The sequence below is a fragment of the Streptomyces tendae genome (genome assembly GCF_014650435.1).
Classification (GTDB): Bacteria; Actinomycetota; Actinomycetes; order Streptomycetales; family Streptomycetaceae; genus Streptomyces; species Streptomyces tendae.
Genome location: NZ_BMUY01000004.1, coordinates 340,607 through 398,277 on the forward strand (window position 1 = coordinate 340,607; position 57,671 = coordinate 398,277).

General features: G+C 72.7%; 47 protein-coding genes and 1 pseudogene (2 of these 48 running past the window's edge). 35 read left to right on the forward strand and 13 right to left on the reverse strand.

Going from position 1 to position 57,671, the window contains the following annotated elements:
* From IE258_RS13560 to glpK, 3 genes are all read left to right on the forward strand, one after another.
* Positions 1–773 carry the final stretch of a 3-keto-alpha-glucoside-1,2-lyase-like domain-containing protein gene (locus tag IE258_RS13560; protein WP_189743166.1) on the forward strand. The gene continues 2,236 nt to the left of window position 1, outside the view, so only the last 773 of its 3,009 coding nucleotides appear in the window; its start codon lies beyond the left edge, outside the window; its stop codon occupies positions 771–773.
* Positions 774–910: 137 nt separating this feature from the next.
* Positions 911–1,741, forward strand: coding sequence for an NAD(+) synthase (gene nadE, locus IE258_RS13565; RefSeq protein WP_308434173.1), 831 nt, complete (start codon positions 911–913; stop codon positions 1,739–1,741).
* A 270-nt stretch (positions 1,742–2,011) separates the two neighbouring features.
* On the forward strand, positions 2,012–3,535 hold the full coding sequence (gene glpK, locus IE258_RS13570; RefSeq protein ID WP_159323697.1) for a glycerol kinase GlpK: 1,524 nt from the start codon (positions 2,012–2,014) through the stop codon (positions 3,533–3,535).
* A gap of 12 nt (positions 3,536–3,547) precedes the next feature.
* Here glpK and IE258_RS13575 read toward each other — a convergent pair whose 3' ends face one another.
* A complete protein-coding gene (locus tag IE258_RS13575; RefSeq protein WP_189743169.1) occupies positions 3,548–3,697 on the reverse strand; it encodes a hypothetical protein in 150 nt (49 codons plus the stop codon).
* Between IE258_RS13575 and IE258_RS13580 the strand changes: the two genes are divergently transcribed.
* From IE258_RS13580 to IE258_RS13600, 5 genes are all read left to right on the forward strand, one after another.
* Complete coding sequence (locus IE258_RS13580; protein ID WP_159323701.1) at positions 3,696–4,799, forward strand: AI-2E family transporter; 1,104 nt, start codon at positions 3,696–3,698, stop codon at positions 4,797–4,799. The genes IE258_RS13575 and IE258_RS13580 overlap by 2 nt on opposite strands.
* A gap of 102 nt (positions 4,800–4,901) precedes the next feature.
* Positions 4,902–5,555: a maleylpyruvate isomerase N-terminal domain-containing protein gene (locus IE258_RS13585; protein ID WP_189743171.1), complete on the forward strand. Its 654-nt coding sequence runs from the start codon at positions 4,902–4,904 to the stop codon at positions 5,553–5,555.
* Positions 5,556–5,735: 180 nt separating this feature from the next.
* On the forward strand, positions 5,736–6,386 hold the full coding sequence (locus tag IE258_RS13590) for an ankyrin repeat domain-containing protein (RefSeq protein WP_189743173.1): 651 nt from the start codon (positions 5,736–5,738) through the stop codon (positions 6,384–6,386).
* Positions 6,383–7,561 carry a YncE family protein gene (locus tag IE258_RS13595; protein ID WP_189743175.1) on the forward strand — a complete coding sequence of 393 codons (1,179 nt, stop codon included), beginning with the start codon at positions 6,383–6,385 and terminating at the stop codon, positions 7,559–7,561. Before IE258_RS13590 ends, IE258_RS13595 begins: the two co-directional genes overlap by 4 nt.
* Before the next feature lie 230 nt (positions 7,562–7,791).
* Complete coding sequence (locus IE258_RS13600) at positions 7,792–8,250, forward strand: cyclic nucleotide-binding domain-containing protein (RefSeq protein WP_189743177.1); 459 nt, start codon at positions 7,792–7,794, stop codon at positions 8,248–8,250.
* 18 nt (positions 8,251–8,268) lie between these two features.
* On the opposite strand, the gene IE258_RS13605 is transcribed toward IE258_RS13600, so the two are convergent.
* Positions 8,269–9,996 carry a GAF domain-containing sensor histidine kinase gene (locus IE258_RS13605; protein ID WP_189743186.1) on the reverse strand — a complete coding sequence of 576 codons (1,728 nt, stop codon included), beginning with the start codon at positions 9,994–9,996 and terminating at the stop codon, positions 8,269–8,271.
* Positions 9,997–10,090: 94 nt separating this feature from the next.
* The gene (locus IE258_RS13610; RefSeq protein ID WP_189743188.1) at positions 10,091–10,783 is read right to left on the reverse strand and encodes a response regulator; all 693 of its coding nucleotides are present in this window, start codon (positions 10,781–10,783) and stop codon (positions 10,091–10,093) included.
* A 239-nt stretch (positions 10,784–11,022) separates the two neighbouring features.
* Between IE258_RS13610 and IE258_RS13615 the strand changes: the two genes are divergently transcribed.
* Positions 11,023–11,487: a pyridoxamine 5'-phosphate oxidase family protein gene (locus tag IE258_RS13615; RefSeq protein WP_189743190.1), complete on the forward strand. Its 465-nt coding sequence runs from the start codon at positions 11,023–11,025 to the stop codon at positions 11,485–11,487.
* A 234-nt stretch (positions 11,488–11,721) separates the two neighbouring features.
* Positions 11,722–12,951 carry a globin domain-containing protein gene (locus tag IE258_RS13620; protein ID WP_189743192.1) on the forward strand — a complete coding sequence of 410 codons (1,230 nt, stop codon included), beginning with the start codon at positions 11,722–11,724 and terminating at the stop codon, positions 12,949–12,951.
* A gap of 134 nt (positions 12,952–13,085) precedes the next feature.
* On the opposite strand, the gene IE258_RS13625 is transcribed toward IE258_RS13620, so the two are convergent.
* Entirely contained in the window at positions 13,086–14,240 is a 1,155-nt protein-coding gene (locus IE258_RS13625; protein WP_189743605.1) for an MFS transporter, read from the reverse strand.
* 133 nt (positions 14,241–14,373) lie between these two features.
* Positions 14,374–15,438 carry an Acg family FMN-binding oxidoreductase gene (locus IE258_RS13630; RefSeq protein ID WP_189743194.1) on the reverse strand — a complete coding sequence of 355 codons (1,065 nt, stop codon included), beginning with the start codon at positions 15,436–15,438 and terminating at the stop codon, positions 14,374–14,376.
* A gap of 481 nt (positions 15,439–15,919) precedes the next feature.
* Between IE258_RS13630 and IE258_RS13635 the strand changes: the two are divergent.
* From IE258_RS13635 to narI, 4 genes and pseudogenes are all read left to right on the forward strand, one after another.
* Positions 15,920–19,620, forward strand: a pseudogene (locus IE258_RS13635) (nitrate reductase subunit alpha).
* 1 nt (position 19,621) lies between these two features.
* On the forward strand, positions 19,622–21,169 hold the full coding sequence (narH, locus tag IE258_RS13640) for a nitrate reductase subunit beta (protein ID WP_189743196.1): 1,548 nt from the start codon (positions 19,622–19,624) through the stop codon (positions 21,167–21,169).
* Positions 21,166–22,002 (forward strand): nitrate reductase molybdenum cofactor assembly chaperone, encoded by an 837-nt coding sequence (narJ, locus tag IE258_RS13645; RefSeq protein ID WP_189743198.1) that lies wholly within the window; start codon positions 21,166–21,168, stop codon positions 22,000–22,002. Before narH ends, narJ begins: the two co-directional genes overlap by 4 nt.
* The gene (gene narI, locus IE258_RS13650; RefSeq protein ID WP_189743200.1) at positions 21,999–22,769 is read left to right on the forward strand and encodes a respiratory nitrate reductase subunit gamma; all 771 of its coding nucleotides are present in this window, start codon (positions 21,999–22,001) and stop codon (positions 22,767–22,769) included. The genes narJ and narI overlap by 4 nt, the downstream gene beginning before the upstream one ends.
* A gap of 18 nt (positions 22,770–22,787) precedes the next feature.
* Here the strand turns inward: narI and IE258_RS13655 are convergent, their stop codons facing one another.
* Complete coding sequence (locus tag IE258_RS13655; protein ID WP_109030939.1) at positions 22,788–23,525, reverse strand: SDR family oxidoreductase; 738 nt, start codon at positions 23,523–23,525, stop codon at positions 22,788–22,790.
* Positions 23,526–23,661: 136 nt separating this feature from the next.
* Here IE258_RS13655 and IE258_RS13660 point away from each other — a divergent pair, with 136 nt between their 5' ends.
* The 3 genes from IE258_RS13660 to IE258_RS13670 all read left to right on the forward strand — a co-directional run bounded on the left by IE258_RS13660 (position 23,662) and on the right by IE258_RS13670 (position 25,840).
* Positions 23,662–24,246 carry a TetR/AcrR family transcriptional regulator gene (locus tag IE258_RS13660; RefSeq protein WP_189743202.1) on the forward strand — a complete coding sequence of 195 codons (585 nt, stop codon included), beginning with the start codon at positions 23,662–23,664 and terminating at the stop codon, positions 24,244–24,246.
* A 30-nt stretch (positions 24,247–24,276) separates the two neighbouring features.
* Positions 24,277–24,858 (forward strand): TetR/AcrR family transcriptional regulator, encoded by a 582-nt coding sequence (locus tag IE258_RS13665; RefSeq protein WP_189743204.1) that lies wholly within the window; start codon positions 24,277–24,279, stop codon positions 24,856–24,858.
* Positions 24,859–25,105: 247 nt separating this feature from the next.
* A complete protein-coding gene (locus tag IE258_RS13670) occupies positions 25,106–25,840 on the forward strand; it encodes an SDR family oxidoreductase (protein WP_189743206.1) in 735 nt (244 codons plus the stop codon).
* A 27-nt stretch (positions 25,841–25,867) separates the two neighbouring features.
* On the opposite strand, the gene IE258_RS13675 is transcribed toward IE258_RS13670, so the two are convergent.
* A complete protein-coding gene (locus IE258_RS13675; RefSeq protein WP_121717088.1) occupies positions 25,868–26,305 on the reverse strand; it encodes an Lrp/AsnC family transcriptional regulator in 438 nt (145 codons plus the stop codon).
* 84 nt (positions 26,306–26,389) lie between these two features.
* On the opposite strand from IE258_RS13675, the gene IE258_RS13680 reads away from it, so the two are divergent.
* From IE258_RS13680 to IE258_RS13690, 3 genes are all read left to right on the forward strand, one after another.
* Complete coding sequence (locus tag IE258_RS13680) at positions 26,390–27,298, forward strand: SMP-30/gluconolactonase/LRE family protein (RefSeq protein ID WP_189743208.1); 909 nt, start codon at positions 26,390–26,392, stop codon at positions 27,296–27,298.
* Between the two features lie 129 nt (positions 27,299–27,427).
* A complete protein-coding gene (locus tag IE258_RS13685) occupies positions 27,428–28,243 on the forward strand; it encodes an SAM-dependent methyltransferase (protein ID WP_189743210.1) in 816 nt (271 codons plus the stop codon).
* A gap of 37 nt (positions 28,244–28,280) precedes the next feature.
* Positions 28,281–29,114, forward strand: a complete 834-nt coding sequence (locus IE258_RS13690) for an alpha/beta fold hydrolase (protein ID WP_189743212.1) — start codon at positions 28,281–28,283, stop codon at positions 29,112–29,114.
* Between the two features lie 96 nt (positions 29,115–29,210).
* Here the strand turns inward: IE258_RS13690 and IE258_RS13695 are convergent, their stop codons facing one another.
* Positions 29,211–29,414 carry a cold-shock protein gene (locus IE258_RS13695; RefSeq protein WP_003978336.1) on the reverse strand — a complete coding sequence of 68 codons (204 nt, stop codon included), beginning with the start codon at positions 29,412–29,414 and terminating at the stop codon, positions 29,211–29,213.
* Between the two features lie 330 nt (positions 29,415–29,744).
* Between IE258_RS13695 and IE258_RS13700 the strand changes: the two genes are divergently transcribed.
* On the forward strand, positions 29,745–30,500 hold the full coding sequence (locus IE258_RS13700) for a hypothetical protein (protein WP_189743214.1): 756 nt from the start codon (positions 29,745–29,747) through the stop codon (positions 30,498–30,500).
* A 46-nt stretch (positions 30,501–30,546) separates the two neighbouring features.
* On the opposite strand, the gene IE258_RS13705 is transcribed toward IE258_RS13700, so the two are convergent.
* The gene (locus IE258_RS13705; RefSeq protein WP_189743216.1) at positions 30,547–31,971 is read right to left on the reverse strand and encodes a Gfo/Idh/MocA family protein; all 1,425 of its coding nucleotides are present in this window, start codon (positions 31,969–31,971) and stop codon (positions 30,547–30,549) included.
* A gap of 168 nt (positions 31,972–32,139) precedes the next feature.
* Positions 32,140–32,985 (reverse strand): GntR family transcriptional regulator, encoded by an 846-nt coding sequence (locus IE258_RS13710; RefSeq protein ID WP_189743219.1) that lies wholly within the window; start codon positions 32,983–32,985, stop codon positions 32,140–32,142.
* Between the two features lie 230 nt (positions 32,986–33,215).
* Between IE258_RS13710 and IE258_RS13715 the strand changes: the two genes are divergently transcribed.
* The 5 genes from IE258_RS13715 to IE258_RS13735 all read left to right on the forward strand — a co-directional run bounded on the left by IE258_RS13715 (position 33,216) and on the right by IE258_RS13735 (position 39,543).
* On the forward strand, positions 33,216–34,484 hold the full coding sequence (locus IE258_RS13715) for an extracellular solute-binding protein (RefSeq protein ID WP_189743220.1): 1,269 nt from the start codon (positions 33,216–33,218) through the stop codon (positions 34,482–34,484).
* A 55-nt stretch (positions 34,485–34,539) separates the two neighbouring features.
* Entirely contained in the window at positions 34,540–35,514 is a 975-nt protein-coding gene (locus tag IE258_RS13720) for a carbohydrate ABC transporter permease (protein ID WP_189743222.1), read from the forward strand.
* On the forward strand, positions 35,511–36,368 hold the full coding sequence (locus IE258_RS13725) for a carbohydrate ABC transporter permease (protein WP_159323716.1): 858 nt from the start codon (positions 35,511–35,513) through the stop codon (positions 36,366–36,368). Before IE258_RS13720 ends, IE258_RS13725 begins: the two co-directional genes overlap by 4 nt.
* A 128-nt stretch (positions 36,369–36,496) precedes the next feature.
* Positions 36,497–38,116 carry a beta-N-acetylhexosaminidase gene (locus tag IE258_RS13730; RefSeq protein ID WP_189743224.1) on the forward strand — a complete coding sequence of 540 codons (1,620 nt, stop codon included), beginning with the start codon at positions 36,497–36,499 and terminating at the stop codon, positions 38,114–38,116.
* Positions 38,113–39,543, forward strand: coding sequence for a cellulose binding domain-containing protein (locus tag IE258_RS13735; protein ID WP_189743226.1), 1,431 nt, complete (start codon positions 38,113–38,115; stop codon positions 39,541–39,543). The genes IE258_RS13730 and IE258_RS13735 overlap by 4 nt, the downstream gene beginning before the upstream one ends.
* A 16-nt stretch (positions 39,544–39,559) precedes the next feature.
* Here the strand turns inward: IE258_RS13735 and IE258_RS13740 are convergent, their stop codons facing one another.
* A complete protein-coding gene (locus IE258_RS13740; protein ID WP_127892607.1) occupies positions 39,560–39,781 on the reverse strand; it encodes a hypothetical protein in 222 nt (73 codons plus the stop codon).
* Positions 39,782–40,152: 371 nt separating this feature from the next.
* Here IE258_RS13740 and IE258_RS13745 point away from each other — a divergent pair, with 371 nt between their 5' ends.
* From IE258_RS13745 to IE258_RS13785, 9 genes are all read left to right on the forward strand, one after another.
* Positions 40,153–40,980, forward strand: a complete 828-nt coding sequence (locus IE258_RS13745; protein ID WP_189743228.1) for an endo alpha-1,4 polygalactosaminidase — start codon at positions 40,153–40,155, stop codon at positions 40,978–40,980.
* Between the two features lie 37 nt (positions 40,981–41,017).
* Positions 41,018–42,346 (forward strand): ABC transporter substrate-binding protein, encoded by a 1,329-nt coding sequence (locus IE258_RS13750; protein WP_189743230.1) that lies wholly within the window; start codon positions 41,018–41,020, stop codon positions 42,344–42,346.
* A gap of 14 nt (positions 42,347–42,360) precedes the next feature.
* A complete protein-coding gene (locus tag IE258_RS13755; RefSeq protein WP_159323721.1) occupies positions 42,361–43,311 on the forward strand; it encodes a carbohydrate ABC transporter permease in 951 nt (316 codons plus the stop codon).
* A complete protein-coding gene (locus IE258_RS13760; protein WP_189743232.1) occupies positions 43,308–44,207 on the forward strand; it encodes a carbohydrate ABC transporter permease in 900 nt (299 codons plus the stop codon). Before IE258_RS13755 ends, IE258_RS13760 begins: the two co-directional genes overlap by 4 nt.
* Before the next feature lie 46 nt (positions 44,208–44,253).
* Positions 44,254–45,582, forward strand: a complete 1,329-nt coding sequence (locus tag IE258_RS13765) for an alpha-glucosidase/alpha-galactosidase (protein ID WP_189743234.1) — start codon at positions 44,254–44,256, stop codon at positions 45,580–45,582.
* Positions 45,583–45,855: 273 nt separating this feature from the next.
* On the forward strand, positions 45,856–48,519 hold the full coding sequence (locus IE258_RS13770; protein WP_189743236.1) for a SpoIIE family protein phosphatase: 2,664 nt from the start codon (positions 45,856–45,858) through the stop codon (positions 48,517–48,519).
* 127 nt (positions 48,520–48,646) lie between these two features.
* The gene (locus IE258_RS13775; RefSeq protein WP_189743238.1) at positions 48,647–49,771 is read left to right on the forward strand and encodes a M23 family metallopeptidase; all 1,125 of its coding nucleotides are present in this window, start codon (positions 48,647–48,649) and stop codon (positions 49,769–49,771) included.
* Positions 49,772–49,807: 36 nt separating this feature from the next.
* A complete protein-coding gene (locus IE258_RS13780) occupies positions 49,808–51,340 on the forward strand; it encodes a CYTH and CHAD domain-containing protein (protein ID WP_189743240.1) in 1,533 nt (510 codons plus the stop codon).
* Between the two features lie 151 nt (positions 51,341–51,491).
* On the forward strand, positions 51,492–54,038 hold the full coding sequence (locus tag IE258_RS13785) for a discoidin domain-containing protein (protein WP_189743242.1): 2,547 nt from the start codon (positions 51,492–51,494) through the stop codon (positions 54,036–54,038).
* 67 nt (positions 54,039–54,105) lie between these two features.
* Here the strand turns inward: IE258_RS13785 and IE258_RS13790 are convergent, their stop codons facing one another.
* Both IE258_RS13790 and IE258_RS13795 read right to left on the reverse strand, forming a co-directional pair.
* Positions 54,106–57,480, reverse strand: coding sequence for a pyruvate carboxylase (locus IE258_RS13790; RefSeq protein WP_189743607.1), 3,375 nt, complete (start codon positions 57,478–57,480; stop codon positions 54,106–54,108).
* A 146-nt stretch (positions 57,481–57,626) separates the two neighbouring features.
* Positions 57,627–57,671, reverse strand: partial view of an ACP S-malonyltransferase gene (locus tag IE258_RS13795; RefSeq protein ID WP_189743244.1) — the final stretch only. The gene runs 957 nt beyond the window's last position; only the last 45 of its 1,002 coding nucleotides appear in the window; its start codon lies off the right edge, out of view — the gene reads right to left on this strand; it ends in the stop codon at positions 57,627–57,629.

Consider the following 57,671-nt stretch of genomic DNA (forward strand, 5'->3'; position numbering starts at 1 on the left):
CCCTGTACGCGGGCGGGAAGAAGGTGCGCCAGACACAGCTCCCGTCCACCGGGGACTGGGACACCTGGTCCACCCGCACCGAGAGCGTGCGGCTGCGGGCCGGCCACAACACGGTCTCCTACCGCTACGACCCCGGCGACACCGGCCACGTCAACCTCGACCTGATCACCGTGCGCCCGCACGGCGCGCGGGTCGCCCTGTTCGACGGCACCGCCGCCTCGCAGGAGCAGTGGCAGCACACGGACGGACGGAAGGTGGCCTGGCCGCTGGCCGAGGAGCGGTCGATGGAGGTGTGCTGCGGCGACATCCGCACCAAGGACGCCTACCAGGACTTCAAGCTGCACGTGGAGTTCCGGGTGCCGCTGCTGCCGGACGACGTGACCGGCCAGGACCGCGGCAACAGCGGCATCTACCTCCAGGACCGCTACGAGCTGCAGATCCTCGACTCCTACGGCGACACCACCCTGGACACCAACGAGGCCGGGGCGATCTATCTGAAGAAGGCACCCGACACCAACGCGGCGACGGCCCCGGAGACCTGGCAGACGTACGACATCGTCTTCCGAGCCGCCCGCTTCGACGAGAACGGCGCCAAGACCGCCGACGCGCGGGTGACGGTGGTGTGGAACGGCCAGACGGTCCACGACGACGTCGCGCTCGACGGACCCACCGCGGCGGGCCGGGCCGAGACTGAGGCCGCCGGGGCGATCCGGCTGCAGGACCACGGGAACAAGGTCCGCTTCCGCAACATCCGGGTCGAACCGCTGGACTGACCCCCAGGCGTGCGGGGCGGTCCCTGACGGCCGCCCCGCACCTCCCGCTCCACGGATCCGGTGGGCGGACCGGTGCTCCGGCCGCCTCTGGGTAGGGTGAATCGAGGAACACCCTGCCCGTCGAACAAGGAGCGGAATTGAGCGAGCCGGCGTCCATCGCCCTGCAGAAGGAGATCGCCCGGGAACTGGAGGTCGCGGAGACCTTCGACGCCGAGCGGGAGATCGAGCGCCGGGTGGCCTTCCTCGCCGAGCGGCTGACCTCCACCGGTCTGCGCGCCCTCGTGCTCGGGATCAGCGGCGGCGTCGACTCGACCACCGCGGGCAGGCTGTGCCAGCTCGCCGTGGAGCGGGCCCGCGCCGCGGGGCACGAGGCCCGTTTCTACGCCATGCGGCTGCCGCACGGCGTCCAGGCCGACGAGCACGACGCCCAGCTCGCCCTCTCCTTCATCCGGGCCGACCACGTACTGACCGTGGACATCAAGCCCGCGAGCGACGCGGCGCTCGACGCCCTGCTCGCCGCCGACGTGGCCTTCCGGGACCCCCACCACCAGGACTTCGTGCACGGCAACATCAAGGCACGGCAGCGCATGATCGCGCAGTACGCGGTGGCCGGGGCGCACGGCGGCCTGGTCGTCGGCACCGACCACGCGGCCGAGGCGGTCTCCGGCTTCTTCACCAAGTTCGGCGACGGCGCCGCCGACGTCGTACCGCTGACGGGCCTCACCAAGCGCCGGGTGCGCGCCGTCGCGGACGCCCTGGGCGCGCCCGCCGAGCTGGTCCGCAAGGTCCCGACGGCCGACCTGGAGACCCTCGACCCCGGCAAGGCCGACGAGGACGCCCTCGGGGTCACCTACGAGGAGATCGACGACTTCCTGGAGGGGAAGCCGGTGAAGGAGCATGCCTTCGAGACGATCGTCACCCGCTACCGGCAGACCGACCACAAGCGCCGGCTGCCGATCGCGCCCTGACCTGCTCCGTCGCTCGGTCTCGGTCGGTCGCCGGACGGCGAGCGCCCCCTCGCGACCCGCACGGATCACTCCGACAGAGCACTGCGGGTGGTCCAGCTGATTCCGCGCACTCCCGCCCTGCGCGCGCTTCCTGGAGCGGCAAGGACGGTGGCGGGAGCGCGGCAGAGCCGGACGTCCTTTATGTGCGGTTGGCCGGGAGTGACCTTAATCTGTCCGAGGGGGGTGCTCGAACAGTCGACGGCCGGTCACGCCGGCGGAATGTGAGCTTCCATGGCGGACTTCATCGGCGCGGTGGACCAGGGAACCACCAGCACCCGGTTCATGATCTTCGACCACGGTGGCAACGAGGTCGCGAAGCACCAGCTGGAGCACGAGCAGATCCTCCCGCGCTCCGGGTGGGTCGAGCACGACCCGGTGGAGATCTGGGAGCGCACCAACTCGGTGATGCAGAACGCGCTGCGCAACGGCGGTCTGTCGGGGACGGACCTGGCGGCCATCGGCATCACCAACCAGCGGGAGACCACGGTGGTCTGGGACCCGCGCACCGGCCGTCCCTACTACAACGCCATCGTGTGGCAGGACACCCGCACCGACGCCATCGCGGCGAACCTGGAGCGGTCGGGCCGGGGCGACGTCATCCGCCGCAAGGCCGGGCTGCCGCCCGCGACGTACTTCTCCGGCGGGAAGATCCAGTGGATCCTGGAGAACGTCGACGGCGTCCGCGAGGCCGCGGAGCAGGGACACGCGGTGTTCGGCAACACCGACGCCTGGGTCCTGTGGAACCTGACCGGCGGCCCCGACGGCGGCATCCACGCCACCGACGTAACCAACGCGAGCCGCACCATGCTGATGAACCTGGAGACGCTCGACTGGGACGACGAGCTGCTGGGCTTCTTCGGCATCCCCCGCGGCATGCTGCCCACGATCAACCCCTCCTCGCACCCCGAGGCGTTCGGCACGACCCGGACCTCCCGGCCGCTGCGCGCCGCCGTGCCCATCACGGGGGTGCTGGGCGACCAGCACGCGGCGACCGTCGGGCAGGTCTGCTTCTCGCCCGGCGAGGCCAAGAACACCTACGGCACCGGCAACTTCCTGGTCCTCAACACCGGCACGGAACTGGTCCGCTCCCAGCACGGCCTCCTGACCACCGTGGCCTACCAGTTCGGCGACAACCCGCCGGTCTACGCGCTGGAGGGATCCATCGCGGTGACCGGGTCCGCGGTGCAGTGGCTGCGCGACCAGATGAAGATCATCAAGACCGCGGCGGAGAGCGAGGAACTCGCCCGCACCGTCGAGGACAACGGCGGGATGTACTTCGTCCCCGCCTTCTCCGGCCTGTTCGCCCCGTACTGGCGCTCCGACGCGCGGGGCGCCATCGTCGGCCTCGCCCGGTACAACGACAACGCGCACCTGGCCCGGGCGACGCTGGAGGCGATCTGCTACCAGAGCCGCGACGTCGTCGTGGCCATGGAGCAGGACTCCTCGGTCCACCTGGACGTGCTCAGGGTCGACGGCGGGGTGACCGCCAACGACCTGTGCATGCAGATCCAGGCGGACGTCCTCGGCGTCCCCGTCAGCCGTCCCGTCGTCGCGGAGACCACCGCCCTCGGCGCGGCGTACGCGGCGGGGCTGGCCACGGGATTCTGGCGGGACACCGACGAACTGCGCACCCACTGGAGCGAGTCCAGGCGCTGGGAGCCCCAGTGGTCCGAGGAGCGGCGCGCGCAGGGGTACGCGGGCTGGAAGATGGCGGTGGAGCGCACCCTCGACTGGGTCAAGGTCCCGGAGAGCTGACACCGGGGCGGATCATCGGCCGACGGTCCCGGCGGCGTACGCAGGGCGGTCGATCCGGAGCTGGTCCTCCAGCACCTGGTCCGCCTCGAACCGGGCCACTGCGACGGGCAGTTCACCCTCGCCCGCGGGGAAGATGCGGGCGCACCTTAGGGTGATCCCCATGTCTGCCGGATTGAGCGCCGCGAGGACCCGGGCCGCGCTGCGCACCAGCGCGCGCGTCTCGGGCGAGCTGCTGCTGATACTTGTCATGCTCGCAGTGACCCTGTGGGTCCTCGGCCGTATGTGGTCGGTGGTGTGGCCGCTGCTCGTCGGCCTGCTGCTGACCACGTTGACGTGGCCCCCGGCCCGCTTCCTGCGGCGGCACGGGTGGCGTCCGGCGCTGGCCGCCGCGGTGGTGACGGTGGCCTTCCTGCTGGTCGTCCTGGGCATCGTGGCACTGATCGCCGTGCCGATGTCCTCCCAGACCGACGAGTTGACCGACGGCGTGGTCGAGGGCATCCAGCGGCTGCGCGAGTGGGCCGCAGGGCCGCCGCTGAACATCGGTGACGACGAGATCACCGGTGCGATGGATTCGGCGGTGGCACGCATCCAGGACAGCGTCGGCAGCATCACCACCGCGGTGGCGACGGGGGTGGGCGCGGTGGTCAACGGCCTGATCACCGCGGTCCTGGGCGTGTTCCTGATGTTCTTCTTCCTCAAGGACGGCCCCCGGTTCCTGCCCTGGCTGGCCCGCCAGTTGCCCGGCCGGCTGGCCACCGACGTCCCGGTCGTCGCCCTGCGGGGCTGGGAGACCCTGGGCTCCTTCGTCCGGTCGCAGGCCCTGGTGGGGCTGCTCGACGCCGTGTTCATCGGCCTCGGCCTGTGGATCCTGGACGTACCGCTGGTGCTGCCGCTGGCGGTCCTGACCTTCGTGTCCGCGTTCGTACCCATCGTGGGCGCGCTGTTCGCGGGCTTCGTGGCCGTATTGATCGCCCTGGTGTCGAACGGCCTGACGGACGCGCTCATCGTGCTCGCGATCATCGTGGTGGTGCAGCAGTTGGAGGGCAACGTCTTCCAGCCCATCCTCCAGAGCCGGGGCCTCGGTCTGCACGCGGCGGTGATCCTCCTGGCGGTGACGCTGGGCGGCAGCCTGTCCGGGATCGTGGGCAGCCTGCTCGCCGTACCCCTCGCCGCGCTGATCGCGGTGGTGTGGAACTACGTGCGCGAGCAGTTGACCGACCAGTTGACCGACCCGCCCGAGGCGGCCGCGACCGCCGACGGCTGAGCCCGACCGACGGGCCCCCTCGTGTCGCCCCCTCGTGTCAATGACGGGCTCCTCGCGCGAATTGGGTCGCGACCGGGCGGGCGGTGGTGTTGGCTGACGGGCGTGGATCTCTTCTCCCGCTCCTGGTCGGCCCTGCTCGCCGCGGTCGCCGACCTCTCCGACGAGGACTTCGCCCGGCCGTCCGGGTGCACCGGCTGGCTCGTCCGGGACCTGGTGTGCCACCTGGTCGTCGACGCCCAGGACGTCCTGATCACCCTGGCCACCCCGACCGCCGAGGAGCCGACCCGGGACGCGGTGACCTACTGGCAGGTCGTCGAGCCCCCGACCGGGGACGACCCGCTCGACGCGCTGATCGTCCGCCTGGCCGCCGCCTACGAGCAGCCGGGGCTGCTCAAGTTCCACCTGGACGACGTCGGTTCCGCCGCCGGGCGTGCCGCAGTACTCGCGGACCCCGCGGGCCGGGTCGGCACACAGGGCCAGGTGCTCACGGCGGGCGACTACCTCTCCGCGTACGTACTGGAGTGGTCCCTGCACCACCTCGACCTGATCGCACACCTCCCGGAGGCGGCGCCACCGCCCGCGGCGGGGCTCAGGCGCTCGCGGGAGCTGCTGGAAGGGGTCGTCGGTACGGCGTTCCCCACCGCGTTCACCGACCGGGACGCGCTGCTGATCGGCACCGGACGACGGACGCCGACCGCGGCGGAGACGGCCGCGCTGGGCGAGTTGGCGGCGCGGCTCCCCTTTCCGGTCGGCTGACCCGCATGTCCGGGCCCCAGCCGCCGAAGGGGCCCGGGAGCAGTCCGGCGGGTCGTCCGATCGGACGACGAGGTCGTCGTCCGTCCGGCGGGCAGGGACGAGCCGGTGCGTGGACGCCTGCCGACGCCCCGCGGGTCCAGGCTGGAGGAACACGTCCCCGACACCGTGGAGCGTCCCACCATGACCGCCAAGCCGCCCACCCCCGCCGACCTCGCCCTGTCGGACGCCGTTCGCCGCGGCGACGCCGATGCCGCCCGGGCCGCGCTGCGGGCGGGCGCCGACCTGGAACCGCGCGACGAACAGGGCCGCACGCCGCTGCTCCTGGCGGCCCTGGCCGACCGGGTCGCGGTGGCCGAGGTCCTGGTCGCGGCCGGCGCGGACGTCAACGCGCAGGACGCGCGGGACGACAGCGCGTGGCTGGTCACCGGGGTCACGGGCAGCGTCGCGATGATGCGGGCGCTGCTGCCCGGCGGCCCGGACGTCACGCTGACCAACCGCTTCGGCGGCGTCTCGGTCATCCCGGCGAGCGAACGCGGGCACGTGGCCTACGTACGCGCCGTGCTCGCCGAGACGGACATCGACGTCGACCACGTCAACCGGCTCGGCTGGACGGCGCTCCTCGAAGCGGTCGTCCTCGGCGACGGCGACCGCGCTCACCAGGACGTCGTGGCGGCCCTGCTCGCCGCGGGCGCCGACCCCTCGCTGCCGGACGGCGACGGTGTCACGGCCCGTGCCCACGCCGAACGCAGGGGCTTCGAGGCCATCGCGGACCTGCTGCGGCGGGCCGAGTCGCAGGGCGACGGCCCTCGCACGGAGGGTGGCGGGCGGTGAACCGGCGTTCCCTCGCGGGCCGCCTCGCCGCACTGGCCGCCGTCACGGCGACGCTCGGCGGATGCGCGTCGGGCGGCGACGACGGGGCCGCGTCCCCGGTGTCCGCCCCGCCCGGCACCACGGCCCAGCGCACACCCGACTCCGGCGGCACCTCGGCACGCACACCCCGAGACACGCTGCTGGTCACGGACTTCGGCTCCGACACCGTCACCTTCGTCGACCCCGCCGGGCGGGGCGCGGCGGCCGACCTGGGCTCGGTACGGGTCGGGACGGCGCCGTACGGGATCGCGCTGGGCGAGGACGGCACGGCGTGGGTGGCGACCGCCGAGGGCGTGGCCGCCGTGGACACCCGTACGCGCGAGCGCACCGCCCTCATCCGCTACCGGACGGACACGGGCCCGGTGACGACCGGCGAGTACCGGGGCGGCGGCATGGGCATCGCCCTGTCCCCCGACGGCAGCCGTGCCTACGTCGGGGTCAACGTCCCCGGCGGCAAGGGCACCCTGGAGGTCGTCGACACCGTACGGCGGGAGGTGACCCGGGTGATCCCGGTCGGTCGCCGTCCCTTCGACGTCGACGTCTCGCGCGACGGCCGGCAGGTCTACGCGACCAACCACGACTCGTTCGACGTGAGCGTCGTCGACACCCGCGACTGGACGGCGCGCCGCATCGAGGTCGCCCCGTACGGCACCAAGGGCGGCCTCGGGTCCTGGCTCAAGCCGCACCACACCGCCGTACGCCCCTCAGACGGGGCCCTGCTGCTGCCCTTCGAGGGCGAGCGCCTGGCGGTGGTCGACCCCGGCACCGGGCGGGTCCGGATCGAGGACATGACCGCCAACACCCACCAGCACGGCGTCACGGCGGGCGCCGACGGCACGCTCTACGTGGTGGGCACCGGCCCGATCGACCCGTCCGAGGACGACGGTCCGTCCCTGACCGTGCGCTCGCCCGACGGCGACGAACGGGTCGTCCCGCTGGACGGCCCGCACGAGACCGTGGCCCTCTCGGCGGACGGCCGCACGGCCTACGTCTCGGGCGGCTTCACCCGCGACGGCTACTGGAACGGCCTGAGCGTCGTCGACGTCGCGACCGGCCGGGTGAGCCGGCTCCCGGTGGGCGAGCGGCCCCTGGCCGTCGCGGTCCTCGACGGCGAGCGGGGGACCGGCGCGGGCTGAGTGCCCGCGCGGGGCAACCAGGGCCGAACGGCCCATGCCGGGGCCGAGCGGCCCCTGGTGTTCCGGGCCGGCCGGAGGGACGCTCGGATCGACAGCCCCCGGCGTGCACCCGAAGGGAACGGCGAGAGGCGGCCGGACGAGAGGCGGTCCCGGACCGTCGGGCCGACCCGTCCCGCCGAGCGGCTCCCCCGCCGTCCGTCCGCGGTGACCGCACGAAAGGAGCCGGAGCGATGACCTCTGCGACCACCCTGTCCGCGGCCCTCCACGGCGACCACCGCGAGCGCCTCATGCGTGTCGCGCGGGAGGTCTCCGTCACGGAGGGCACCCGCCTCTTCGAGGAAGGCCGGCGTGCCGACCGGTTCTGGATCGTCCGGACCGGGACGGTCAGCCTCGACCTGCGTGTCCCCGGCCGCCGCTCCCCGGTCATCGAGACGCTGGGGCACGGGGAACTCGTCGGCTGGTCCTGGCACTTCCCGCCGCACCTGTGGCAACTGGGCGGCGAGGCCACGACTCCGGTGCGCGCCTGGGAGTTCGACGCGGACGTCGTGCGGGAGTTGTGCGCCCGCGATCCCGAGTTCGGCCGTACGGTCGCCGTCTGGGTCGGCAAAGTGGTCGCCCACCGGCTGCACGCCGCCCGGATCCGGCTGCTCGACCTGTACGCGCCGTACGGCAGCGGCGGGCTGCTCTGACCCGGCGGGCCCCGGCGTTCAGCCCTGCTCCGGCACCGGTGCCCGCCACTCCAGCACGGTGCCGCCGTCGGCGGGTTCGGTGAGCCGCAGCTCGCCGCCCAGCTGAGCGGCGCGTTCGGCCAGGTTGCGCAGCCCGCTGCGGCGCCCGCCGGACGGGATGCCCACGCCGTTGTCCGTGACGCTCAGCCGCACCTCGCGGCCGTCGGTCTCCAGGGCGACGGCGACCCGGTCGGCCCGCGCGTGCCGGGCCACGTTGGTCAGGGCCTCGGACAGCACCGCGACCACGTGCTCGGCGATCCGGCCGGGCACCTCCGTGTCCAGCAGGCCCTCCATCCGGAGGCTGGGGGCGAAGCCCAGGACCGGGGCCGCCTCGCCGACGACCCGCACCGTACGGCCCCGCAGCCCGGCACCGGCGGCGGTGCCGCGCGACCGGAGGCCGAAGATCGTCGACCTGATGATCTTGATGGTCTCGTCCAGGTCGTCCACCGCCCGCAGCACCCGCTCCGAGGCGGAGCCGTTGTCGATCAGGCGGCCGGCGCTCTGGAGCGTCATCCCGGTGGCGAACAACCGCTGGATCGCCAGGTCGTGCAGGTCCCGGGCGATCCGGTCCCGGTCCTGGAGCACGGCGATCTGCTCGGCGTCCCGGCGCCGCTCCGCCAGCTCCATCGCGAGCGCGGCCTGCGCGGCGAACCCCTGCAGCGGCTCGGTCTCCTTCGCGGAGAACACCGCCTTGCCCGCCTGCCGCACCAGCAGCACCACGCCCCGCACGCCCTCGTCCGCGGCGCCGAAGGGAACGGCCACCGCTGGTCCGAGGCCGGTGAACCGGGGGGCCGCGGCGGACACCCGTGCGTCCCGGGTGATGTCAGGGCTGCGAACGGGCTCGGCGGTGGCGAAGGCCAGGCCGGTGAGGCTGTCGTCGATGGGCAGCACCAGACCGCGGTGGTCCTCGGCGCCCTGTCCGGTGGCCAGCTCCACCACCAGGGAGTCCGTGTCCGGCATGGGCATGGTGAGCACGGCGAGGGCCGCGCCGGTGATCTCCCTGGCCCGCTCCGCGATCAGGCCGAGTGCCGCGCCGCGCTCGCTGCCGGACATCAGGCTGTGGGTGATCTCCGCGTTCGCCTGCAGCCAGCGCTCCCGCAGCCGCGACTGCTCGTACAGGCGCGCGTTGTCGATGGCGACGCCCGCGGCCACGGCCAGCGTCGACAGGACCGACTCGTCCTCCTCGTCGAACTGCGCCCCGCCCCGCTTCTCGGTCAGGTACAGGTTGCCGAAGACCTGGTCGCGGACCCGGATGGGGACACCGAGGAAGGTGCGCATCGGCGGGTGGTGCGCCGGGAAGCCGTACGAGGCAGTGTGCTCGGAGAGGTCGGGCAGCCGCAGGGGCTCGGGATGGCGGATCAGCTCGCCGAGGATGCCGTGGCCCTCCGGGTAGGGGCCGATCCTGGCGATCTGCTCCTCGCTCACGCCGACCGTGTGGAAGGCCGAGAGCCGCTTGCCGTCGGGGCCGATCACGCCGAGGGCGGCGTAGCGCGCGTCGACGAGGGCGGCCGCGGCCTCGACGATGCTGTGCAGGACGTGTTCGAGATCCAGTTCGCGGCCCACCGAGAGCACCGCTTCGAGCAGGCTGTGCACCCGGTCGCGCGTGCCCCTGGCGGCGTCGAGCCGGGCCTGGAGTTCCTCCAGCAGCTCGTCCAGCCGCAGCTGTGGCAGGCGGACCCGGGCTTCCGCCTGGTCAGGGCTGTCCACGGGTGATCCTCCAGGTCCTTCCGACGCGCCGGCAGCCGGCCGCCCCGGTCTCGTTCCACGGTAACGGGCCCCGGCCGGTGCCGTCCGTTCCGGGTCAGTGTCCTTCCCGGCGGAGCCGGTCCTGCGCCTGGGTGGCGATCACCGCGGCCTGGATGCGGCGCTCGACGCCCAGCTTGGCCAGCAGCCGCGAGATGTGGTTCTTCACCGTCTTCTCGGCCAGGTACAGGCGCTGTCCGATCTGGCGGTTGGTCAGGCCCTCGCCGATCAGGGCGAGGATCTCCCGTTCGCGGTCGGTCAGGCCCGGCAGGGCGTCCGGCTCCTCCTCCTTGGCCGGTTCGCCGCGCAGCCGCGCCATCAGCCTGGTCGCCGCGCTGGGGTCGAGCAGGGACTGGCCCGCGGCGACGGTGCGCACGGCGGTGACGAGGTCGGAGCCCTGGATCTGCTTGAGCACGTACCCGGCCGCGCCCGCCATGATCGAGTCCAGCAGGGCCTCCTCGTCGTCGAAGGAGGTCAGCATCAGGCAGGCCAGCTCGGGCATGCGGGAGCGCAGCTCCCGGCACACGCTCACCCCGTCGCCGTCGGGCAGCCGCACGTCGAGCACCGCCACGTGGGGGCGGAGCGCGGGGACCCGGACGAGGGCCTGCTCCACCGTGCCCGCCTCCCCCGCGACGGTGATGTCCGGCTCGTCGTCGAGCAGGTCGCGCACTCCGCGCCGCACGACCTCGTGGTCGTCCAGCAGGAAGACCCGGATCGGGTCCGCGGGGCCGGGCCGCTCGGTGTCCGCCATCGACATGCTCCTCGTCTGCGTTCTCGTGGCGAGCCGCTCCCTGGTGGGGACGGCGGCTCCTGTTGCGGAGATCCTCCAGCGCCCGGGGCCGAAGGACCAGGGCCGGTCGGCCCCGTCTCGCGCGCGGGGTCGCGCCGGGCCGGGCGGAGCCGTTCCGGGGGCCGAACGGCCCTAGCGCACGGCTCACGTACGGCGCTCCAATGAAGCGACCGTACCTCTGACCGACCCGAAAGCATGCCATGACCTGCGAGCACGTCCCCTCGGCCCCGGTGGCGCCGCGGCGCAGCATCGAGCTGGGCCCCGAGGAGGCCCTCGCGCTGCTGGGCAGCGTGTCCCTGGGGCGGGTCGTCTTCACGCGGCAGGCGCTGCCGACGATCCGGCCGGTCAACCACGTCCTGGACGACGGCGACATCGTGATCCGCACCCACGAGGGGGCGGCCCTGACCTCCCGCACCCCCAAGGCCGGTGATCCGGGGGTCGTGGTCGCCTACGAGGCCGACTCCATCGACCCGGACACGCACCTGGGCTGGAGCGTGGTGGTGACCGGCTACGCGCAACCGGTCACCGACCCCGGGCAACTGACCCGCTATCAGGCCCTGCTGCGTCCCTGGGTCGACCGGTCGATGGACTACGCGATCCGGATCGTCCCCGACCTGATCACCGGCGTCCGGCTCATCGAGGCGCGGCCCTCGCCGACGGTGTGACACCGTCCGACGGCGCGGAGGCAGGGCCGTACGGAGGCCCGTCCCAGGGACCTTGAGCCCCGGCTCGAGGGGCCCCATGGGGACCAACGGCCCTGTTCCGGCGTCCGTTGGTCCCGCGTACGCCGCCCGGGGCGCAACGGGGCGAGAACGCGGGCCGCCCGCTGGTACACAGGAAGTCGCCGCCGCATCCAGTGCCGCGGTCATCGACTCCCCCATCCCCTTACGGGAGGTTCCATGCTGTCCGCAGAGTCCGCGTCCGTGGTCCGGGCCACGCTGCCCGCCGTGACCGGAGCGCTCGACGAGATCGCCTCGCGCTTCTACGCCACGATGTTCCACGACCGGCCGGAACTGCTCGACGGGCTGTTCAACCGGGGCAACCAGGCCAGCGGCACCCAGCGCAGGGCGCTGGCCGGTTCGATCGCCGCGTTCGCGGGCGCGCTGCTCGACCACCCGGACACCCGTCCGGACGCCCTGCTGGAGCGCATCGCGCACAAGCACGTCTCCGTCGGCATCACCGACGACCAGTACACGATCGTGCACAAGTACCTGTTCGCGGCGATAGCCGACGTCCTGGGCGACGCGGTCACCGCGGAGGTGGCGGCGGCCTGGGACGAGGTGTACTGGCTGATGGCCGGTGCGCTGATCGCCATGGAGGCGCGTCTGTACCACGCGGCGGGGCTGCGGCCCGGTCAGGTCTGGCGCCGGTGGACGGTGGTGGAGCGCCGCACGGAGACGGCGGACGTGGTGTCCTTCGTGATCCGCCCGTCCGACGGGAGGCCCGCGCCGCGCGCCCGGGCGGGCCAGTACGTCAGTGTGCGGGTGCTGATGCCCGACGGGGTACGGCAGTTGCGCCAGTACAGCCTGTCCGCGGAGCCCGGCGGCGAGCTGCGCCGGATCACCGTCAAACGGGTCGCCGGCACGGACGGGGCACCGGACGGCGAGGTCTCCAACCTGCTGTTCGGCGACGTGTGCCGCGGCGACGAGCTGACCCTGTCGACGCCGTCCGGCGACATCGTCCTCGACGACGCCGATGACCGGGCTCCCGTCGTGCTGGTCTCGGCGGGCATCGGCTGCACGCTCCTCACCGGGATGCTGTCGCACCTCGCCGCACTGGGGGCCACCCGCCGAGTGCTGGTCCTGCACGCCGACCGGTCCCCCGCCGAGCACGCCCTGCGCGCCGAGACGCGGGAGCTGGTCGAGCGGCTGCCGGACGCCCGTGCCGTGTTCTGGTACGAGCGTCCCGGCCCGGAGGAGCCCGAGGCTCGCGAGGGCCTGATGGACCTGTCCGGTCTCGAACTGCCCGACGGGGCTTCGGTGTTCATGTGCGGTTCGCTGCCGTTCATGCGCGGGGTGCGCACCCGGTTGCTCGCCGCCGGTGTCCCGGCCCGCCGCATCCGCTACGAGGTGTTCGGCCCCGACCTGTGGCTGGCGGACGCCGCGGACCCGGCGCAGCCGCGGGTCTGACGACGGCGCCCTGCCCCCTCCGGTCACGCGGCCGGAGGGGGCAGGGCGCTGCCCGCCCGCGCCACGGGCCGTGCGCACCCTGCTGATCGGGGACACCACCACGTCGTGTTCGGGGGCGAGTTCGGCGATCGGGGTCAGCGACCGCCAGCCGTGCGGCGCAGCCGGGTGCCGGTGTAGGTCAGTGCCGCGGCGGCGACGGCCCCGAGGAGGAGCAGGCCGAGCGCGTACGAGCCGTAGGTGCCGTAGAGGGAACCCATCACCAGGGGCGGCACGAAGCCGCCGAGGCCTCCGGCGGCACCCACCACGCCGGTGACCGACCCGAGCCTGTTCGCCGGTGCCAGCAGGGCCACCAGGGCGAACACCGCGCCGCTGCCCGCGCCGAGCGCGGCCGCCAGGGCCAGGAAGGCGGCGGTGCCGACCGGCGTCAGCGCGGGCGTCGAGGACTGGACCAGCGCCGCGGCCAGCACCACCACCAGCGTGCCGCTCACCACCCGTACCGGTCCGATCCGGTCGGAGAGCCAGCCGCCGACCGGGCGCATCGCCACGGCGAGCAGCACGAACCCGGCCATGCGGTTCGCCGCGTCGGCCTGGGTGAGCCCGTAACCGGTCTTCAGGTAGGTGGGGAGGTAGACCGAGAAGGCGACGTAGCCGCCGAAGGCCACCGCGTACAGCGCGGACGCCTGCCACGTGGTGCCCAGGCGCAGGGTCGAGGCCAGCCGCCGGGCGAGCGGCTCGGTGGGGACGGCGCGTCCGGGTTCGTCCCTCAGCAGCAGCGCAGCCGCCACCGCGTACACCGCCAGCACCGCGGCGGTGATCAGGAACGGGGCGGCCGTGCCGTAGGCGTCCACGAGCCGCACCGTCGACAGGGCGCTGATCGCGGTGCCGCCCATGCCCATGCCGAAGACGCCGATGGCGAGGCCGCGCCGCTCGGGCGGGAACCAGGCGTTGACGAAGGGCACGCCGACGGCGAAGGAGGTGCCGCCGATCCCGAGGAGGAAGCCGCCGGCCAGCAGTGCGGCCAAGGACGAGTGCCCGGCCAGACCCACGTAGAGCACCGGCACGATGGTGGCCGCCGACACGAGCGGGAACATGACGCGCCCGCCGTACCGGTCCGTGAGGGCGCCGACCGGGATCCGGCCGAGGGAACCGACCACGACGGGCACCGCCACCAGCAGCGACTGCTCGAACGAGGTCAGCCCGAGGCTCTCCTTGAAGCGGGGGCCGAGCGGGCTGAGCAGCGCCCAGGCCCAGAAGTTGACCGCGAACCCGGCCGTGGCCAGGCCCAGCATCGGCCAGGCCCGTCGGGGAGCGGGCTGTGGCCCGTCCGTGCGTTCCGGTGGTGCCGTGTCCCGCTCTTCGCTCACCTGCTGGACCATGCCGTCCGTCCTCGTTTCCGTCATCCGTCGCGGAGTTCGTCCTTGATCACTCTCGCGGCGTACGGCGGTGCGGCGGCATGGGCCGGGGGTCCCGGCCGACGGTCGGAGGACCCCCGGCGGGAGGGCCGGGGGTCCCGGCGGCGCGCGGGGTGCGGCCGCCCTCCGGTCCGTAGCCGAAGCGGATCAGCAGGTGCGGGTGGTGGCGCTGCCGGGTGCCGCTCATCGCCGCCCTCAGGTCGGGCCATTCCATCGCCTGGTGGAGCATCGAGGTGCGCACCCCGTGCGCGGTGGCGGTGAGCAGCACGCGTTGCAGGGCCTGCCCGGCGCGCAGCCAGTCCCGGCGCCGGTCGTGCGGGGTCCACAACAGGGCCACCTGGACGTGGCGTTCGAAGCGCGGGGCCGGACGGCCGAGCGCGGGCAGCGGGGCGGCGAAGTCCCGCATCGGCACGCGCCCCGAGCCGTCGCGGGGTCCCAGGGCGGTCGCGGGGATGCCGTACGGGGTGGCCGAACCCGGCGCGGTGAGCCAGGCCCGGGTCTCGGCGACGCGCTCGGCGTCGGCGGCGTTGCGGGCCTCGGCGGCCGCGGTCAGCCGCAGCAGGCGCCGGGTCGCGACGATGTCGGGGACGTCCAGGTACGCTCCCTCGGCGCGGGCGGCGGCGACCATCTCCGCGACGACGGGGTCGGGCACCGGGCGGCCGGTGAAGGGCATCCGGCTGGTGTGCCGGCGCTCGACGGCTTCGTACAGCGCGCCCGGCCGCGGCGGCTCGCCCGGCCACCGCCGCGCACCGTTCGGCGGACGCTCGGCCAGTCGTACGGTCGCGAGCAGGCTCGGGTGGCCGAGCGGGGGCAGCAGTTCGACGACCGGGTCCCAGCCCAGGTGGTCGGCGGCCAGGCGGAGGTTGAGGACGGCGGCGCCCACGGACAGGTGCTGGGCGCGCCGCCCGGGGTCCGCGGCCGGGAGCCACCGTGCGTGGTCGGCGTGTACCTCGATGGTCCGGCTGTCCGCGTCCAGGCCGAACCGCCAGGGCTGCGTGTTGTGCACGGACGGTGCCGCCACGGCCGCGGCGAGCAGGGTCTGGACGGCGGTGGCGTCGACTTCCCGGGTCTGCATGGCGGCTCCTTCACGAAAGCTCTGCCCGTTTCCCGTTCACCCTGCGTCGCCGCCGTGCACGGGGGGAGGGTTGAACGGCCCCCGGCGGCGGGCCGGGTGGCCCCGCCGGCCGTGCCACGCGGCGGGCGGTGCTCGTCGTGTGCCCGTCCTGGCGGCGCTCCCCTGGTGCTGATCGCGTCCGGCCGTGGTGGACGGCCGGACGCGTGACCGTCCGGGCGGGCGCCCCGACGCACCCGGGTGAGCCGGCCGGGGACGGGGGATTTCAGCGGCCGGCGGCCTGCGGGTGCGTCGGCCCGATGGGCGGCGCCCGATCGATCACCGTCAGCATGCACCCGGGGGTGGGCCGGGCCGTGCGCCGACCGGCCCTGTTTGTGGGGCCGTTGGTCCCTGGACGGGGCTGAGGAAGGGGGCCGGTCGCCCGGCGGGCGGGGGCCGCGCGACCCCGGGTGTGCCCGGCGGGCGCGGCCTAGCGTTCCGGACCATGGAGAACGATCGCGAGGGGCGGCGCCGGCAGTCGGGCGTCGCGGAGAACTGGCCGCTGGCCGCCCGCAGGCTGCTGTCCCGCCGGGAGGTGTCGGCCGACGGACGCGCCGTGTTCGCCGAGGGCGACGAACGCTGGGAGGGCTTCTACCGCGACCGCTGGTCGCACGACAGAGTGGTGCGCTCCACGCACGGTGTGAACTGCACCGGGTCCTGCTCGTGGATGGTGTACGTCAAGGACGGCCTCATCACCTGGGAGCACCAGGCCACGGACTACCCCTCCATCGGCGCCGACTGCCCCGAGTACGAGCCGCGCGGCTGCCCGCGCGGGGCGTCGTTCTCCTGGTACACCTACTCCCCCAGCCGGGTCCGCTACCCGTATGTCCGGGGCGTACTGCTGAAGTTGTGGCGCGAGGCCCGGCGCCGGCTGGGCGATCCGGTGGCGGCCTGGGCGGAGATCACCGGTGACCCGGCGAAGGCCCGGGCGTACAAGCGGGCCCGCGGCAAGGGCGGTCTGGTGCGCGCGGACTGGGACGAGGTCAACGAGATGGTCGCCGCCGCGCACGTGCACACCGTAAAGGCGTACGGCCCGGACCGGGTGGCGGGCTTCTCCCCCATCCCGGCGATGTCGATGGCGTCGTACGTGGCCGGTTCGCGCTTCATGTCCCTGATCGGCGGCACGCTGCTGTCGTTCTACGACTGGTACGCGGACCTGCCGCCCGCCTCCCCGCAGGTCTTCGGCGACCAGACGGACGTACCGGAGGCGGCGGACTGGTGGAACGCGGGCTATCTGGTGATGTGGGGCTCCAACATCCCGGTGACCCGCACCCCGGACGCGCACTTCCTCACCGAGACCCGCTACAACGGCACCAAGGTCGTCGCGATCTCGCCCGACTACGCGGACAACGTGAAGTTCGCCGACGAGTGGCTGGCCCCGCACCCGGGCACGGACGGGGCGCTGGCGATGGCCATGGGGCACGTGATCCTGCGGGAGTTCCTCGTCGACCGCGAGGTGCCGTACTTCTGGGACTACCTGAGCACCTACACCGACGCACCGTTCCTGGTGACCCTGCGCGAGAGCGGTCACGGGCTGGTCCCGGACGGCTTCCTCACCGCGGCCGACCTCGGCGGCGAGGAGGAGCACGCGCGGTTCAAGACGGTGCTCCTGGACGGGGCCACCGACGAGACGGTGGTCCCCGGCGGCTCGCTCGGCTTCCGGTGGGGGGAGGCCGGGCGAGGCCGCTGGAACCTCGACCTCGACGGCGTCGAGCCCGAGCTGAGCCTGCTGGAGACGGCCGAGGAGATGGTGGAGGTGGCGCTGCCCCGGTTCGACGAGGGCGCCACCGAGGGCGGCTCGGTCATGGTGCGCGGCGTCCCGGTACGGCGGATCGGCGGCCGGCGGGTCACCACGGTCTTCGACCTGATGCTGGCCCAGTACGGGGTGTCCAGGCCCGGCCTGCCGGGCAGCTGGCCCGCCTCGTACGACGACGCCGACCAGCCGTACACGCCCGCCTGGCAGGAGACGATCACCTCGGTGCCGGCCGCACAGGCGGCCCGCATCGCCCGCGAGTTCGCGCGCAACGCCGAGCGCACCGGCGGCCGTTCGATGATCGCCATGGGTGCGGGCACCAACCACTGGTTCCACTCCGACACCGTCTACCGCGCGTTCCTGGCGCTGACCACCATGACCGGCTGCCAGGGCGTCAACGGCGGCGGCTGGGCGCACTACGTCGGCCAGGAGAAGGTCCGCCCGCTGACCGGCTTCCAGCATCTGGCGTTCGCCTTCGACTGGCAGCGGCCGACGCGGCACATGGCGGGCACCTCGTACTGGTACCTCAACACCGACCAGTGGCGTTACGAGGCCTTCGGACCCGAGGAGTTGGCGTCCCCGCTCGGGGAGGGCCGGTTCCGGGGCAAGGGCTTCGCGGACTGCCTGGCGCAGGCGGTGCGGCTGGGCTGGACGCCGGGTCACCCGGGCTTCGACCGCAATCCGCTGGACCTGGCCGACGAGGCGGCCGCCGCGGGGCGCCCGGTCGCCGAGCACGTCGTGGACGAGCTGAAGGCCGGACGGCTGCGGTTCGCGGTCGAGGACCCGGACGACCCGGCCAACTTCCCGCGGGTGCTCACGGTGTGGCGGGCGAACCTGCTGGGCTCCTCGGGCAAGGGCAACGAGTACTTCCTGCGCCATCTCCTCGGCACCGACGCGGCCGTCCGCTCGGCCGAGACCCCGCCGGAGCAGCGGCCCGAGGAGGTGGTGTGGCACGAGCGGGCGCCGGAGGGAAAGCTGGACCTGCTGGTCACCATGGACTTCCGGATGACCTCGACGGGGCTGCTGTCCGACGTGGTGCTGCCGGCGGCGACCTGGTACGAGAAGGACGACCTGTCCAGTACGGACATGCACCCCTTCGTGCACGCCTTCACCCCGGCCATCGCACCGCCGTGGCAGTCGCGCACCGACTACGACACCTTCCTGGGCATCGCCGACACCGCTTCAGCGAGCTGGCGGCCGAGCACCTGGGCACCCGCACCGACGTGCTCGCGGTGCCGTTGCAGCACGACACCCCGGACGAACTCGCCCAGCCGGGCGGCGTGGTGCGCGACTGGCGGGCCGGCGAGTGCGAACCGGTGCCGGGGCGGACGATGCCGAAACTGGTCGTGGTCGAGCGGGACTACGCGGCCGTCGCGCAGAAGATCCGCGCCGTCGGCCCGCTCCTGGACACCCTCGGCACGACCACGAAGGGCGTCACCGTCCACCCCGACCTGGAGGTCGAGGAGTTGCGGCACCGCTGCGGCACCGTGCGCGAGGGGGTGGGCGCCGGGCGCCCCTCGCTGGCCACCGCCTCCGACATGTGCGAGGCGATCCTCGCCCTGTCCGGCACCACCAACGGCCGCCTGGCGACGGAGGGGTTCCGGGAGCTGGAGCTGCGGACCGGCAGCGAGGGGTTGGTGGAGCTGGCCGCCGAGCGCGAGGCGGAGCGGATCACCTTCGCCGACACCCGCACCCAGCCCCGCTCGGTGATCACCTCGTACGAGTGGTCGGGCTCGGAGACGGGCGGGCGCCGCTACTCGCCGTTCGTCATCAACGTCGAGCACAAGAAGCCCTGGCACACCCTCACCGGCCGCCAGCACTTCTTCGTCCAGCACGACTGGATGGCCGAGCTGGGCGAGCAACTGCCCGTCTACCGGCCTCCGCTGAACGTGATCGGGCACTACGGCGACGAGCACCTGCACGAGGACGGCCGGGCGGAGGTAACCGTCCGCTACCTGACCCCGCACTCGAAGTGGTCCATCCACTCCAACTACCAGGACAACAAGTACATGCTCGACCTGTCCCGGGGCGGCCCGGCGATCTGGATGTCCACGGCCGACGCGGAGCGGATCGGCGTCCGGGACAACGAGTGGGTCGAGGCATACAACCGCAACGGCGTCGTGGCGGCCCGTGCGGTGGTCACCCACCGGATGCCCGAGGGCACGGTGTACATGTACCACGCCCAGGACCGGACCGTGAACGTGCCGAGGACCGAGATCGGCGGCAGGCGCGGCGGCATGCACAACTCGCTGACCCGGCTGCTGCTCAAGCCCACGCACCTGGCCGGCGGCCACGCCCAGCTGACCTACGCCTTCAACTACTACGGGCCGACCGGCAACCAGCGCGACGAGGTCACCGTGATCCGCCGCCGAAGCCAGCGAGTGGAGTACTGACATGCCCCGTGGCCAATCCACCGTCGGACGGGTGATGGCCCAGGTCGCCATGGTGATGAACCTCGACAAGTGCATCGGGTGCCACACCTGTTCGGTGACCTGCAAGCAGACCTGGACCAACCGCACCGGCGTCGAGTACGCCTGGTTCAACAACGTGGAGTCCAAGCCGGGCATCGGCTATCCGCGCCGCTACGAGGACCAGGAGAAGTGGAAGGGCGGCTGGACCCTGGACCGCCGGGGGCGGCTGGTGCTGCGCTCGGGCGGCCGGGTCAGGCGGCTGCTGTCCCTGTTCTCCAACCCGGACCTGCCGGTCATCGAGGACTACTACGAACCGGTGACCTACGACTACGACAACCTGGTCGGCGCCCCCGCAGGACCCGACCTGCCGGTCGCCCGGCCGCGCTCGGTGCTGACCGGCCGGCCCGCCGACATCACCTGGGGCGCCAACTGGGAGGACGGTCTGGGCGGTGCGCCGGAGCACGCGGGCGGCGACCCCAACCTGAGCGGGGAGTGGGCCGAGAAGGTCCGCTTCGAGTTCGAGCAGACCTTCCTCTTCCACCTCCCCCGGCTGTGCGAGCACTGCCTCAACCCGGCCTGCGTGTCGGCCTGTCCGTCCGGCGCGATGTACAAGCGGGTGGAGGACGGCATCGTCCTGGTCGACCAGGACCGCTGCCGGGGCTGGCGGATGTGCGTGACGGCGTGCCCGTACAAGAAGGTGTACGTCAACCACGCCACCGGCAAGGCCGAGAAGTGCACGTTCTGCTTCCCGCGCATCGAGGCGGGCCAGCCCACCGTCTGCTCGGAGACCTGCGTCGGCCGGCTGCGCTACCTGGGCCTGCTGCTGTACGACGCCGACCGGGTGGGCGAGGCGGCGGCGACCCCGGACGAGCAGGACCTCCTCGACGCCCAGCGCGGCGTCTTCCTGGACCCGCGCGATCCCGAGGTGATCGCGGCGGCGCGGGCCTCCGGCATCCCGGAGGACTGGCTGGAGGCGGCCCGCCGCTCGCCGGTGTACGACCTGGTCGCGCGGTACAAGGTGGCGCTGCCCCTGCATCCGGAGTACCGCACCCTGCCGATGGTCTGGTACGTGCCGCCGCTCTCCCCCGTCCTGGACGCCGTCACCGTGGCGGGCGGCGACCAGGAGGACCCGGACCACGTGTTCGCGGCGGTGACCCGGCTGCGCATCCCCCTCGAATACCTGGCGAGCCTGTTCACGGCCGGGGACCCGGACGTGGTGGGCGGGGTGCTGATGAAACTGACCGCGCTGCGCTCGTACATGCGCGCCGTGTCCCTCGGCGAGGAAGGGAACGAGGCGGCTCTCGGTGCGGTCGGGCTGGACGCCGCCGAGGCCCGGGACCTGCACCGGCTGCTGGCGGTGGCGAAGTACGCCGACCGCTACGTCGTTCCGGCCGCGCACAAGGAGGACGCGGCCGCGCTCAGTGCCCTGGAGAGCGGCTGCCCCGTGGAGTCGGCCGGTGCTCCGGCGGGCGGCGGGGTCGCCCTCGGCATGCCCACCCTGCGCCGTACGCCGTCGGAAGGCCCCGCATGAGCCCGCTGCCCACCACCGTCCCCGCCATCGTCCGCACCCGGGTCCGCGCGGCCGTCCGGCGCCGGGCCACGATGTCCCCCCGGGAGGCTCAGGAGCGTGCGCTGGTGCTGCGTCTGCTGTCGCTGCTGTCGCAGTACCCGGACGAGGAACTGGCTGCGCACCGGCCGGGGTTGGCGTCCGCCGTCGCGGCTCTGCCCCGGTCGTCGGCCGCCGCGGAACTGAGCGCCTTCATGAACTGGTTCGCCGTCCAGGAGCCCGACGCGCTTGCCCGGCACTACGTCGAGACCTTCGACCTGCGCCGCCGGAGCAGCCTGTACCTCACCTACTACCTGCACGGCGACACCCGACGCCGGGGCATGGCCCTGCTCACCCTGGCCCGGCGCTACCGGGCCGCCGGGTGGGACACCGACGGCGGGGAGCTGCCCGACCACCTGCCGGTCGTGCTGGAGTTCGCGGCGCTGGCCGGTCCCGGCGCGGGCGAGGCGCCGCTGCGGATGCACCGGCGCGGGCTGGAGCTGATCCGGCACGCGCTGACCGAGTCCGGCTCCCCCTACCGGCACCTGCTGTCGGCGCTGCTCGGCCTGTTGCCGCCGGCGACCGACGCGGACCGGGCGGCGGTGGCGAAGCTCGCCGCGGAGGGACCGCCCGAGGAGGAAGTGGGCCTCGATCCCTACGGAGCCGCCCACGGAGCAGGTCACGGGGCGGGTCACGGCCACCCGGCCTACGGGGACGGCGAGTTCGCCCCGCCGTCCGCCTTCGTGCCGCCGAAGGCCGCTCCGCCCGCCCGGGCCCCGCGCACCGCGGACGGCCCCCGCCCCGAAGGACGTTCATGAACGCCACCTCCTCGTCCCTCGTCGCCGCGTCGTCGTCGGCATCGGCGTCGGGAGCCGATCTCGTCCTGTGGGTCGCCGTCCCCTACGTCTGCCTCGCCGTGTTCGTGGCCGGGCACGTGTGGCGCTACCGGCAGGACCAGTTCGGCTGGACGTCGCGCACCAGTCAGCTCCTCGAGCACCGGTGGCTGCGCTGGGGCAGCCCGCTGTTCCACCTGGGGGCGTTCATGGTGATCGCCGGTCACGTGGTGGGGCTGGCCGTGCCCGCCGCATGGACCGAGGCCGTGGGCGTCGACGAGCACCTCTACCACACGGGTGCGGTGTGGGCCGGTTCGGTGGCGGGCGTGGCGATGGTCGCGGGGCTCGGCATGCTGTGCGCCCGGCGGCTGCTGTCCCGGCGGATCCGGCTGGGCACCGACCGCAGCGACAAGGTGCTGTTCCCGCTGCTGTCCCTGACCGTGCTGCTGGGCATCTCCGCGACCGCCGCGCACAACGTCCTCGGCGGCGGCTACGACTACCGGGGCACGGTGTCGGTCTGGTTCCGCGGCCTGTTCGTGCTCGGGCCCCGGCCGGAGGCGATCGCCGACGCCCCGCTGCTCTTCCGGCTGCACGCGCTGAGCGCCTGCCTGCTCTTCGCCGCCTGGCCGTTCACCCGGCTGGTGCACGTCTGGAGCGCACCGGTCGGATACCTGGTCCGCCCCTATCTGGTCTACCGCCGCCGTGCCGCCCCGGCACGGGTCTCACGGACCCGCTCGACGACGGGGAGGTAGTCCGGTGACGACGACGGGCTAGTCCTGCGCGGTGGGACGGACCACGATGTCGCCCACGTCGACGCCGTCCGGCTGCTCGACCGCGAAGGCGACCGCGCGGGCCACGGCCTGCGGCGGGATGGCGATCCGGTCCCTGGTGTCGAGGGTCCGGGCCCTGGCCCCGGCGTCCGGGATGCCGTCCGCGAAGTCCGTGTGGACGAATCCCGGTGAGACCACGGTGACCCGCAGGCTGTCACCGGCCTCCTGGCGCAGCCCCTCCGACACCGTGCGCACCGCGTTCTTCGTCCCGGCGTAGACCGACATGAGCGGGCTGATGCGCAGTCCGGCGGTGGAGACGATGTTGACGAAGTGGCCGGAGCCCTGTTCCCGGAAGACGGGCAGAGCCTCGGCGATGCCGTAGAGGACGCCCTTCAGGTTGACGTCGATCATCCGCTCCCAGTCCTCGACGCGGAGTTCGTCCAGGGGCGAGATCAGGCCGACGCCGGCGTTGCCGACGAGGACGTCGAGCCGGCCGAAGCGTTCACGGGCCAGCGCGACGAGTGCGGCGAGGTCCTCGCGGCGGGTCACGTCCGTGCGGATCCAGGCCGCCTCCCCTCCGCTCCTGCCGATGCGCAGGGCCAGATCCTCCAGACGCTCCGGACGGCGCGCCCCGAGCACCACCTTGGCTCCGCGCTCGGCGAGCAGGAGGGCGCTCGCCTCGCCGATGCCGCCACTGGCACCCGTGATCGCCACGACCTTGCCTTCGATTCCCGACATGTTGGGCAGTCCTTCCGGACGGGGACATGGGCAGAGCTGTGTCGTGCCCTAGAGTGAAAGTGGAGGCGCCCCCACTTCCGCCACAGTAAGCGGGGACGCCTCCACTTAGCAACCGGCGACGAGGAGAGGGCCGCCCATGTCCGACGCCACGAAACGGCCGCTGAGGGCCGACGCACAGCGCAACCGGGACAAGATCCTGGCCGCCGCCGTGCGGGTGTTCAGCGAGGAGGGGCTGGACGCGCACCTCGAGCGCATCGCCAGGGAGGCGGGCGTCGGCAGCGGCACCCTCTACCGGAACTTCCCCACCCGCGAGGCTCTGATCGAGGCGGCGTACCGCAACGAGGTGGCGCGCCTGTGCGACTCCGTGCCCGGCCTGCTGGCGGAGCTCCCCCCGGCCGAGGCGCTGCGCGCGTGGACCCGCCGCTTCATCGACTACGCCACCGCGAAGCTCGGGATGGCGGACGCCCTGCGGGCCGTCGTCGCCTCGGGCGGCGATCCCTACGGCGACAGCCGGCAGCTGATCCAGTCCGCCCTGACGGCCCTCATGGACGCCGGCGTCGCGGCAGATGAGATCCGGTCCGACATCAGGTCGACCGACATGTTCGCCGCCCTCGCGGGCATCGCCCTCACCTCGTCCCGCCCCGACCAGCGCGAGCAGGCCGAACGCCTTCTCGACCTCGTCCTGGACGGCCTGCGCCCCACGGCACCGCGCCCCGCATGACAGTGCCTGCCCTCACGTAGACTCCCCGGCATGGGTCGATGGGAGCCGAACGCGCGCGGCCGCCTGGAGCAGGCGGCGCTGGAGCTGTACGTGGAGCGCGGCTACGAGCAGACCCCGGTGGCCGAGATCACCAAGCGTGCGGGGCTGACGGAGCGGACGTTCTTCCGGCACTTCGCCGACAAGCGGGAGGTCCTCTTCGCCGGGTCCGGCAGGCTGGAGGAGCTGTGCGTGGGCGCCGTCGCGGCGGCGCCCCCGACGGCGAGTCCGATGGAGGCGGTGGCCGCCGCGCTCGACGCCGCGGCGGGCGCCTTCGAGGAGCGGGGTGACCTGGTCGGCCTGCGGCAGGGCGTCATCGACGCCAACGCGGAGCTGCGGGAGCGGGAGCTGATCAAGCTCGCCTCCCTGTCCGGCGCGCTCGCCGACGCGCTGCGCGGGCGCGGCGTGGCCGAACCGGCGGCGGAACTGACCGCCGAGTCGGCGATCGCCGTGCTCAAGGTGGCCTTCCGGCGCTGGATCGACGGGGGCCGGGCGCGACCGTTGCGGCCCCTGCTCGCCGAGTACTTCGACGTGCTCCGCACCCTGTCCGCACGGGGCACCGCGAGCGCCGGTTAGCCACCCGGGCGCGCCTCCCGCACGCCGGACTCCCCGTACGCCGACCTCCCGCACGCCGGAGTCCCCGCGCGCCGTCCTCCCCAGGCACCGGGCACGCCGCCGACCGGGCGGAACGCCGTGTCCGGGAGTCGTCGTCGCGGTTGCCGGGGTGTGCCGCACCCAGGCGGGGACCGTCCTGGTCCGTCCCCGATGTCCCGTACAGACTCGGCGCAGCAGATGCGGGACCATCCATCGGAAGGACATCGTCATGACGCAGACCTCCAAGGTCGTCCTGGTGACCGGCGCGAGCAGCGGGATCGGTGAGGCGACGGCCCTGCGCCTGGCCGCCGACGGCCACCGGGTGTTCCTGGGCGCGCGCCGCACCGAGCGCCTGGAGAAGCTGGCCGCGCGGATCGCCGAGGACGGCGGCACCGCGGGCTTCCGGCGGCTCGACGTCACCGACGCCGCCGACGTGCAGGCGTTCGTGTCGGCCGCGGTCGAGCGGTGGGGACGGCTGGACGTCATCGTCAACAACGCGGGCGTGATGCCGCTCTCGCCGCTCTCGGAACTGAAGGTGGCCGAGTGGGACCGGATGCTCGACGTGAACGTCCGCGGGGTGCTGCACGGCATCGCGGCCGCCCTGCCGGTCATGCGGGCGCAGGGCGGCGGGCACGTCGTGAACATCGCGTCGGTCGGCGCGTACGAGGTGGTGCCGACCGCCGCCGTCTACTGTGCGACCAAGTTCGCCGTGCGCGCCCTGTCCGAGGGGCTGCGCCAGGAGTCGGCCGGGGACATCCGGGTCAGTGTGGTCTCCCCGGGCGTCACCGAGTCGGAGCTGGCCGACTCCATCTCCGACCCGCGTGCGCGCGAGGACATGAAGACCTACCGCTCGGTGGCCGTTCCGGCGTCCGCGATCGCCGACGCCATCGCCTTCGCCGTCTCCCGGCCCGCCGAGGTGGACGTGAACGAGATCGTGGTGCGCCCGGCCGCCAGTGCGCAGTAGGCGGCCTGTGCGCCACCCGGCACGTCGCTAGCCGGCGTCCAACGGCCGTTCGAAGAAGGTCTCCAGGACCACCGTCGCCTGGGTCCCGCTCACCCCGTCGATCGCGTAGAGGCGGCGCAGCACGTCCTGGAGCCGCTCGGTGGTGGCCGTGCGCACCTTCACCAGGACGGCCGCGCTGCCCGCGATGACGTGCGCCTCCTGGATCTCCGGCACGGCGGCGAAGTCCTCGGCCCGGTCGCCCATCCACGCCGTCGAGTCGACCAGCACGAAGGCGAGGACACCGCGGTCGAGCGCCTCGGGGTCGACGTCGACCGTGGTCGACCGGATGACGCGCTGTTCGCGCAGTTTGCGGACGCGCTCGTGGGCGGCGCCCGCCGACAGACCCACCTCCCGGCCCAGTGCGGCGTACGGCCGGGTCGCGTCCTGCTGGAGCAACGCGATCAGTCGTCGGTCGATCTCATCCACTGACTTCATTCGTGGACCATATCTGGTTCGGTGATGTGCATGCTACGTTGAACGAGGTACTGATCACCGCGCTGAGAGGACACCATGTCCACCGACGGCCCGTACGAGATCCTGGACGACCGCTTCCGCACCGGACGCTGTGCGAACGGAGACAACAGGCTGGAGGTCCTGTACGACGGCTGCCGCTGGGCCGAGGGGCCGCTGTACCTCCCCGCCTGGCGTCAGCTGGTCTGGAGCGACATCCCCAACGACCGCATCCTGCGCTGGGACGAGGCCACCGGTTCGGTCGGCGTCTTCCGCACTCCCGCGGGCCACAGCAACGGCAACACCCTCGACCGGCAGGGCCGCCTGGTCACCTGCGAGCAGGGCAACCGGCGCGTCACCCGTACCGAACCCGACGGGACGGTGACCGTCCTGGCCGAGCGCTTCGACGGCAGGCGGCTCAACAGTCCGAACGACTCCGTCGTCCGCTCCGACGGCACCATCTGGTTCTCCGACCCGGACTTCGGCATCACCAGCGACTACGAGGGCCATCGCGCCGAGTCCGAGATCGGCGCGTGCAACGTGTACCGGATCGACCCGGTGTCCGGACAGGTGCGGCTCGCCGCCGACGGTTTCGACGGGCCCAACGGCGTGATCCTCTCCCCCGACGAGCGGCGGCTGTTCGTCTCCGACTCGCGGGCCGCCCGGATCCACGCGTTCGACATCCGGGAGGACGGCACGCTGTCCGACGGGGAGGTCTTCGCCGAGGGCCGGGGGGACGTGCACTTCGACAACATCCGCTTCGACGACGAGGGCCGCCTGTGGGCCGCCGCGCTGCACGACGGTGTCCACTGCTACGACCCGGACGGCACCCTCATCGGCCGGCTGCGCGTGCCCGAGCCCGTCTCCAACATCGCCTTCGGCGGCCCCAAGAACAACCGCCTGTTCATCACCGCCACCACGTCCCTGTACTCACTGGTGATGTCGGTGACGGGGGCGCCGCGCGTCTGAGGACCGCCACCGTCCCGACCGCACCCGGTCACGTCCGGGTCCGTCGGTTAACCGGTGTACAGAAAGGGGCCGTTGCGACGTAGGTTGTGGGCAAGCACCCACGCCTCGGCTGAAAGACGGACCGCACCCATGAGCGACCCCTCGACGACTCCCGGCCACACCGCGCAGCAGAAGATCGACACGTCCGTGCCGCACTCGGCCCGGATCTGGAACTACTGGCTGGGCGGGAAGGACAACTACCCGGTCGACGAGCAGGCCGGCGACGCGTACACCGCCGTCTTCCCCGGCATCGTCACCGTCGCCCGCAGCAGCCGCGCCTTCCTGCGCCGCAACATCACCCACCTGGTCGCCGAGGCGGGCATCCGGCAGTTCCTCGACATCGGCACCGGCCTGCCCACCGCGGACAACACCCACGAGGTCGCCCAGCGCATCGCGCCCGAGAGCCGGATCGTCTACGTCGACAACGACCCGATGGTCCTCGCCCACGCCCGCGCGCTGCTGTACTCCACGCCCGAGGGCGCGACCGCGTACATCGACTCCGACGTGCTCGACCCCGACACCGTCCTCGAGGCGGCCGCCCGGACGCTGGACTTCGACCGGCCCGTCGCGCTGATCCTCAGCAACATCCTGGGGCACATCCCCGACTACGACCAGGCACGTTCCGTCGCCGCCCGGCTCGTCGACGCCCTGCCGTCCGGCAGCTACCTCTCGATCAACGACGGCTCGCGCGGCATCGACCCGGAGTTCGACCGGGCCCAGGACGGCTACAACGAGAGCGGTGCCGCGCCGTACATCCTGCGCACCGTCGACCAGATCACGGCGTTCTTCGACGGTCTGGAGCTGGTGGAGCCCGGCGTGGTCCCGGTGACCCTGTGGCGTCCCGAGGAGGGCGACGACGCCCCGAAGCTCATCGGCGAACACGGCGGGCTCGCCCGCAAGCCGTGACGTCCTGACCCGCGCCCGACCGAGAGGAAGCCGCACCATGTCCGCATGGCCGTTGCCCGAGTCGTACCGCAGTGGTTCGGGCACCGTCCGCTGGAACCGGCTGGGCGCCCCGGACGGGCGTCCGCTGGTCCTGTTGCACGGCACGCCCTTCTCCTCGTACGTCTGGCGCGCCGTGGCCCGCTCGCTGGGCCGCCACCATCAGGTCTTCGTGTGGGACATGCCCGGCTACGGGGCATCGGAGAAGGGCGCCGGGCAGGACGTGTCCCTGGCCGCGCAGGGCCGCGTCTTCGCGGAGTTGCTGGAGCACTGGGGGCTGGCGGAGCCTCTGGTGGCGGCCCACGACTTCGGGGGTGCCGTCGCCCTGCGGGCGCATCTGCTGCACGGTGCCCGGTACGGGGCGCTCGCCCTGGTCGACCCGGTCGCGCTGGCCCCATGGGGGTCGCCGTTCTTCCGGCTGGTCCGCGACCACGCCGAGGTCTTCGCGCAGCTGCCCGAAGCACTGCACCGGGCGCTGGTGCGCGAGTACGTCGGTTCCACCGGCGGTCCGGGGCTGCACCCGGCGGTCCTGGACCGGCTGGTCGAACCCTGGCTGGGAGAAACGGGGCAGCCGGCCTTCTATCGGCAGATCGCCCAGGCGGACCAGCGGTACACGGACGAGATCCAGGACCGGTACGCCGGGATCGACGTCCCGGTGCTGGTCTGCTGGGGTGAGGACGACGCCTGGATCCCCGTGGCCAAGGGGCGCGAGCTGGCCGGTCTCGTCCCCGGTGCCGGGTGGGAGCCGATCGCCGGTGCGGGCCATCTGGTGCAGGAGGACGCGCCCGCCGAGCTGACGGCCGCCCTGCTCGACTTCTTCCGCGGCGTTTCCTGACGGCCGCCCGTCCGGGGGGCGACATGCCGCAGGGCGGGGCCCCGGGAAACGAGCGTTCCGTTCCCCGGGACCCCGCCCTGCTCGGCGATCTCCCGATCAGGCGGGGGTGATGTTCTCCGCCTGCGGGCCCTTCTGGCCCTGGGTGATGTCGAAGGTCACGGCCTGGCCTTCCTGCAGCTCGCGGTAGCCCTGAGCGTTGATGTTGGAGTAGTGCGCGAAGACGTCGGGGCCGCCGCCGTCCTGCGCGATGAAGCCGAAGCCCTTTTCAGAGTTGAACCACTTGACAGTTCCGCTGGCCATGCCTTTTGCCTTTCAGCCGTTATCGGATTCGCACCGCGCGAACCCGGAGGTGGTCGTCCTGGTCCTCCGGCATTGCACAGCAAACCGCCCGCACTCCTGGGCGGGCGGTCTGGGCGAACCACGACATCTGCTGCTGACGCTACACGGCATGTCCGAGCCCCACCAGTGAGTAAGGGGTGTGAGCGGGAACCTTGTTGCCGACCCGAGCCCTCTACCGCCTTCGCGCGGGTCGCCGCTGCGCCATCCGGGGGAGACGGCGAGGCGGCCGCACAACCCGGTTCCTGAAGTGGTCTAGCTATGAAGAGTCCACACACGGAGTCGGAGATCGATATGACCGTCAGCAAAGCGCTGGCCCTGGTGATCGGCGCTGTCATGTGCACCGGCGTGCTGGCCACCGGCTGCGCCCGGGAGCACGCGGGCACCTCGTCACAGGACGCGCACGCACCCGGGAGCAGCTCCGCGGCCCCCCGGCCCGCTCCCCCGCGCTCCTTCCCCCGCCCGCTGCCCGGGGTCGGGCCGGTCATGCGGGAGCGCCTCCCGGACGGCACCCGGCAGGCCCTGGTGGTGACCGGCGAGACCGAGAGCTCCTCTCAGGCGCAGGTGGTGCTCTACGAGCAGTACCCGGCCGAGGGCTGGCGCGCGGTCGCCGGTCCCTGGCCCGCGCACAACGGCCTGCGCGGCTGGACCGACGACCACGAGGCGGGCGACCTGCACACGCCCATCGGCGTCTTCGGCCTCAGTGACGCCGGCGGCCGGCTGCCCGATCCGGGCACCCTGCTCCCCTACGACGAGGACCCGGAGTTCTCCGTGTCGGGCACCGGGTACCTGGGCGAGCCCCTGGAGGGGTCGTTCGACTACGTGGTCGCCATCGACTACAACCGGGTGCCCGGCACCACCCCGCTGGACAAGACCCGCCCCCTGGGCGAGGACAAGGGGGGCGGGGTCTGGATCCATGTGGACCACGACGGGCCGACCAACGCGTGCGTGTCCCTGAGCGAGGAGCACATGCGCGCGTTGCTGACCGCCCTGGACCCGGACAAGGAGCCGGTGGTCGTCATGGGCCCGCGGGAGGTCCTGGTGCGCTAGGCAGTGCGCGGCGGTTCCCGGGCGGCCGTGCTGCCCGCGGGCCGTGTCAGCCCACGGGTGGCATGTCGGTGGGCGTCGAGTCCAGGCCGGGCCTGCGCTCACGCCAGGCGCCCCGGGTGAAGTCCGGGATCTCGACGGGACGGCCGCCCCGGGCCAGCGAGGTGACGCTGAGCGGGACGGGCGAGCACCAGGCGGCCGAGTCGTAGACGTCGATGTCCGGCACCAGCCCCGCGCGCATCAGCTGGACGGTGCGCCACTGCAGGACGTAGTCCATGCCGCCGTGGCCGCCGTTGTTCGCGGCGTCGTCGCCGACCTTCTGCCACAGCCAGTGGTCGTACTCCTTGCGGTAGGTCTCGAAGTCCCGCCAGGTGTGGCCGCTGTGGTCGGGTTCGATGTAGATGCGGGCGCCGGTCGGGGCGGGTCCGGCGTAGTCCTCGACGATGCCGCGGCTGCCGGCGAGGGTGTTGATCCGGCTGTAGGGCCGGGGCGAACTCACGTCGTGCTCCGCCCTGATGGTCCTGCCCTTCGCCGTCTCGATCATGCAGGTGACCAGGTCACCGTTGATGTAGGTCTCCTTCCAGGACGGGTGGTCGCGCGGGACGAAGCGGGCCCGGTAGTCGGCCAGTCCCTTCGGGGCCGTCGAGGTGGCGCGCAGGGTGGTCATGCGGTCGCCGCGGTTGACGTCCATGGCCGCCGCGATCGGGGCGAGGCCGTGCATGGGGTAGAAGGAGGCGGTGCTGCGGGTGTGCCAGAGCCGCCGCCAGGAGTCGGTGTAGTAGGTGTCCGAGAAGAGGAGTTCGCGCAGGTCGTGCAGGTAGCCGCCGTGGCCGTTGGTGAGGTCGCCGAACAGGCCGTCGTGCGCCGCCTTCAGCATGGCCAGTTCGTTGCGGCCGTAGTTGCAGTTCTCGGACAGGAGCAGGTGTCTGCGGGTGCGCTCGGAGGTGTCGACGAGGTCCCACAGCTGGCGCAGTTCCGTCGCGATGGGGAGTTCCACGACGGCGTGCCTGCCGCTGAGGAGTGCGGCCCGGCCGTGCTCGTAGTGGAACTCCCAGGGCGTGGCGACGTACACCAGGTCGATGTCGTCGCGGCGGAGCATCCGGGCGTAGGAGTCTGCGGAGCCGCCGTACTCGGCGGGGCGCGGGTTGCCCCCGCTCTCCAGACGGTCGGCGGCGCGTTTGGCCCGGTCGGCGCGGATGTCGCAGACGGCGGTCACGGTGCAGCCGGGCACGGCCGCCCAGCCGGTGATCATGCCGCCTCCCCGGTTGCCGAGGCCGATGACGGCGACACGCACGGTTCTGTGGGCGGCGAAGGGCACGCCGATCATCGACTTCTGGCCGGGCCCGCGGCGGGGCGCCTGCCCGTCCGCGGCGGACGCGGACGGGGCCGCGGCCCCGATCCCGGCCGCGAGGGCGCCGGAGGCGGCGGCCGAGCCGAGGAGCAGGCGGCGCGAGAGGGAAGGGGGTTGGGACATGACGGCAACACTCCTCGTGGGCTTCGGGCAGCACGGTGGGGGCACGGTCGGGCGTTGTCGAGCACTGTCGGGGCATGACTCTGCGGCGTCAGCCGTGACATGTCAATACGTGCTCGATACAAAGCCGTTCCGAGCATTTCCGCGCAGTTCCGCGTGCCTGGGGTGCCGCTACATCCCGTCCTGCACCACCCCGCGTGTCGAGAGCGTGACGGGGTCCTTGGTGGTGAAGTCCCCCGGCGGGATGCCCGGATGGTGCCCCTCGTCGGAAGGCGGTGCCTGGTCGCGCGGGCCCACGGTGAGCCGGGAGACGATCCGGTAGCGGTCGCCCCGGTAGAGGGAGTGCACGTACTCGACGGGCCGGCCCCGGGTGTCGGTGGTCAGGCGCTCGAAGAGCAGCGCCGGGGAGAGTTCGGGCACGTCGAGCAGGTCGGCCTCGGCGCGTGTGACCACGGTGGGTTCGATGGACTGCACGGCCTCGCTGACCCGCACGTCGTGCCGCTCGACGAGGTGCTCGTACAGGTCGCCCTGCTCCAGTTCCTCACTGGTCAGGTCCGGGACGAGGTCGGCAGGCACGTGCAGGTACTCGATGGCCATCGGTGAGCCGTCCACCAGCCGCAGACGTGCCACGTAGTGGATCCGCGCCGCCGGCGACATGCGCAGCCTGCGGCCGACCCGGGCGCCCGCGGGCAGGGTGCGGACCTCCAGGAGCCTGCTGGTCCAGGCGCCGGCGGCCGGCGGGAGGCTGAAGGCCCGGCGGTCGGAGACCAGTTCCTGGGTGATCTTCTCGGCGGCGACGAACATGCCCCGGCCGTGCTCGCGCACCAGCAGCCCCGCGACCACCAGTTCGTCGACCGCGGCCCGCAACGTGGGCCGGGACACGCCGAGTTGGGCGCACAGGGTCCGCTCCGAGGGAATCGCGTCGCCGGCGCGCCGGTCCTCGATGAGTTCCAGGACGGCGTCGCGGACGCGCTCCCGCTTGAGCACCGCACCGGAGGCGGCGGCGTCGATCTCCATGCAGCACTCCCCTTTGACTGGTCTGCTGGTCAGCCGAGCTTACCTGTCCACCTCGGGCGCGAACCAGCCACTCCCGGTGCCGGATCGGCTGAAAACCCGTACAGACGTGAGGGGTTGACGCCCTCATTGGTCCATGCCACCTTCGACCAACGCCCACTGGTAAGCCCAGCGCCCCTTACTGGTCAAGTGCGGATGTGTGTCGTCCCTTCCAGCTCTCCCAGAGGTGAACCGTGAAGTACCGTCCGCTCGCCCTGCTCTCCGCGCTGGTGCTCGGCGCCGGGCTCGCCGGCTGTTCCTCGTCCGGCGGCTCCTCCGACGACGCCGGGGACGGCAGCACGGCCCTCGACGTGTGGCTCATGCGCGACAGCGTCTCGGCCGCGTTCCAGAAGGAGTTCGAGACGGGCTTCGAGAAGGCCCACCCCGAGATCGACCTGCGGATCCAGATCCAGGAATGGGAGGGCATAGGCGAGAAGGTGACCGCGGCCCTGGCCAGCAACGACGCCCCCGACGTCATCGAGGTCGGCAACACCCAGGTCGCCCAGTACGCCCAGAGCGGCGGCCTGACCGACTTCTCGGACCGCGTCGGGGAACTCGGCGGCGCCGACTGGCTGGAGGGGCTCGCGGAGCCCGGGTCGTACGAGGGCAAGCAGTACGGCATTCCCTACTACGCCGCCAACCGGGTCGTCATCCACCGCACCGACCTGTTCGAGAAGGCCGGGATCGATCCCGCGGGGATCAGGACCAGGGACCAGTGGATCGCCGCGACCCGCAAGCTGAACACGGGCGGGACCCAGGGCATCTACCTGCCGGGGCAGAACTGGTACGTGCTGTCCGGCTTCGTCTGGGACGAGGGCGGCGACCTCGCCGCGAAGTCCGGCGGCGAGTGGAAGGGCGGTCTCGACAGCCCCGGGGCGCTGCGCGCCATGGACTTCTACCGGCGCCTCCAGGCCCTCGGCAAGGGTCCCAAGGACTCGGACGAGTCCCAGCCGCCGCAGGCCGAGGTGATGGCGAAGGGGCAGGTGGCCCAGATCATCGCCGTGCCGGGCGGGGCCAAGGTCATCGAGGAGAGGAACCCGGAACTCAAGGGCAAGCTGGGCTTCTTCCCGATCCCCGGCAAGAGCGCCGACCGTCCGGGCGCCGTCTTCACCGGCGGTTCCGACCTGGTCGTCCCAGCGGTCGCCGCGCACCAGGAGGAGGCGTTCACCCTCATCCGCGAACTGACCGGTGACGCCTGGCAGAAGAAGCTCGCCGTCGCCATGAGCTACGTGCCGAACAAGACGACCCTGGCGGGCGCGGTCGCCGACGACCCGGGCACCGCGGCCATGGCGGCCGGCGCCGTGAACGGACACGCCACGCCCAACACGCCCCAGTGGGCCGCGGTCGAGGCCAAGAACCCGATCAAGGAGTACATGACGGCCGTACTCACCGGCGAGGACGCCGGGTCCGCGGCGGCCGACGCCTCCCGGACCATCACCGAGACGCTGGGCAGCGACTCCTGACCTTCGCGGACCCGCAGAGCCGCAGACCTGCAGACCACGACGATCAGGAGGCGACGTGTCGACCGTCCGTGAGCGGAGCGTGCCGCGCGATGCCGGCCGCCGCCGCCCGCCCGTGACCGCCGGGCACTCCGGCGGGCGCGGCCGGGGCACCCTCTGGCCGTACCTGCTGGTCGCGCCCGCGGTACTGGGCATGCTGTACCTGCTGCTCTATCCGCTGGCCCGGGCTGTGCTCATCTCCTTCCAGGACTTCCGGCTGCGTCAGCTGATCCTGGGGGACGCCGACTTCGTCGGGCTGCGCAACTACCGGACGCTGCTCGGCGACCCGGAGTTCTGGGAGGTGGTGCGCCGCACCTTCGTGTTCATGGCGGTCAACGTCGTAGCGATCATGGTGCTGTCCACCTTGGTCGCGCTGATGACCGAGCGGCTGGGCCGGGTGGCCAGGACCGTGGTGCTCAGCTCCCTGGTCCTGGTCTGGGCGGTACCGGTGGTCGCGGCCACCACCGTGTTCCAGTGGCTGTTCCACTCCGAGTTCGGCATCGTCAACGAGACCCTCACCGGGCTCGGGTTCGAGTCGTACGAGGGCTACCCCTGGTTCGCGCACGGCGGGGCCGCGTTCGGCATCGTGGTGGTGCTGATCGTCTGGCAGTCCGTGCCCTTCGCCGCGATCACGCTCTACTCGGCGCTGGTCACGGTGCCGGCGGAGCTGTACGAGTCGGCCCGCATGGACGGCGCGGGGGCCGCGCGCGTCTTCCGGTCCGTCACGTTCCCGCTGATCCGGCCGATCTTCATGCTGGTCCTCTCCCTCGAGGTGATCTGGACCTTCAAGGCGTTCGTGCAGATCTGGGTGATGACCCGCGGCGGGCCGGGCGAGGCCACCACCATCCTGCCGGTCTACGCCGTGCAGACCGCGCTGGCGGGCCAGCGCTACGACCTGGGCTCTGCGGCCTCGATGCTCACGGTCCTGCTGATGAGCGGCGTCCTGGTCCTCTACTTCCGCCAACTGTTCCGTCAGGAGGGCGAGCAGCCGTGAGCACCCCGCAGTCCCGTCCCCCGGTGCGCCGCGCGCTGCGCCGCCTCCCGCTGAACGCCGCCGCCGCACTCACCGTGGTGGTCTGCCTGTTCCCCGTGTACTGGATGGTCACGACCGCGTTCAAACCGTCCACGGACATCCAGAGCTACGATCCCCGGCTGGTGCCGAGCAGGTGGACGTTCGAGCACTTCCGGGTGGCGGTCGGGGCCGACGGCTTCGCGCTGTTCTGGCGCAACAGCCTCCTGGTCACCCTGAGCGCCGTCCTCCTCGCCCTGCTGGTCGCCCTCGGCGCCGCCTACGCCGTGGCCCGCATGCGCTGGCGCGGGCGGCGCCAGTTCATGCTGGCGGTGTTCATCGCGCAGATGGCGCCCTGGGAGTCACTGATCATCCCGATCTACATCATCTCCCGCGACACCGGGATGCTCGACCGGCTGCCGACGCTGACCCTGATCTACTTCATGATCACGCTGCCGTTCACGGTGGTCGTGCTGCGCGGCTTCATCGCGGGCATCCCGCCGGAGTTGGAGGAGGCGGCGCAGGTCGACGGCTGCACCCGGGCCGGGGCGTTCCGCAAGGTGGCGTTCCCGCTGCTCGCCCCCGGTCTCATGGCCACCTCGCTGTTCGGTTTCATCACCGCCTGGAACGAGTTCACCTACGCCAACTTCCTCATCATCAAGCAGCAGGACAGCCGCACGCTGCCGGTGTGGCTCTCCTCGTTCCAGTCGACCTTCGGCACCGACTGGGGGGCCACCATGGCGGCCTCCACGCTCTTCGCGCTGCCCGCGCTGATCATCTTCCTCGCCCTGCAACGGCATGTGACGGCCGGGCTGGCGTCGGGAGGCGTCAAGGGCTGACCGGGCCCGCCGTCCCCTCCCTCACCCGTCCTTCCTCCCGCCCCTCGCCCCGTCCTTCCTCCCGCCCCTCACCCGTCCTTCCTCCCGCCGCTCGCCGTCGCGCACCGAACGACCACCGGAGTCGCCCCGTGGACCTGCCACGCCCCGAACTGGCCCTCGTTCCCCGCCCCCGCCGCCTCTCCACCCGCTCCGGCCGCTTCCGTCTCGACGGCACGACCCGGCTGCGGGTCACCCCGGGGGCCGGTCCCGCCGCGGCCCTGCTGCGCACCCTCCTCGCCCCGGCCACCGGGCTGCGCCTGGACTCCGCGACCGACGGGACCTTCGTACTCGCCCTCGACCCGGCGCTGACCGGCCTCGGCGAGGAGGGGTACGGACTGACCGTGAGCCCCCAGGGCGTGCTGCTGCGGGCCGCCCGCCCGGCCGGGCTCCTGCGCGGAGTGCAGACGGTGCGGCAACTCCTGCCCTACGACGCCCTGTCCGGGCGGCCGGTGCGGGGCGTGCCGTGGGAGCTGCCCGCGGTGGAGATCACCGACGTGCCCCGCCACGCCTGGCGGGGTTCCATGCTCGACGTGGCCCGGCACTTCCAGCCGGTGTCGTATCTGCGGCGCTACGTCGACCTGCTGGCGCTGCACAAACTGAACGTCTTCCACCTCCACCTCACCGACGACCAGGGCTGGCGGATGCCGGTGGCCGCCCACCCCCGGCTCACCGAGGTCGGCGGCCGGCGCGCGGAGTCGATGGTGGGCCCCGCGGGCAGCGACCGGTTCGACGGCGTGCCGCACGCCGGCGCCTACACCCGTGCCGAGCTGCGGGGTCTGGTCGCGTACGCGGCGGAGCGCGGCGTGAGCGTCCTGCCGGAGACCGGCGTGCCGGGGCACGTCCGCGCCGCGCTGGCCGCCTACCCCGAGCTGGGCACCGACCCCGCCCGCCGGCTGGACGTGTGGACGCGCTGGGGGGTGTGCGAGAACGTCCTGGGCACCGGCGAGAACGTCCTGGACTTCTTCCGTACCGTCCTGGACGAGGTGATGGACGTCTTCCCCTCTGCGTACGTGCACATCGGCGGGGACGAGGTCCCCACGACGGAGTGGGAGCTGAGTCCGGCGGCGCGGGCCCGGGCCGCCGGTGAGGGCCTGGCCGGGCCCCGTGCGCTGTACCCCTGGTTCATCGCGCGGCTGTCCGAGCACCTGGTGCGCGCCGGACGCAGGCCGGTGGTCTGGGCCGAGACCGGCGTCGCCCTCCCCCTGGACTGCACGGTGATGAGCTGGCGCGAACCGGCGCACGCCCGGGCGGCGGCACTGCGCGGTCATCAGGTCGTGCATGCCGACCACCGCGCGGCCTACTTCGACTACGCGCGCAGCGCGAGTCCCGGGGAGCCGCCCGCACAGCCCGGCGGCATCGTCGACCTGCGCGCCGTCCACGCCATGGACCTCGCCCCGCCGACGCGGGAGGCGGCGTCCCGGGTACTGGGCGCCCAGGGGCAGTTGTGGACGGAGTTCGTACGCACCCCCGAGCACATCGAGTACCTCACCTTCCCGCGGCTGTGCGCACTCGCCGAGCGGGTCTGGGACGGCACGGCGGACTGGCGGGACTTCACGGCGCGGCTGGCCGGACACCGCGCCCGCCTGGACGCCCTGGACGTCCCGCACGCCGACCCGCCGGCCGGGCTCCCCGTGACGATCCCCCACACCCCGCACCACCCACCGACGCTCCCGCTCAGGCGGGAGCCGTGCCGAAAGGATCCCGCATGAGAAACCGACCCACCGCAGGCCGCGCGCGCCTGGCGCTCGCCGTGGCCGTCGTCCTGGGCGGCGGTGCCCTGACCGCGCTCCCGGCCCAGGCCGCCTCCGCGGCCGACAGGCTCACGGTCCAGTACCGCACCAGTGCGAGCGGGGCCACGGCGGACCAGACGGAACCCTGGTTCAAGGTCCGCAACACCGGCTCGTCCACCGTGCAGCTGAGCCAGGTGAAGGTCCGCTACTACTTCAAGGCCGACTCCCCCGACGCCTCGTACCGTTTCGCGTGCTCCTGGGCGGTGCGCGGCTGCTCCGCCGTCACCGGCACGTTCGGCACCCTGAGCAACCCGACCGCGACGGCCGACCGCTACCTGGAGGTCGGCTTCACCTCGGCGGCCGGCACCCTGGCCCCCGGCGCGGACACCGGTGACCTGCAACTGCGCTTCTACCGGAGCAACTGGCAGACGCTGCGGCAGAGCGACGACTACTCCTTCGACGGCGCCCGGACCTCGTACGGCGACTGGGACAGGGTCACCGCGCAGCTGTCCGGCGCCACCGTCTGGGGGACGGCCCCCGAGGGCAACGACCCCACCGACCCGACCGACCCGACGGACCCCACCGATCCGCCCGGTGGCGGCCAGACCCTGTTCGACGACTTCGACTACGGCTCGCACACCGATCCCGCGCTCTCGGCGCACGGCTGGAGCGTGCGCTCCAACTCCGGCGGGCCCGGCGTGCCCGGCGCCACCTGGGACCCCTCGAAGGTCACCTTCGTCTCCGCCGGCGGCAACTCGGTGATGAACCTGGAGACCTCCACGGCCGGCACCGGCGCGTCCACCACGCAGACCGAGGTGCTGACCAAGTCCGTGAAGTTCCGCAACGGGACCTACGCCGCGCGCGTGAGGTTCTCCGACGTGCCGAAGTCCGGGCCCGACGGGGACCACCTGGTGCAGACCTTCTTCACCATCAACGACCTCAAGGCGCCGATGGCCGACGACTACGCCGAGTACGACTTCGAGTACCTGCCGAACGGCGGGTGGGGCGAGCCGTCCAACATCCTCTACACGACCTCCTGGGAGACCTACAACCCCGATCCCTGGCAGGCCGTCAACCAGCACTCCGAGCAGCGCAGCAGCTACGCCGGCTGGCACGACCTGGTGGTGACGATCGACGACGGCGCCATCACCTACTACGTGGACGGGCAGTTGTTCGGCACGCACGGCGCGCAGTACCTGCCGGAGCGGCCGATGTCGATCAACTTCAACCAGTGGCTGATCGACCTGAACGGCCAGACCTCGACGACGCCCCGCTCCTACGACCAGCAGGTCGACTACGTCCTGCACGTCAAGGACCAGGTGCTCACCCCGGCCGAGGTGGCCGCGAAGGTCGCCGGGTACCGCACCGCCGGTACCGGGTTCGTGGACGAGGTGCCCGCCTCGTGACCCCTGGCGGGGACGGTCAGAACAGCGGCTCCTGACCGGGCGCGGGCCGTCCCCGCCGGCCGCGCGGCCGGGCGCCGGGTGCGGGTGCCGTCTCGCCGAACAGCGGGGCGGTGCCGTACTCGTCGGGCTCGGCCGGGACGGTGGCGGGGCCGGTGCCCACGTTGAGGACCAGAGGGGCGTCCCGGTCGAAGTCGCCCGGCGTCATCGCCACCCAGTCACGGTCCTGCCGCTCTCCCACGCACCGACACCTCTCTCGCGCCGCCCGCCGCGACCACGCGACGCTACCAGCCCGGCCGGAGCGCCGTGATCACGGCTCCCGCCCGGCCCGCATCCATCGTTCCCCGGCAGCCGGGAAGCGACGCACCATGATTGATTCTGCACAGTACGAGCCCTTTTCGATCATCTTCATGCATCAGCTCTCTCGTTTCGAACTCTTGACAGGCCCTGATCCTGTCGATTTACTCCCGATCAACGCCGATGTCGTGTGATCGGCGGCAGAGGTACGCCCAGCCGGTAGCTGGCTTCGCGCCAGGAGCCCGGACTGAGTCGCCAGGACGGCCACGCGCCTCCGAGGCGGGGACGTGCCCACCACCCTCCGGAGCTCGAACCATGAGCCGTACGCAGGTGCACACCTCCAGGAAGCCGGTGCTGGCCGGCATCGGTGCCACCGCCGTCCTCGTCACCGCCGCCGCCCTCGTCCCGGGCAGCACCCCCGCCGAGGCGGCGACCTACACCCCGCCCCCCGCCCATGCGGGCTTCGACTACCAGATCGGCGGCGCCTACACCCCGCCGGCCGGTGTCGAGGTGGTCAGCCGCGACCACACGGCCGCCCCCGCGCCGGGTGTGTACAACATCTGTTACGTCAACGCCTTCCAGGCCCAGCCGGGCGCCGAGCAGGACTGGGACGACGACCTGCTGCTGCGCGACGCGAACGGCGACGTCGTCTACGACACCGACTGGGGCGAGGCCTTCCTCGACATCCGCACCGCCGACAAGCGCGAGCGCATCGCCGAGAAGGTCGGCAACTGGATCGACGGCTGCGCGGACAAGGGCTTCCAGGCCGTCGAACCGGACAACTACGACAGCTACACCCGCGCCGGCGACCTGCTGGACGCCGCCGACGCGCAGGGCCTGATCAAGCTGCTGGCCGAGCGCGCGCACGCCGACGGGCTGGCCATCGGGCAGAAGAACACCGTCGAACTGGCCCCGAACCGCGAGCAGAACGGGCTGGACTTCGCGGTCGCCGAGGAGTGCGGCGAGTGGGACGAGTGCGGCGACTACACGGCCGAGTTCGGCGACCGGGTGATCGTCATCGAGTACACCGCCAAGGGTCTGTCGAAGGCGTGCGCGGGTTTCGGCGACGAGCTGAGCATCGTCCGGCGCGACCTGGACGTGGCGCCGAAGGGCAGCAGCGGCTACGTCCGTGAGACCTGCTGACACCGCCCGACGGCCAGTGAAGTCCTTGGAGGTACAGATGGATGCGGTCCGACGTGCCGCGCGCCCCTCGCGCAGGGGCGTGCTGCGGGCCGGCGGGGGTGCCGCGCTCGCGGCGGTCGCGGGCACCGCGGTGACCGGCTGCGGGGCCGGTACGGACGACGGCGTCGCGGCCGACGGCACGGTCACCGTCGAGATGTGGCACGGCCAGGCGGACACGGCGAAGAAGGTCCTGGAAGGACTCGTCGCCGACTTCGAGCGGGCCCACCCGAAGATCAGGGTGAAGCTGGGCGGCGGTGTGCTGTCCGACGTGATGCTGCAGAAGGTGACGGCCGCCCTCGCCGCCGGTTCCTACCCCGACATCGCCTACATCTTCGGGTCGGACCTGGCCCGGGTGGCCCGCAGCCCGCAGGTCGTGGACCTCACCGACATGGTCGGGTCGGGGCCCGTTCCGTGGAAGAACTACTGGGCGGCCTCCAGGGACGCCGTCACGCTCAACGGCAGGGTCAGGGCCGCGCCCGCGGTGCTCGACTCGCTCGCCGTGGTCTGCAACAGGAAGCTGTTTCGCGAGGCCGGTCTGCCGCTGCCGAAGGCCGGCTGGACCTGGGAGGACTTCGTCTCCTCGGCCCGCGCGCTCACCGAGTCGGGCCGGGGCCGGTTCGGCACGGGCTGGCCGGGCACGGGCGACGAGGACACCGTGTGGCGGCTGTGGCCGCTGATCTGGGACCTGGGCGGCGACGTCGTGGACGACGGCGGCAAGGGCATCGGTTTCGCCGACACCGGCGCCCGGGCGCTCCAGGTGGTGGCCGACCTGGCCCGGGACAAGAGCGTGTACGTCGATCCCAAGCCCGGCAGCGAGCAGATGTACCAGGTCTTCCAGTCCGGCCGCATGGGCATGGTGGTCACCGGGCCGTGGCAGCTGCCCGACATCGAGACCGCCGGGATCGACTACCACGTCGCTCCCCTGCCCTCCTTCAGCGGACGCCCGGTCACCATCTCGGGGCCCGACACCTGGACTGTGTTCGACAACGGCGAGGCCCGGTCGAAGGCCGCCCGGACCTTCCTGACCTGGCTGGCCCGGCCGGAGCAGGACGTGCGCTGGGACATCGAGGCCGGCAGCCTCCCGCTCAGCCGCCGCACCGAGGCCCTGCCCGCCTGGCAGGACAAGGTCGCCCGCACCGAGGGCCTGAACGTGTTCACCACGGCGTTGGAGACGGCGCGGGTGCGCCCCGTCCACCCGGCGTACCCGGAGGTCTCGCAGGCTCTGGGGCAGGCGGTCGTCGCCGTGCTCCTGGGGCGCAGCACCCCCGAGAAGGCGCTGCGTGCCTGCGCCGACGAAGCCAACGCCGCCCTGCTCATCCCGCGTTGAGGAGCCACACCGCCATGCCGCGCCTCCCCCGCCCCATCACCGTCGAGGGCCCGCCGCCGGACCCACGGCCACTGCGCCGCAAGCGCCGCCGCGAAACCGGCACCGCCTGGGCGTTCGTCTCCCCGGCGGTCCTGATCGTCCTCGGTCTGAGCATCGTCCCGGTCGTCTGGTCGCTGCTGCTGTCCTTCCAGGCCAGCGACCTGGTGACGCCCAGCCGCTGGGTCGGCCTGGACAACTACCGCGCCCTCGCCCAGGACCCGAACTTCAGCCAGGCGGTCCGCAACACCCTGCTCTACACGGTCCTGTACGTGCCGCTGAGCCTGCTGTTCGGCCTGGCCCTCGCCCTGGTACTGAACCGGCGCATCCGCTTCGTCGGCCTCTACCGCACCCTGATCTTCGTGCCGTTCGTGCTGTCGGCGACCGCGCAGGGCGTGCTGTTCTCGTTCATCCTGGACCCGGAGTTCGGCGCCGCGAACTCGGTGCTGCACCGGCTCGGCGTCTCCTCGCAGGGCTTCCTGTCCGATCCCTCCCAGGCGCTCCTGGTGCTGGTGGCGATCACGCTGTGGAGCGGCACCGGATTCTGCGTCGTGGTCTACCTCGCCGCCCTCCAGGACGTGCCGCAGTCCCTGATCGAGGCGGCCCGCCTGGACGGCGCCGGACGCCGGCACCTGCTGCGCCACGTCACGATGCCCACGCTCACCCCGGTCACCGTCTTCCTGGTGCTGTGGCAGGCCATCCAGTCCCTCCAGGTCTTCGACCTGGTGTACGTCACCACCAAGGGCGGTCCGCTCGGCTCGACCACGGTGATCGTCTACTTCATCTGGGAGCAGGCCTTCAAGAACGCCACCGCAGGATACGGGGCCTCGGCCGCCTACGTCCTGGCCGTCGCCCTCGGCCTGGTCGCCGGGGCCGTCCGTATCGTCCGGCGTCGGGGACGCCACCGTCTCGAAGGGGCACGCTCATGACGGCGACCTCCGCCCGGCCCGGCACCGCCGCCGCCGCCCACGAGCTCGCGCAGGCCCCCGCGGCCGGCGAACGGCGCCGCCTCCGGCTCCCGTTCAGTCCCTGGCACCTGCTGCTGGCGCCGCTCGCCCTCGTGTTCGCCGTGCCGCTGGTCTGGCTGGTGCTCAGCTCCGTGATGAGCAACGCGGAGATCAACCGGTTCCCGCCGGCCCTGTGGCCGTCCGGCATCGACCTCGGCGGCTACCGCTACGTGCTGGGCAACGCGATGTTCCCCCGCTGGTTCGTCAACTCGCTGATCGTCTCCGCCGTCACGGTCGCCGCCAACCTCGTCTTCGGCTCGCTGGCCGGATACGCCTTCGCCCGGATGCGGTTCGCGGGCTCCCGGGTGCTGATGGGGCTGATGCTGGCCACCATGGCGGTGCCGTTCCAGCTGACGATGATCCCAACCTTCCTCGTGATGAAGAAGCTCGGCCTCATCGACACCCTGGGCGCGCTGATCGTGCCGTCCCTGGTCACGCCCTTCGCGGTGTTCCTGCTGCGGCAGTTCTTCCTCTCGCTGCCCAGGGAGCTGGAGGAGGCCGCCTGGATCGACGGCTGTTCCCGGTTGCGGGTGCTGTGGCGGATCGTGCTGCCGCTGTCCCGGCCGGCGCTGGCCACGGTGGCCGTGCTCACCTTCCTGACCACGTGGAACGACCTGACCTGGCCGCTGATCGCCATCAACCACGACACGCAGTACACCCTGCAACTGGGCCTGACCACGTTCCAGGGGCAGCACCACACCCAGTGGGCGGCCGTGATGGCGGGCAACGTCATCACCGTGCTGCCGGTCCTGCTCGCCTTCCTCGGCGCGCAGAAGACCTTCATCCAGTCGATCACCTCCAGCGGACTCAAGGGCTGACCACCCGCCCTCCGTCCGCCGCCACCCGCAACGGAAAGAACCCCGCATGAGCACCACCGCCCACCCGTCCGCACCCAAGATCACCTTCGTCGGAGCCGGCAGCGTCGTCTTCACCCAGGGTCTGCTCGCCGACCTCTTCGCCTTCGACGAACTCAAGTCCGCGCACATCGCGCTGCACGACATCGACGCGGAGCGCCTGGCCACCGCGCGGGCCGCCGCCGAGTACATCGCCGCCGAACGCGGTGCCCGGCCCCGCATCACCGCGCACGCCGACCGCCGCGAGGCCCTGGTCGGCGCCGACTTCGTCATCAACATCGTGCAGGTCGGCATGGGCGAGGCGACCCGTACCGACTTCGAGGTCCCGGCCCGGTACGGGCTGCGCCAGACCATCGGCGACACCCTCGGCGTCGGCGGCATCTTCCGGGCCCTGCGCACCTTCCCACTGCTCAAGGCGCTCGGCGAGGACATCGCCGAGGTCTGCCCGGACGCCTGGCTGCTCAACTACACCAACCCCATGGCGATGAACGTCCAGTACCTCGCCGAGGCGACCGGCCTGACCCGGGTGGTGGGCCTGTGCCATTCCGTGTACTGGACGGTCCAGGGCCTGTGCGAACTGCTGAAGGTCCCCTACGAGGAGGTCACCTACCGGGCCGCGGGCGTCAACCACCAGGCGTGGATACTGCGTCTGGAGCACGGGGGCGAGGACCTCCACCCGCGCCTGGACGCCCTGATCGCCGAGGACCCGCAGCTGCGGCGCCGGGTCCGCATGGACATGTACCGACGCCTTGGTCACTACCCGACGGAGACCAGCGAGCACTCCTCCGAGTACGTCCCCTGGTATCTGCACCACGACAGCGAGATCGACCGGCTGCGGCTGCCCGTCGGTGCCTACCTCGGCATCGTCGACGAGAACGTGGCCGAGTACGAGCGGACCCGCGACGCGCTGGCGTGCGGTGCGCCGCTCACGGTCGAGGGCACCATGGAGTACGCGCCGCAGATCATCCACAGCATGGTGACCGGCACGCCCCGCACCGTCTACGGCAACGTGCCGAACCACGGTCTGATCGAGAACCTGCCCGCCCGGGGCACCGTCGAGGTGCCGTGCCTGGTCGACGCCGCGGGCCTCCAGCCCACCCGCATCGGTGCGCTGCCCCCGCAGCTGGCGGCCCTCAACCGGGCCTACCTCAGCACCACCGACCTGGTGGTGCGGGCGGCGACGGAGGACGACCCACGGCACATCAGGCACGCGGCGATGGCCGACCCGGCGACGGCGGCGACCCTCAGGGTCGAGGAGATCTGGCAGTTGTGCGACGACATGGTCCGCGCGCACGGGGACCGCCTGCAACCGGGGCTGCGGGGCGCACTCGCCCTCTGAGCCGACCGCCTCGCGGCGGTACTGGTGCGGCCCCGCGTACGGGGGAGAACGCGGGGCCGCACCTTGCAAGCTATCGGAGTAAGCGGTCGTCTGCCAGACCCGACGCCCCCCGGACCGGCACGAGCCTTCTCCACCCGGCCGCCGCGGGCGGCCCGCTCCCCGGTTCTCCCCGGGTGGCTTCACCCGACCGGCGGACAGGAGCGTCGCCGGGCGCGGGGCGCGCCGCGACGGCGCGCGCTGCGGGGCGGGCCCCACGGGGCCCACACTGAGGTCATGGGTTACCCCGATCCGCCGCCGGCGGTGTCACGGCGTTTTCCCGACGGGCCGGTGAGTGTGGCGGCGGCCCGTCGGTTCGTGGGCGCCGCGCTGGACGGTGCCCCGGCGGATCTGGTGGGCACGGCCCAGCTCCTGGTCAGCGAGCTGGTCACCAACGCGGTGCTGCACGCGCGCACCGAGGTCGAGGTGAGCGTGGCACGCCTGGACGGCCGGGTGCGCGTACGCGTCGGAGACCGGCGGCCGGGCCGTGGACTCGTACCGCAGCGCTGTTCGCCGTACGCCGGCACGGGGCAGGGGCTGGCGCTGGTGGAGCAGTTGGCCTCCCGGTTCGGGGCGGACGGCGGCGACGCGGGCAAGACGGTGTGGTTCGAGCTGTGGCGCGACGGTCCGCCGCCGCCCTCGGCCGGATGGGAGACCGGGGTGCCGCCGCGGCCCGCCGAACGGCCGGTGACGCTCGTCGACGTGCCGACCGCCCTGGAGTCGGCCTGCCGACAGCACCGGCACGCGGTGCTGCGCGAGCTGACCCTCGCCGCGTTCGCGGGAGACCGCCTCGGGGTGCCGTCCGAGGACCTCGTGGCGGCCAACGACGTCAACAACGTGATCAGCGCCGGTGTGGCGGCCGTGCTGGATGAGCCGGTCCCCGAGTCCGGTCTGCGCACCCTGCTCGTACCGCTGTCGGCCGACGCCCTGCCGGCGGTGCGGGCGCTGCGCCGCGTACTCGAGCCGGCCGAGATGCGGGCACGGGAGGAGCGGCTGCTCACGCTGCCGGCCCTGCCCCGCGGCCGCGCCTTCCAGGACTGGCTCTTCGACGAGATCACCGGGCAGCTGACCGGGTCCCGGCCCACCGCGTGGACCGTGGTCCCCCGGGAGCCGGAGGTCAGCTCCGCCGAACTCGTCCCGTGGGACGTGGGCCAGGTGCGAGCCAGCAGGATGCCGACCGTCGCCGCCGACGAGGGCAACCGGATCGTGGCGGCCAACGGGGCCGCCGCGGACCTGCTGGGCTGGGGCCCGGACGACCTCGTGGGCCGCCGCCTCACCACGCTGATCCCCGAGCATCTGCGCGAGCGGCACACGGCCGCGTTCTCCTCGATGCTGCTCACCGGACACACCCGCATCGTGGGACGCTCCGTGCCGCTTCCGGCGCTGCACCGGGACGGCAGCCTGGTGCCCGTACGGCTGTACATCCAGACGCAGGAGACGGCCGACGGCCGCACCGTCTTCGTCGCCCAGCTCGTCCCGCGGGCGGCCACGTTCCTCGGTGGTCCGCGGACCCCCGGCAGGATCCGGGAGGCGGCGGTCGGGGAGCCCGACGGGGGCCGGTCGCGGGCCGTTCCGGAGGCCGGTGGCAGGACGTCCGGTGCCGGCGGCGGCATGACCGCGCTGGACCGGCTCACCCTTCTGGCCGATCTCGCGGCCCAGCTCAACAACACGCTGGACCTGGACGAGGGGCTGCAGCGCGCCGGCCGGCTGCTGACGCGGCGGCTGGCCGACTGGTGCGTGGTGGACCTGTTCACGGCGAACGCCGGGGTGGACCGGGTCTGTGTCGTGCACCGGGACCCCCGGGCCCTGCGCCCCGGGGCGTACGAGGGGACGCTCTCGGAGGTCTCCGAACAGTCGCGGGGCCCGCTGGCCCGGGTGCTGCGCGGAGCCGGGCCCCTCCTGCTGACCGAGGCCCCGCGGACGGGCCGGGCCGGGAGCACGCTGGACCGCGCGTATGCCGACCTGTTCCGGGAGTTGGGGGCGGGCAGCGCCGTCGTCGCTCCGCTGCGGGCCCGCGGCGAGATCTTCGGCGCGCTGACCCTGGCCCGCGCGTCCGGCGGGCGGCCGTTCACGGAGGAGGACCTCACGCTGGTCGACGACCTGGTGCACGGTCTCGCGCTGGGGGTGGACAACGCCCGTCTGTACCAGGACACCCGCTCGATCGCCGAACGGCTCCAGCGTTCGCTGCTGCCGGTGCTGCCGGAGGTCGGGGGTCTGCGGCTGGCCGCCCGTTACGCCGCCTCCTCGACCACCGCGCAGGTCGGCGGGGACTGGTACGACAGCTTCGTCCTGCCCGGCGGGAACACCGCCCTGGTCATCGGCGACGTCACGGGCCACGACCTGGACGCGGCCATCGCGATGAGCCAGTTGCGCAGCATGCTCCGCGGCATCGCCGTGGACCGCGAGGAGCCGCCCGCGGAGGTGCTGCGCCGGCTGGACCTGGCGAACCACAGTCTCCACCGGGAGGCGACCGGAACCTGTGTCTACGGCCTGGTCAAGGGGCCCGCCGAGGGCCCCTGGGAGCTGACGCACTCCTCCGCCGGGCATCTGCCGCCGCTGCTCACCACCCAAGACGGCCGAACCCGCTACCTCGACGGCGGGGGCGGCCTGCTGCTCGGCATGGACCCCGACGCGACCCGGGGCACGGCGCGCAACGCGCTGCCCGCCCACTCGACGCTCCTGCTGTACACCGACGGCCTCATCGAGCGCCGCGACGAGCCCCTGGACGACGCCCTGCACCGGCTGCGCCGGCACGCCGCCGACCTGGCCCGGGAGCCTCTCGACACGTTCTGCGACGAGCTGTTGATCGGCCTGGGGGCGGACAGCACGGACGACATCGCGGTCCTCGCCGTCCGCCCCACGCCGCCCTCGTCCGAGCGGCACGGGCCGCCCGAGGGATGACGATCGGGCGCCGGGCCCGTACGTCCTGCCCGTTCGGGCACCTCCTTGTGCCTCGGCGGCTCCTGACGCCGGTCGAGGAGCATCGATAGCGTCCCCTCGTGAGCATCACGTCCCGGCGAGCGGCCAGATGAACGACGAGCGGCTGACCGTGGCGTGGACGGCCGACGAAACGGACGGCCCGCCGGCGGAACCCGACCGGCCGGAAGCGCCGGAGTCCGCCCCCGGGCGCAAGCGCCGCGGGCCGGGGCCCTTCACCCTGCTGGTGCTGCCCGCCCTGGTGACCGTCACCGGTGTGGCCGCCTTCCTCGCGCTCGGCGGGCTGCCCGACCCGTGGCCCGACGACTCCGACGCCAAGCCGTCCACCGGGGTCGACGTCGACCCGTCGTACGTCCCGTGGCTGCGCAAGGCGGCCTCGGCCTGCACGGTCCTCGAGCCGTCCGTGCTCGCCGCGCAGATCGACCAGCTCTCGGGCTGGAGCGACGACTCGGACGCGCTCTCGGGCCAGAAGGGCATCGCCGCCTTCACCGACAGCGAGTGGCGGACCTGGGGCAAGGACGACGACGGCAACGGGCACGCCTCGCCCCGCGATCCGGCGGACGCCATCATGGCGCTGGGCCGCCGGGACTGTTCGCTGGCGAAGAAGGTGACCGAGCTGCGCACCGAGGGCAGGGTCAACGGCGACCTCGTGGAGCTGACCCTCGCCGCGTACGCCACCGGACCGGACGCCGTGACCGAGGCGGGTCGCGTTCCGGCGGAGGCGGAGACGTACCTCGACGAGGTCCAGGCTCTGCTGCCGCGTTACAAGGCACTCGACCGGGAGGACTCCGGCGGCGCGGGCGGCCCCGCCGGCGCCCTGCTGACCGCGCCGGTGACGCCGCTCACCGTCACCTCGCCCTACGGTTCGCGCGAGCACCCGCTGACCGGGGTGACCAAGCTGCACACCGGCGTGGACTTCGCCGCCCCGCAGGGCGCGCAGGTCGTGGCGGCACGGCGGGGCCGCGTCGTGTTCGCCGCGCTCACCAGCGCGTACGGCAACCGCATCGTGATCGACCACGGGACCATCCAGGGCAAGCGGGTCGAGACGACCTACAGCCACCTCTCCGCCCTGGACGTGGCCGTGGGCCGGACGGTGGAGGCCGGGACGCCGATCGGACGGGTCGGCTCCACCGGTCTGTCCACCGGCCCCCATCTGCATTTCGAGGTCATTCTCGACGGGTACTACACCGATCCGGGCCCCTGGCTGACCACGTAGGGGTTTGATCCGGCGGATCGTGTCGAAGACCTCAACATGACCCAGTCGAAGCGCGAGACAGAGCGGAAGTACGAGCCGCCCTCCGGCGGCGTCGCCGGGCTGCCGGACCTCACCGGCGTCGGTCCGGTCGCCTCGGTCACCACGGCCGGGCCCGAGGAACTCGACGCGGTGTACCACGACACCGGGGACCTGCGGCTCGCCGGGGCCTCGGTGACGCTGCGCCGCCGTACGGGCGGTCCCGACGCCGGCTGGCACCTGAAACTGCCGATCGGCGGGGACACCCGGGAGGAGGTGCGGGCTCCGCTGTCGGACGACGTGCCCGAGGCGCTGCGCGAACTGGTGCTGTCCCGCACGCGCGGCGCCCCGCTGCGTCCGGTGGTGCGGATCCGGTCCACCCGGGCCGTGCGGCAACTGCGGGACGCCGGGGGCTCGGTGCTGGCCGAGCTGAGCCTCGACGAGGTGCGCGCGGACGCGACGGCGTCGGGCGGCGGCCGCGCCGAGTGGGGCGAGCTGGAGGTCGAACTCGCCGACGGTGTCGGCCCCGCACTGCTGGACGTGGTGGAGAAGAAGCTGCGCAAGAAGGGGATCGTCCGCTCCGACAGCCCGTCCAAGCTCGCCCGGGCGCTGCGCGACACCGGCCTGGGCGGGCCGGTCGTGCGGCGGCCGTCCGCCGGGGTGGTCGCCGGGTCCGCCGGTTCGTATGTGCTCGCCTACCTGCGCGAACAGGTGGGCACCCTGGTGGCCCTGGATCCCGCCGTCCGCCGTGAGCTGCCCGACGCGGTGCACCAGATGCGGGTCGCGTGCCGCCGGCTGCGCGGTTGCCTGCGCTCCTACCGGTCGGTGCTGGACCGGCGGGTCACCGATCCGGTGCGCGCGGAACTGAGGTGGCTGGCGGGTGAGCTGGGGACCGCGCGGGACCAGGAGGTGCTGCGGGAACGCGTCGACGCCGGGCTGGACGGGCTCCCCGGCGACCTGGTGCTCGGTCCCGTCGCCGCCCGGCTGCGGGCGTGGGAGGTGTCCCGGGGCGTGGACGTGCGCTCCCGGACGCGTCAGGCCCTGGACGCCCCGCGCTACCTGCGCCTCCTGGACGCGCTGGACGCGCTGGTCGGCGGCCCGCCCCTGCGCGCCAAGGCCGCCGGGAAGCCGGCCCGGACGATGGCCCGGGCGGTCCTGAAGGAGTACGGCCGCCTCGCCGGGCGCATGGAGCGGGCGCTCGCGCTTCCGGCCGGCCGGAACCGGGAGACGGAGCTGCACGAGGCGCGCAAGGCGGCCAAGAAGCTCCGCTACGCGGCCGAGGTCGCACGTCCGGCGCTCGGCAAGCCCGTCGCCCGGCTCGGCGACCACGCCAAGGCGGTGCAGCAGTTGCTGGGCGAGCACCAGGACGCCGTGGTCGCCCAGGCCACCCTGCGGGAGCTGGCGGTGGCCGCCCACGGTGCGGGCGAGTCGGCGTTCACGTGGGGGGTGCTGCACGGCCGGGAACGGGCGGTCGCCGAAGCCCGGCAGCAGGCGCTGCCCGGGGTGTGGCGGTCGGCGTCGGATCCCGCGCTGCGTGCCCCGCTCGCCCACTGAACGACGACAAGTCTTGCGCCGAGTCTTGCCGGATCAATGACTCACCACTTAAATCACACCTTGAACTAAGCCGCTGCGTCCTGCGGTTGGCCGGTCCTGTCCCCGACGGCCGGCCCGTCCTGTCCTGTCCGCATCCTCAGAAAGCACCCGTATGCGACTCAGATCCTTGGGTGTCGCGCTCGTCGCCACGGCGGCGCTCGTCACCCTCCCCGCTCCGATGACGGCCACCGCGGCCGACACACCCCTCTCCCAGGGCCGGACGGCCACGTCGTCCTCGGCCGAGAACACCGGAACGCCGTCGCAGAACGCCGTCGACGGCGACACGGCCACCCGGTGGTCGTCCGCCGCGAGCGACGACCAGTGGCTCCAGGTCGACCTCGGCGCCACCGCCTCCGTCACCCGGGTCGTGCTCGACTGGGAGGCGGCCTACGGCAAGGACTACAAGATCCAGCTCTCCCAGGACGGGAGCACCTGGACCGACGCCAAGACGGTCACCGGCGGCGACGGCGGCACCGACACGCTGGACGTCTCGGGCCAGGGCCGCTATGTCCGTATGCAGGGCGTCCACCGGGCCACCCCCTGGGGCTACTCCCTGTGGGAGTTCCAGGTCTTCGGCACCACCGGCGGCACCGCGCCGGGCGGTTCCTGCGGCACCGCCAACGCCGCGCAGGGCAGGCCCGCCTCCGCCTCCTCCGTCGAGAACGCCGGGACACCGGCCGCCGCGGCCTTCGACGGCGACGCCGGCACCCGCTGGTCCAGCCAGGCCGCCGACCCGCAGTGGGTGCGGGTCGACCTGGGCACCGTGCAGGACCTGTGCAAGGTGGACCTGAACTGGGAGGCCGCCTACGCCAAGGACTTCCGCATCGAGGCGTCCTCGGACGGGCAGAACTGGCAGACGCTGAAGAGCGTCACGGGCGCCACCGGGGGCAAGTCCTCCTACGACGTGAGCGGTTCGGGCCGCTACGTCCGCGTCCACGGCACGGCCCGCGCCACCGGCTACGGCTACTCGCTGTGGGAGGTCGCCGTGCACACCGGCACCACCAGCACTCCCCCGGTCGAGGGCGGCGGCGACCTGGGGCCGAACGTCATCGTCGTGGATCCCTCCACGCCGAACCTCCAGCAGAGGTTCGACCAGGTCTTCGCCCAGCAGGAGTCCAACCAGTTCGGCAGCGGGCGCTACCAGTTCCTGCTGAAGCCGGGCACCTACAACGGGATCAACGCCCAACTGGGCTTCTACACCTCCATCTCCGGTCTGGGCCTCAACCCGGACGACACGCAGATCAACGGTGACATCACCGTGGACGCGGGCTGGTTCAACGGCAACGCCACGCAGAACTTCTGGCGTTCGGCCGAGAACCTCGCCATCACGCCGTCCAACGGCACCGACCGCTGGGCCGTCGCCCAGGCCGCTCCGTTCCGGCGCATCCACGTCAAGGGCGGTCTCAACCTCGCCCCCAACGGCTACGGCTGGGCCTCCGGCGGCTACATCGCCGACTCGAAGATCGACGGCACGGTCGGACCGTACTCGCAGCAGCAGTGGTACACCCGGGACAGCTCGGTCGGCGGCTGGACCAACGGCGTCTGGAACATGACGTTCACGGGCGTCGAGGGCGCTCCCGGCAGCAACTTCGAGACCGGCCCGTACACCACGCTCGACACCACGCCGATCTCGCGCGAGAAGCCGTTCCTCTACCTGGACGGCAACGAGTACAGGGTGCGGGTCCCCGCCAAGCGCACCAACGCGCGCGGTGTCTCCTGGCCGGCCAACGCCGGTGGCACCTCGCTGCCGCTCAGCCAGTTCTACGTCGTCAAGCCCGGCGCGACGGCGGCGACCATCAACGCCGCGCTCGACCAGGGCCTCAACCTGCTGTTCACGCCGGGTGTTTACCACATCGACCAGACCATCGAGGTCGATCGCGCCAACACCGTCGTGCTCGGCCTCGGTCTGGCCACGATCATTCCGGACGGCGGCGTCGACGCCATGCACGTGGCCGACGTCGACGGGGTGCGGCTCGCGGGCTTCCTCATCGACGCGGGGCCGGTGAACTCCGACACGCTGCTGCGGATCGGGACGCCGGGCGGCAACGCCGACCACTCCGCGAACCCCACCACCATGCAGGACGTGTTCATCCGCGTCGGCGGCGCGGGACCCGGCAGGGCCACCGACTCCGTCGTGGTCGAGAGCGACGACGTGCTGATCGACCACACCTGGATCTGGCGGGCCGACCACGGCGAGGGCGTCGGCTGGGAGACCAACCGCGCCGACTACGGCCTGCGGGTCAACGGGGACGACGTCCTCGCCACCGGCCTGTTCGTCGAGCACTTCAACAAGTACGACGTCTACTGGAGCGGCGAACGCGGGCGGACCATCTTCTTCCAGAACGAGAAGGCCTACGACGCCCCCAGCGAGGCCGCCATCACCCACGACGGCATCGTGGGCTACGCGGCCTACAAGGTCGCCGACTCGGTGAACGAGCACGAGGCTGTGGCGCTGGGCAGTTACTGCAACTACACGTCCGACCCGACGATCGTCCAGCACCACGGGTTCCAGGTGCCGGTCAAGCCGGGCGTCAGGATGCGCAACCTCCAGGTGATCTCGCTCGGCGGCATGGGCCAGTACCGCCATGTCGTCAACGACACCGGCGCGGCCACGTCGGGGACGGACACCGTGCCGTCCAAGGTCGTCCAGTTCCCTTGAGGGACGACGCGCCCCGCTCGGTGCGGGGCGCGTCACCCACCGGGTGAAGGAAGCCGGGCGCTCAGGTTCAGGCGAGTTCCACCAGGAGGTCGCCGCCCTCCACCTGCTGGATGCGGTTGATGGCGAGCCTGCTCACCGTGCCCGCCTTCGGGGCGGTGATGGACGCCTCCATCTTCATGGCCTCGATGGTGGCGACGGTCGCCCCGGCCTCCACCGCGTCGCCCTCGGCGACGGCGAGGGTCACCACGCCGGCGAACGGCGCCGCGACATGGCGGGGGTTCGCCCGGTCGGCCTTCTCCGTCACCGGGACGTCGGAGGCCGCCGAGCGGTCGCGGACCTGGATCGGGCGGAGCTGTCCGTTCAGGGAGGACATCACGGTGCGCATGCCGCGCTCGTCGGCGTCGCCCACCGCCTGCAGCTCGATGAGCAGCCGGACACCGGGGTCGAGGTCGACCGTGTACTCCTTGCCGGGGCGCAGCCCGTAGAAGAAGTCCTTGCTGTCGAGGACGCTGGTGTCGCCGTACGAGGCACGGTGCGTGTCGAACTCGCGGGCCGGTCCCGGGAACAGCAGCCGGTTGAGCGTCGCCCGGCGGTCCTTGCCGAGGCCGTCGCGGTCGTCCTCGGACAGCTCGGCGAGCGGCTTGGCCCCGGCGCGGCCCCGTAGCGCCTTGCTGCGGAACGGCTCGGGCCAGCCGCCGGGCGGGGTGCCCAGCTCGCCGCGCAGGAAACCGACCACGGAGTCCGGGATGTCGAACCGGTCGGGGTCCTGCTCGAAGTCCGCCGGCGAGACACCGGCGCCCACCAGGTGCAGGGCCAGGTCGCCGACCACCTTGGAGGAGGGGGTGACCTTGACCAGGCGGCCCAGCATCCGGTCGGCGGCGGCGTACATGGCCTCGATGTCCTCGAAGCGGTCGCCGAGGCCGAGCGCGACGGCCTGGGTGCGCAGGTTGGAGAGCTGTCCGCCGGGGATCTCGTGGTGGTAGACCCGGCCGGTCGGGGACGCCAGGCCCGCCTCGAAGGGGGCGTAGACCTTGCGGACGCTCTCCCAGTACGGCTCCAGGTCGCCGACGGCCTGGAGGTCGAGGCCGGTGGGCCGCTCGGTGTGGTCGGTGGCCGCCACGATCGCCGACAGCGACGGCTGCGAGGTGGTCCCGGCCATGGACGCCACGGCTCCGTCGACGGCGTCCGCGCCCGCCTGGATCGCGGCCAGGTAGGTGGCGAGCTGGCCGCCGGTGGTGTCGTGGGTGTGCAGGTGCACCGGCAGGTCGAACTCCCGGCGCAGCGCGGAGACCAGCGTCGCTGCGGCCGGGGCCCGCAGCAGCCCTGCCATGTCCTTGACGGCCAGCACGTGCGCGCCGGCGTTCACGATCTGCTCGGCGAGCCGCAGGTAGTAGTCGAGGGTGTAGAGCCGCTCGGAGGGGTCGGACAGGTCGGCGGTGTAGCACAGCGCGACCTCGGCGACGGCGGTGCCGGTCTGCCGTACGGCCTCGATGGCGGGCCGCATCTGCTCGACGTCGTTGAGGGCGTCGAAGATGCGGAAGACGTCGATGCCGGTGGCGGCCGCCTCCTGCACGAAGGCGTCGGTCACCTCGGTGGGGTACGGGGTGTAGCCCACGGTGTTGCGGCCGCGCAGCAGCATCTGGAGGCAGATGTTGGGCACCGCCTCGCGCAGCGCGGCCAGCCGCTCCCACGGGTCCTCGGCGAGGAAGCGCAGGGCGACGTCGTAGGTGGCGCCGCCCCAGCACTCCAGGGAAAGCAGCTGGGGCAGGGTGCGGGCGACGACGGGCGCCACGGCGAGCATGTCCTTGGTGCGCACCCGGGTGGCGAGCAGCGACTGGTGGGCGTCGCGGAAGGTGGTGTCGGTGACGCCGATGGTGGACGACTCGCGCAGTCGGCGGGCGAAGCCCTCGGGGCCCAGTTCCGCCAGCAACTGACGTGATCCGGCCGGGGGTTCACCGGTCGGCACGGCAGGCAGCTTGGTCAGCGGGTCGATCAGCTCGGGGCGTTCGCCGTGCGGCTTGTTGACCGTGACGTCGGCGAGGTAGGTCAGCAGCTTGGTGCCGCGGTCGGCGGAGTGCCGGGCGGTGAGCAGGTGCGGGCGCCGCTCGATGAACGAGGTGGTGACCCGGCCGGCCTGGAAGTCGGGGTCGTCCAGGACCGCCTGGAGGAAGGGGATGTTGGTGGCGACGCCGCGGATGCGGAACTCGGCGACCGCGCGCCGGGCCCGGTTGACCGCGGTGGTGAAGTCCCGTCCCCGGCAGGAGAGCTTGACCAGCATCGAGTCGAAGTGCGCGCTGATCTCCGTACCGGCGTGGGTGGTACCGCCGTCGAGCCGGATGCCGGAACCGCCGGGCGAGCGGTACGCGCTGATCTGCCCGGTGTCCGGGCGGAATCCGTTGGCCGGGTCCTCGGTGGTGATGCGGCACTGCAGGGCGGCGCCGCGCAGGGTGATGTTCTCCTGGGCGAGCCCGAGGTCGGCCAGCGTCTCACCGGCGGCGATGCGCAGCTGGGACTGGACGAGGTCGACGTCGGTGACCTCCTCGGTGACCGTGTGCTCGACCTGGATGCGCGGGTTCATCTCGATGAAGACGTGGTTGCCGTCGCGGTCGACGAGGAACTCCACGGTGCCCGCGTTGCGGTAGCCGATCTGCCGGGCGAAGTTCACGGCGTCGGCGCAGATCCGCTCCCGCAGGGCCGGGTCGAGGTTGGGCGCGGGCGCCAGCTCGATCACCTTCTGGTGGCGGCGCTGCACCGAGCAGTCCCGCTCGAAAAGGTGGATGACGTCGCCCTCGCCGTCGGCGAGGATCTGCACCTCGATGTGGCGGGGTTCGACGACCGCCTTCTCCAGGAAGACGGTCGAGTCGCCGAAGGCGGAGGCGGCCTCGCGGGAGGCGGCCTCGATGGCCTCGCGCAGCTGGGCGGGCTCCTCGACCCGGCGCATGCCGCGCCCGCCGCCGCCCGCGACCGCCTTGACGAACACGGGGAAGCCGACGTCGTCGGCGGCGCGCACGAGTTCGTCGACGTCGGTGGAGGGCGCGGAGGAGCCGAGCACCGGTACGCCGGCCTCGCGGGCGGCGGCCACGGCACGGGCCTTGTTGCCGGTCAGTTCGAGGATCTGGGCGCTGGGTCCGACGAAGGTGATCCCGGCCTCCTCGCAGGCGCGGGCCAGTTCGGGGTTCTCGGACAGGAACCCGTAGCCCGGGTAGACGGCGTCGGCGCCCGCACGGCTGGCTGCCCGGACGATCTCGTCCACGGAGAGGTACGCGCGCACCGGATGCCCCGGCTCCCCGATCTCGTAGGCCTCGTCGGCCTTGAGCCGGTGCAGCGAGTTGCGGTCCTCGTGCGGGAAGACGGCGACGGTGCGCGCGCCGAGCTCGTAGCCCGCACGGAATGCACGGATCGCGATCTCACCGCGGTTGGCGACCAGCACCTTGCGGAACATTCTTGATCCCTTCAGCCTGCCGGGTGACGAGACCATGGTGTCGGCGCCGCCCTCGGTACGCCATGTGAGCCGGGCCACTCCCGGCTCCTTCATGAAGCTGCGCCGTCCATGAAGCTGCGCCGTGGCCGTCGGGTCAAGGGCCCGCGTCAGCGCAGGGCGGCGGCCAGGCGGTGGCGGATGCGGTCGACGCC

Bases quoted from the DNA above. Each gene is read 5' to 3' on its own strand.
- glpK (WP_159323697.1), top strand. From the start codon at position 2,012: ATGGCGGACTTCATCGGCGCGGTGGACCAGGGAACCACCAGCACCCGG.
- IE258_RS13580 (WP_159323701.1), top strand. From the start codon at position 3,696: ATGTCTGCCGGATTGAGCGCCGCGAGGACCCGGGCCGCGCTGCGCACC.
- IE258_RS13575 (WP_189743169.1), bottom strand. From the start codon at position 3,697: ATGGGGATCACCCTAAGGTGCGCCCGCATCTTCCCCGCGGGCGAGGGT.
- IE258_RS13590 (WP_189743173.1), top strand. From the start codon at position 5,736: ATGACCGCCAAGCCGCCCACCCCCGCCGACCTCGCCCTGTCGGACGCC.
- IE258_RS13600 (WP_189743177.1), top strand. From the start codon at position 7,792: ATGACCTCTGCGACCACCCTGTCCGCGGCCCTCCACGGCGACCACCGC.
- IE258_RS13610 (WP_189743188.1), bottom strand. From the start codon at position 10,783: ATGGCGGACACCGAGCGGCCCGGCCCCGCGGACCCGATCCGGGTCTTC.
- IE258_RS13615 (WP_189743190.1), top strand. From the start codon at position 11,023: ATGACCTGCGAGCACGTCCCCTCGGCCCCGGTGGCGCCGCGGCGCAGC.
- IE258_RS13620 (WP_189743192.1), top strand. From the start codon at position 11,722: ATGCTGTCCGCAGAGTCCGCGTCCGTGGTCCGGGCCACGCTGCCCGCC.
- IE258_RS13625 (WP_189743605.1), bottom strand. From the start codon at position 14,240: ATGCTGGGCCTGGCCACGGCCGGGTTCGCGGTCAACTTCTGGGCCTGG.
- IE258_RS13630 (WP_189743194.1), bottom strand. From the start codon at position 15,438: ATGCAGACCCGGGAAGTCGACGCCACCGCCGTCCAGACCCTGCTCGCC.
- narH (WP_189743196.1), top strand. From the start codon at position 19,622: ATGCCCCGTGGCCAATCCACCGTCGGACGGGTGATGGCCCAGGTCGCC.
- narJ (WP_189743198.1), top strand. From the start codon at position 21,166: ATGAGCCCGCTGCCCACCACCGTCCCCGCCATCGTCCGCACCCGGGTC.
- narI (WP_189743200.1), top strand. From the start codon at position 21,999: ATGAACGCCACCTCCTCGTCCCTCGTCGCCGCGTCGTCGTCGGCATCG.
- IE258_RS13655 (WP_109030939.1), bottom strand. From the start codon at position 23,525: ATGTCGGGAATCGAAGGCAAGGTCGTGGCGATCACGGGTGCCAGTGGC.
- IE258_RS13660 (WP_189743202.1), top strand. From the start codon at position 23,662: ATGTCCGACGCCACGAAACGGCCGCTGAGGGCCGACGCACAGCGCAAC.
- IE258_RS13665 (WP_189743204.1), top strand. From the start codon at position 24,277: ATGGGTCGATGGGAGCCGAACGCGCGCGGCCGCCTGGAGCAGGCGGCG.
- IE258_RS13670 (WP_189743206.1), top strand. From the start codon at position 25,106: ATGACGCAGACCTCCAAGGTCGTCCTGGTGACCGGCGCGAGCAGCGGG.
- IE258_RS13680 (WP_189743208.1), top strand. From the start codon at position 26,390: ATGTCCACCGACGGCCCGTACGAGATCCTGGACGACCGCTTCCGCACC.
- IE258_RS13685 (WP_189743210.1), top strand. From the start codon at position 27,428: ATGAGCGACCCCTCGACGACTCCCGGCCACACCGCGCAGCAGAAGATC.
- IE258_RS13690 (WP_189743212.1), top strand. From the start codon at position 28,281: ATGTCCGCATGGCCGTTGCCCGAGTCGTACCGCAGTGGTTCGGGCACC.
- IE258_RS13695 (WP_003978336.1), bottom strand. From the start codon at position 29,414: ATGGCCAGCGGAACTGTCAAGTGGTTCAACTCTGAAAAGGGCTTCGGC.
- IE258_RS13700 (WP_189743214.1), top strand. From the start codon at position 29,745: ATGACCGTCAGCAAAGCGCTGGCCCTGGTGATCGGCGCTGTCATGTGC.
- IE258_RS13705 (WP_189743216.1), bottom strand. From the start codon at position 31,971: ATGTCCCAACCCCCTTCCCTCTCGCGCCGCCTGCTCCTCGGCTCGGCC.
- IE258_RS13710 (WP_189743219.1), bottom strand. From the start codon at position 32,985: ATGGAGATCGACGCCGCCGCCTCCGGTGCGGTGCTCAAGCGGGAGCGC.
- IE258_RS13735 (WP_189743226.1), top strand. From the start codon at position 38,113: ATGAGAAACCGACCCACCGCAGGCCGCGCGCGCCTGGCGCTCGCCGTG.
- IE258_RS13745 (WP_189743228.1), top strand. From the start codon at position 40,153: ATGAGCCGTACGCAGGTGCACACCTCCAGGAAGCCGGTGCTGGCCGGC.
- IE258_RS13750 (WP_189743230.1), top strand. From the start codon at position 41,018: ATGGATGCGGTCCGACGTGCCGCGCGCCCCTCGCGCAGGGGCGTGCTG.
- IE258_RS13755 (WP_159323721.1), top strand. From the start codon at position 42,361: ATGCCGCGCCTCCCCCGCCCCATCACCGTCGAGGGCCCGCCGCCGGAC.
- IE258_RS13760 (WP_189743232.1), top strand. From the start codon at position 43,308: ATGACGGCGACCTCCGCCCGGCCCGGCACCGCCGCCGCCGCCCACGAG.
- IE258_RS13765 (WP_189743234.1), top strand. From the start codon at position 44,254: ATGAGCACCACCGCCCACCCGTCCGCACCCAAGATCACCTTCGTCGGA.
- IE258_RS13770 (WP_189743236.1), top strand. From the start codon at position 45,856: ATGGGTTACCCCGATCCGCCGCCGGCGGTGTCACGGCGTTTTCCCGAC.
- IE258_RS13775 (WP_189743238.1), top strand. From the start codon at position 48,647: ATGAACGACGAGCGGCTGACCGTGGCGTGGACGGCCGACGAAACGGAC.
- IE258_RS13780 (WP_189743240.1), top strand. From the start codon at position 49,808: ATGACCCAGTCGAAGCGCGAGACAGAGCGGAAGTACGAGCCGCCCTCC.
- IE258_RS13785 (WP_189743242.1), top strand. From the start codon at position 51,492: ATGCGACTCAGATCCTTGGGTGTCGCGCTCGTCGCCACGGCGGCGCTC.
- IE258_RS13790 (WP_189743607.1), bottom strand. From the start codon at position 57,480: ATGTTCCGCAAGGTGCTGGTCGCCAACCGCGGTGAGATCGCGATCCGT.